General features: G+C 64.7%; 51 protein-coding genes (2 of these 51 only partly in view). 33 read left to right on the top strand and 18 right to left on the bottom strand.

What is annotated here, in order from left to right; genetic code table 11:
* The 7 genes from EPD66_RS05905 to tcuB all read left to right on the top strand — a co-directional run.
* Window positions 1–859 carry the 3' end of a tripartite tricarboxylate transporter permease gene (locus tag EPD66_RS05905; RefSeq protein ID WP_142847557.1) on the top strand. Its footprint begins 1,121 nt before the window's first position, so only the last 859 of its 1,980 coding nucleotides appear in the window; its start codon lies beyond the left edge, outside the window; the stop codon is at window positions 857–859.
* 6 nt (window positions 860–865) lie between these two features.
* Window positions 866–1,954 carry a 4-oxalomesaconate tautomerase gene (locus EPD66_RS05900; RefSeq protein WP_142847556.1) on the top strand — a complete coding sequence of 363 codons (1,089 nt, stop codon included), beginning with the start codon at window positions 866–868 and terminating at the stop codon, window positions 1,952–1,954.
* A gap of 22 nt (window positions 1,955–1,976) precedes the next feature.
* On the top strand, window positions 1,977–3,041 hold the full coding sequence (locus EPD66_RS05895; RefSeq protein WP_142847555.1) for an isocitrate/isopropylmalate dehydrogenase family protein: 1,065 nt from the start codon (window positions 1,977–1,979) through the stop codon (window positions 3,039–3,041).
* Window positions 3,042–3,161: 120 nt separating this feature from the next.
* Window positions 3,162–3,302, top strand: a complete 141-nt coding sequence (locus EPD66_RS23995) for a hypothetical protein (protein ID WP_185961273.1) — start codon at window positions 3,162–3,164, stop codon at window positions 3,300–3,302.
* Window positions 3,303–3,332: 30 nt separating this feature from the next.
* Window positions 3,333–4,259: a LysR family transcriptional regulator gene (locus EPD66_RS05890; protein WP_142847554.1), complete on the top strand. Its 927-nt coding sequence runs from the start codon at window positions 3,333–3,335 to the stop codon at window positions 4,257–4,259.
* Between the two features lie 95 nt (window positions 4,260–4,354).
* Window positions 4,355–5,755: an FAD-dependent tricarballylate dehydrogenase TcuA gene (tcuA, locus tag EPD66_RS05885; protein WP_142847553.1), complete on the top strand. Its 1,401-nt coding sequence runs from the start codon at window positions 4,355–4,357 to the stop codon at window positions 5,753–5,755.
* Window positions 5,742–6,836, top strand: a complete 1,095-nt coding sequence (tcuB, locus tag EPD66_RS05880) for a tricarballylate utilization 4Fe-4S protein TcuB (RefSeq protein ID WP_142847552.1) — start codon at window positions 5,742–5,744, stop codon at window positions 6,834–6,836. Before tcuA ends, tcuB begins: the two co-directional genes overlap by 14 nt.
* A gap of 83 nt (window positions 6,837–6,919) precedes the next feature.
* Here tcuB and EPD66_RS05875 read toward each other — a convergent pair whose 3' ends face one another.
* Complete coding sequence (locus EPD66_RS05875; RefSeq protein WP_142847551.1) at window positions 6,920–7,672, bottom strand: hypothetical protein; 753 nt, start codon at window positions 7,670–7,672, stop codon at window positions 6,920–6,922.
* 528 nt (window positions 7,673–8,200) lie between these two features.
* On the opposite strand from EPD66_RS05875, the gene EPD66_RS05870 reads away from it, so the two are divergent.
* Window positions 8,201–8,542: a hypothetical protein gene (locus EPD66_RS05870; RefSeq protein ID WP_142847550.1), complete on the top strand. Its 342-nt coding sequence runs from the start codon at window positions 8,201–8,203 to the stop codon at window positions 8,540–8,542.
* Between the two features lie 54 nt (window positions 8,543–8,596).
* On the opposite strand, the gene EPD66_RS05865 is transcribed toward EPD66_RS05870, so the two are convergent.
* Window positions 8,597–9,766 (bottom strand): PQQ-dependent sugar dehydrogenase, encoded by a 1,170-nt coding sequence (locus EPD66_RS05865; RefSeq protein ID WP_142847549.1) that lies wholly within the window; start codon window positions 9,764–9,766, stop codon window positions 8,597–8,599.
* A gap of 282 nt (window positions 9,767–10,048) precedes the next feature.
* Here EPD66_RS05865 and amt point away from each other — a divergent pair, with 282 nt between their 5' ends.
* Window positions 10,049–13,798 carry an ammonium transporter gene (gene amt / locus EPD66_RS05860; RefSeq protein ID WP_142847548.1) on the top strand — a complete coding sequence of 1,250 codons (3,750 nt, stop codon included), beginning with the start codon at window positions 10,049–10,051 and terminating at the stop codon, window positions 13,796–13,798.
* 9 nt (window positions 13,799–13,807) lie between these two features.
* Here the strand turns inward: amt and EPD66_RS05855 are convergent, their stop codons facing one another.
* Window positions 13,808–14,059, bottom strand: coding sequence for a SemiSWEET transporter (locus tag EPD66_RS05855; RefSeq protein WP_142847547.1), 252 nt, complete (start codon window positions 14,057–14,059; stop codon window positions 13,808–13,810).
* A gap of 105 nt (window positions 14,060–14,164) precedes the next feature.
* Window positions 14,165–14,941, bottom strand: a complete 777-nt coding sequence (locus EPD66_RS05850) for an inositol monophosphatase family protein (RefSeq protein WP_142847546.1) — start codon at window positions 14,939–14,941, stop codon at window positions 14,165–14,167.
* A gap of 155 nt (window positions 14,942–15,096) precedes the next feature.
* Here EPD66_RS05850 and EPD66_RS05845 point away from each other — a divergent pair, with 155 nt between their 5' ends.
* From EPD66_RS05845 to EPD66_RS05800, 10 genes are all read left to right on the top strand, one after another.
* The gene (locus tag EPD66_RS05845) at window positions 15,097–16,107 is read left to right on the top strand and encodes a LacI family DNA-binding transcriptional regulator (RefSeq protein ID WP_142847545.1); all 1,011 of its coding nucleotides are present in this window, start codon (window positions 15,097–15,099) and stop codon (window positions 16,105–16,107) included.
* A gap of 178 nt (window positions 16,108–16,285) precedes the next feature.
* A complete protein-coding gene (locus EPD66_RS05840; protein WP_142847544.1) occupies window positions 16,286–17,380 on the top strand; it encodes an ABC transporter ATP-binding protein in 1,095 nt (364 codons plus the stop codon).
* On the top strand, window positions 17,373–18,518 hold the full coding sequence (locus EPD66_RS05835; protein ID WP_142847543.1) for an extracellular solute-binding protein: 1,146 nt from the start codon (window positions 17,373–17,375) through the stop codon (window positions 18,516–18,518). The genes EPD66_RS05840 and EPD66_RS05835 overlap by 8 nt, the downstream gene beginning before the upstream one ends.
* A complete protein-coding gene (locus tag EPD66_RS05830) occupies window positions 18,496–19,410 on the top strand; it encodes an ABC transporter permease (RefSeq protein ID WP_185961272.1) in 915 nt (304 codons plus the stop codon). The genes EPD66_RS05835 and EPD66_RS05830 overlap by 23 nt, the downstream gene beginning before the upstream one ends.
* On the top strand, window positions 19,407–20,222 hold the full coding sequence (locus EPD66_RS05825) for an ABC transporter permease (RefSeq protein ID WP_142847542.1): 816 nt from the start codon (window positions 19,407–19,409) through the stop codon (window positions 20,220–20,222). The genes EPD66_RS05830 and EPD66_RS05825 overlap by 4 nt, the downstream gene beginning before the upstream one ends.
* Before the next feature lie 15 nt (window positions 20,223–20,237).
* Window positions 20,238–21,086, top strand: a complete 849-nt coding sequence (locus EPD66_RS05820) for an endonuclease/exonuclease/phosphatase family protein (RefSeq protein ID WP_142847541.1) — start codon at window positions 20,238–20,240, stop codon at window positions 21,084–21,086.
* A gap of 87 nt (window positions 21,087–21,173) precedes the next feature.
* Entirely contained in the window at window positions 21,174–22,259 is a 1,086-nt protein-coding gene (locus tag EPD66_RS05815; RefSeq protein ID WP_221930886.1) for an ABC transporter ATP-binding protein, read from the top strand.
* 49 nt (window positions 22,260–22,308) lie between these two features.
* Window positions 22,309–23,595, top strand: a complete 1,287-nt coding sequence (locus EPD66_RS05810) for an ABC transporter substrate-binding protein (RefSeq protein WP_142847540.1) — start codon at window positions 22,309–22,311, stop codon at window positions 23,593–23,595.
* Window positions 23,596–23,651: 56 nt separating this feature from the next.
* Entirely contained in the window at window positions 23,652–24,530 is an 879-nt protein-coding gene (locus EPD66_RS05805) for a carbohydrate ABC transporter permease (RefSeq protein WP_142847539.1), read from the top strand.
* Window positions 24,527–25,345 (top strand): carbohydrate ABC transporter permease, encoded by an 819-nt coding sequence (locus EPD66_RS05800; RefSeq protein ID WP_142847538.1) that lies wholly within the window; start codon window positions 24,527–24,529, stop codon window positions 25,343–25,345. Before EPD66_RS05805 ends, EPD66_RS05800 begins: the two co-directional genes overlap by 4 nt.
* Before the next feature lie 84 nt (window positions 25,346–25,429).
* Here the strand turns inward: EPD66_RS05800 and EPD66_RS05795 are convergent, their stop codons facing one another.
* The 8 genes from EPD66_RS05795 to EPD66_RS05760 all read right to left on the bottom strand — a co-directional run bounded on the left by EPD66_RS05795 (window position 25,430) and on the right by EPD66_RS05760 (window position 35,018).
* Complete coding sequence (locus EPD66_RS05795) at window positions 25,430–27,100, bottom strand: iron ABC transporter permease (protein WP_142847537.1); 1,671 nt, start codon at window positions 27,098–27,100, stop codon at window positions 25,430–25,432.
* The gene (locus tag EPD66_RS05790) at window positions 27,100–28,071 is read right to left on the bottom strand and encodes an ABC transporter substrate-binding protein (protein WP_142847536.1); all 972 of its coding nucleotides are present in this window, start codon (window positions 28,069–28,071) and stop codon (window positions 27,100–27,102) included. Before EPD66_RS05790 ends, EPD66_RS05795 begins: the two co-directional genes overlap by 1 nt.
* A gap of 28 nt (window positions 28,072–28,099) precedes the next feature.
* Window positions 28,100–29,185 (bottom strand): ABC transporter ATP-binding protein, encoded by a 1,086-nt coding sequence (locus EPD66_RS05785; RefSeq protein ID WP_142847535.1) that lies wholly within the window; start codon window positions 29,183–29,185, stop codon window positions 28,100–28,102.
* 130 nt (window positions 29,186–29,315) lie between these two features.
* Entirely contained in the window at window positions 29,316–30,791 is a 1,476-nt protein-coding gene (locus EPD66_RS05780; RefSeq protein ID WP_221930885.1) for a mannitol dehydrogenase family protein, read from the bottom strand.
* Complete coding sequence (gene uxaC / locus EPD66_RS05775; protein ID WP_142847534.1) at window positions 30,788–32,188, bottom strand: glucuronate isomerase; 1,401 nt, start codon at window positions 32,186–32,188, stop codon at window positions 30,788–30,790. Before uxaC ends, EPD66_RS05780 begins: the two co-directional genes overlap by 4 nt.
* A 7-nt stretch (window positions 32,189–32,195) precedes the next feature.
* Entirely contained in the window at window positions 32,196–33,473 is a 1,278-nt protein-coding gene (locus EPD66_RS05770) for a TRAP transporter large permease (protein ID WP_142847533.1), read from the bottom strand.
* Window positions 33,470–33,991, bottom strand: a complete 522-nt coding sequence (locus EPD66_RS05765; RefSeq protein ID WP_142847532.1) for a TRAP transporter small permease — start codon at window positions 33,989–33,991, stop codon at window positions 33,470–33,472. Before EPD66_RS05765 ends, EPD66_RS05770 begins: the two co-directional genes overlap by 4 nt.
* Before the next feature lie 43 nt (window positions 33,992–34,034).
* Window positions 34,035–35,018 carry a C4-dicarboxylate TRAP transporter substrate-binding protein gene (locus EPD66_RS05760; RefSeq protein WP_142847531.1) on the bottom strand — a complete coding sequence of 328 codons (984 nt, stop codon included), beginning with the start codon at window positions 35,016–35,018 and terminating at the stop codon, window positions 34,035–34,037.
* Window positions 35,019–35,175: 157 nt separating this feature from the next.
* Between EPD66_RS05760 and EPD66_RS05755 the strand changes: the two genes are divergently transcribed.
* Both EPD66_RS05755 and manD read left to right on the top strand, forming a co-directional pair.
* The gene (locus EPD66_RS05755; RefSeq protein ID WP_142847530.1) at window positions 35,176–35,895 is read left to right on the top strand and encodes a GntR family transcriptional regulator; all 720 of its coding nucleotides are present in this window, start codon (window positions 35,176–35,178) and stop codon (window positions 35,893–35,895) included.
* Window positions 35,896–35,921: 26 nt separating this feature from the next.
* A complete protein-coding gene (manD, locus tag EPD66_RS05750) occupies window positions 35,922–37,127 on the top strand; it encodes a D-mannonate dehydratase ManD (RefSeq protein ID WP_142847529.1) in 1,206 nt (401 codons plus the stop codon).
* A gap of 137 nt (window positions 37,128–37,264) precedes the next feature.
* Here the strand turns inward: manD and hexR are convergent, their stop codons facing one another.
* Window positions 37,265–38,143 (bottom strand): transcriptional regulator HexR, encoded by an 879-nt coding sequence (gene hexR, locus EPD66_RS05745; protein ID WP_142847528.1) that lies wholly within the window; start codon window positions 38,141–38,143, stop codon window positions 37,265–37,267.
* Complete coding sequence (locus EPD66_RS05740) at window positions 38,140–39,369, bottom strand: methylglyoxal synthase (protein ID WP_142847527.1); 1,230 nt, start codon at window positions 39,367–39,369, stop codon at window positions 38,140–38,142. The genes hexR and EPD66_RS05740 overlap by 4 nt, the downstream gene beginning before the upstream one ends.
* 202 nt (window positions 39,370–39,571) lie before the next feature.
* Here EPD66_RS05740 and EPD66_RS05735 point away from each other — a divergent pair, with 202 nt between their 5' ends.
* From EPD66_RS05735 to EPD66_RS05710, 6 genes are all read left to right on the top strand, one after another.
* Window positions 39,572–40,237, top strand: coding sequence for a bifunctional 4-hydroxy-2-oxoglutarate aldolase/2-dehydro-3-deoxy-phosphogluconate aldolase (locus tag EPD66_RS05735; RefSeq protein WP_142847526.1), 666 nt, complete (start codon window positions 39,572–39,574; stop codon window positions 40,235–40,237).
* Window positions 40,238–40,366: 129 nt separating this feature from the next.
* Complete coding sequence (gene phnD / locus EPD66_RS05730) at window positions 40,367–41,326, top strand: phosphate/phosphite/phosphonate ABC transporter substrate-binding protein (RefSeq protein ID WP_142847525.1); 960 nt, start codon at window positions 40,367–40,369, stop codon at window positions 41,324–41,326.
* A 25-nt stretch (window positions 41,327–41,351) separates the two neighbouring features.
* Entirely contained in the window at window positions 41,352–42,182 is an 831-nt protein-coding gene (phnC, locus tag EPD66_RS05725; protein WP_142847524.1) for a phosphonate ABC transporter ATP-binding protein, read from the top strand.
* A complete protein-coding gene (phnE, locus tag EPD66_RS05720) occupies window positions 42,179–42,985 on the top strand; it encodes a phosphonate ABC transporter, permease protein PhnE (RefSeq protein WP_142847523.1) in 807 nt (268 codons plus the stop codon). Before phnC ends, phnE (EPD66_RS05720) begins: the two co-directional genes overlap by 4 nt.
* Window positions 42,985–43,800: a phosphonate ABC transporter, permease protein PhnE gene (gene phnE / locus EPD66_RS05715; RefSeq protein WP_142847522.1), complete on the top strand. Its 816-nt coding sequence runs from the start codon at window positions 42,985–42,987 to the stop codon at window positions 43,798–43,800. The genes phnE (EPD66_RS05720) and phnE (EPD66_RS05715) overlap by 1 nt, the downstream gene beginning before the upstream one ends.
* Window positions 43,801–44,064: 264 nt before the next feature.
* A complete protein-coding gene (locus tag EPD66_RS05710) occupies window positions 44,065–46,893 on the top strand; it encodes a PAS domain-containing protein (protein WP_142847521.1) in 2,829 nt (942 codons plus the stop codon).
* Window positions 46,894–46,992: 99 nt separating this feature from the next.
* Here the strand turns inward: EPD66_RS05710 and EPD66_RS05705 are convergent, their stop codons facing one another.
* Window positions 46,993–47,559 (bottom strand): DUF2076 domain-containing protein, encoded by a 567-nt coding sequence (locus EPD66_RS05705; RefSeq protein WP_142847520.1) that lies wholly within the window; start codon window positions 47,557–47,559, stop codon window positions 46,993–46,995.
* Between the two features lie 314 nt (window positions 47,560–47,873).
* On the opposite strand from EPD66_RS05705, the gene EPD66_RS05700 reads away from it, so the two are divergent.
* Both EPD66_RS05700 and EPD66_RS05695 read left to right on the top strand, forming a co-directional pair.
* Window positions 47,874–48,671, top strand: a complete 798-nt coding sequence (locus EPD66_RS05700; RefSeq protein ID WP_185961271.1) for a response regulator — start codon at window positions 47,874–47,876, stop codon at window positions 48,669–48,671.
* Window positions 48,672–48,790: 119 nt separating this feature from the next.
* Window positions 48,791–50,767, top strand: a complete 1,977-nt coding sequence (locus EPD66_RS05695) for a PAS domain-containing protein (RefSeq protein WP_185961270.1) — start codon at window positions 48,791–48,793, stop codon at window positions 50,765–50,767.
* A gap of 75 nt (window positions 50,768–50,842) precedes the next feature.
* On the opposite strand, the gene EPD66_RS05690 is transcribed toward EPD66_RS05695, so the two are convergent.
* Window positions 50,843–51,730: a branched-chain amino acid aminotransferase gene (locus tag EPD66_RS05690; protein WP_142847517.1), complete on the bottom strand. Its 888-nt coding sequence runs from the start codon at window positions 51,728–51,730 to the stop codon at window positions 50,843–50,845.
* Between the two features lie 77 nt (window positions 51,731–51,807).
* Between EPD66_RS05690 and EPD66_RS05685 the strand changes: the two genes are divergently transcribed.
* From EPD66_RS05685 to EPD66_RS05670, 4 genes are read left to right on the top strand one after another with little or no spacing between them, the layout of a single operon-like run.
* Window positions 51,808–52,320, top strand: a complete 513-nt coding sequence (locus EPD66_RS05685; protein WP_142847516.1) for a MarR family winged helix-turn-helix transcriptional regulator — start codon at window positions 51,808–51,810, stop codon at window positions 52,318–52,320.
* 15 nt (window positions 52,321–52,335) lie between these two features.
* Window positions 52,336–53,037 carry a response regulator gene (locus tag EPD66_RS05680; protein WP_142847515.1) on the top strand — a complete coding sequence of 234 codons (702 nt, stop codon included), beginning with the start codon at window positions 52,336–52,338 and terminating at the stop codon, window positions 53,035–53,037.
* 11 nt (window positions 53,038–53,048) lie between these two features.
* Window positions 53,049–54,401, top strand: a complete 1,353-nt coding sequence (locus tag EPD66_RS05675; protein ID WP_142847514.1) for an ATP-binding protein — start codon at window positions 53,049–53,051, stop codon at window positions 54,399–54,401.
* 23 nt (window positions 54,402–54,424) lie between these two features.
* Window positions 54,425–55,060, top strand: coding sequence for a ParA family protein (locus EPD66_RS05670; protein ID WP_142847513.1), 636 nt, complete (start codon window positions 54,425–54,427; stop codon window positions 55,058–55,060).
* Window positions 55,061–55,070: 10 nt separating this feature from the next.
* Here EPD66_RS05670 and EPD66_RS05665 read toward each other — a convergent pair whose 3' ends face one another.
* The gene (locus EPD66_RS05665; RefSeq protein WP_255448379.1) at window positions 55,071–55,727 is read right to left on the bottom strand and encodes a trimeric intracellular cation channel family protein; all 657 of its coding nucleotides are present in this window, start codon (window positions 55,725–55,727) and stop codon (window positions 55,071–55,073) included.
* Window positions 55,728–55,930: 203 nt separating this feature from the next.
* Window positions 55,931–56,214, bottom strand: partial view of a molybdenum cofactor biosynthesis protein MoaE gene (locus tag EPD66_RS05660; protein WP_142847512.1) — the 3' portion only. 199 nt of this gene lie beyond the right edge of the window; the window shows 284 of its 483 coding nt (coding positions 200–483); its start codon lies beyond the right edge, outside the window; its stop codon occupies window positions 55,931–55,933.

Raw genomic sequence — 56,214 nt, 5'->3', positions numbered from 1 at the left:
TTCCCCCGCCGTCGCGCGCCTGACCACCATCCCTTACGGCTATCTGGCGCCGTTCATGGTGATGGTGATCTGCTTCGCCGCCTTCCAGGCCACCCGCAGCCTGGGCGATCTGCTCGCCCTGCTGGTGATCGGCATCCTGGGCGTGCTGATGAAGCGCTTCGGCTGGTCGCGTCCGGCCTTCCTGATCGGCTTCGTCCTGGCGGCCAATGCCGAGACCTATCTCTATCAGGCCGTCCAGTTCTACGGCTTCGAGTTCCTGCTGCGTCCGGGCGTGCTGATCATCCTGGCCATCACCGTTCTGTCGGTCTGGCTAGGCTCGCGCCGCCGTCCCGAGAACCCGGTCGAGAATGCCGAGGAAGAGGGCTCGCGCGCCAAGAACCTGATGCCCCAGATCGCCTTCACCGGCCTGATCTTCCTGATCGCCGCCTTCGGCTTCTGGGATTCCCTGCAGCATACCTTCCTGGGCAGCGTCTTCACCGGCAGCATCTCGGCCGTGATCATGGCCGTCAGTGCCTTGCTGCTGTGGAAGTTCCTGTCGGGCAAGCATAGCGACCCCGCCAATTACGACCACGAGGTCGAGGCCGGGCTGCGGGACGACCCCACCGTCGTCAGCCTGTCCCATTACGTGCTGTGGATCGCCGGCCTGGTCGCCGGGACCGCCCTGGTCGGCTTCTTCATCAGCGTCGTCGTCTTCTTCCTCTTCTTCCTGCGCCTGAAAGCCGGTGCCTCCTGGCTCCGTGCGGTTCTGCTGACCGCCGCCGCCATCTCGGGGCTGCTGCTGCTGGCCCATACGCTCGTCCTCGACCTGCCCGGCGGGTTGCTGCAGGACGCCCTTCGTCTTCCCTGGCCCTTGGGGTAATGCGCCATGACCAATCTCACCAATGACCTCATCGCCATTCCCAGCGTCCTCATGCGGGGTGGCACGTCCAAGGGACCCTTGTTCCACTTCAAGGACCTGCCCAGCGATCCGGCGGAACGCGACCGCGTCCTGCTGGCGGCCCTGGGCTCGCCCGACCGACGCCAGATCGATGGCGTCGGTGGCGGCGACACGCTGACCAGCAAGGTCTGCATCGTCGGGCCGTCCAGCCGCGAGGATGCCGATGTGGAATTCCTCTTCGCGCAGGTCTCGGTCGACCGGGCCGAGGTCGATACCGGCCCGACCTGCGGCAACATGACCGCCACTGTCGGCCCCTTCGCCCTGGAAGAGGGGCTGGTGCCGATCACCGGCGACGAAACCATCGTGCGTATCTACAACCTGAATGTGGGCGCGCGGGTGGATGCGGTGATCCAGACGCCGGGCGGCCGGGTCTGCTATTCCGGGGACGCCCGCATCGACGGCGTTCCCGGTACCGCCGCGCCGCAGGTCCTGCGCTTCCGCGACATCATGGGCAGCAAGTGCAAGAGCATGCTGCCCACCGGCCAAGCCCAGGAGGTCATCCAGGGCGTTCCGGTGACCTGCATCGACGTGGCCATGCCCATGGTCATCATGAGGGCGGCGGATCTGGGCAAGACCGGCTACGAGACGCCCCAGGAACTGGATGCCGATACCGCCTTGCTGGCGCGGATGGAACAGATCCGCCAGGAAGCCTCGCAGCGCATGGGCCTGGGCGATTGCACCGGCAAGGTGACGCCGAAGCTGGCGCTGATCGCGGCCCCCCGCGACGGCGGGTCCATCACCTCGCGCTATTTCGTCCCGCACAAGGCCCATGCCGCGCATGCCGTCACCGGCGCCATCTGCGTGGCGAGCTGCGCCGCCCTGAAGGGTTCGGTGGCCGAAGGCCTGACGGTGATGGAAGACAAGCCCATGCAATGGGTCAAGATCGAGCATCCCAGCGGCAGCATCGACGTCGAATTGGCCGTCGAGGGCAGCGGTGCCAATCTCGCTGTCGTGTCGGGTGGCGTCGTGCGCACGGCGCGCCGCCTGATGGCCGGTAATCTCTATATCCAGAAGTAACGATGGGATGGGAGGGAAAGACATGAATGTCCTGATTTTGCCCGGTGACGGGATCGGCCCCGAACTGGCGGCTTCGGCCCGGGCCACGCTCGAGGCGCTGAACAGCCGCTTCGCCCTGGGCCTGGTCCTGCGCGAGATGGATATCGGCTACGCTTCCCTGGAAAAGAGCGGCAGCACGATCCCCGACGATGTGGTCGAGGAAGCCGGGAAGACCGATCTGGTGGTCCTGGGGCCGGTGGATACCGCCAATTACCCGCCGCCGGCGGAAGGCGGCATCAATCCTTCGGCCCGTCTGCGCAAGGGGCTGGACCTCTTCGCCAATATCCGTCCCTCCCGTTCCTTTGCCGGTGTTCCCGCGCTGGCGCCCGGCATGGACCTGGTGATCGTGCGGGAAAACACCGAAGGCTTCTATGCCGACCGCACCATGTTCGCCGGTAATGGCGAATTCATGCCGACGCCCGATCTGGCCCTGGCGGTGCGCAAGGTGACGCGCGAGGGTTCGCGCCGCGTGGCCGATGCTGCCGCCGCCTTGGCGGCCAAGCGCCGCAAGCGCCTGACCATCGTCCACAAGGCCAATGTGCTGAAGCTCAGCGACGGCATGTTCCTGGAAGAGGCCCTGGCCGCCGCCGCCCGCTATCCCGGGCTGGAGGTGGACGAGATGCATGTGGATGCGGCGGCCTCCTGGCTGGTGCGCGCGCCCGAACGCTTCGACGTGATCGTCACCACCAACATGTTCGGCGACATCCTGTCCAACCAGGCCGCCGAATTGTCGGGCGGGCTGGGCATGGCGGCCTCGCTCAATGCCGGTTTCGACACGGCGGTGGCCCAGGCGGCCCATGGTTCCGCCCCGGATATCGCCGGTCAGGACCGGGCCAATCCCATCTCCCTCCTGCTTTCGACCGCCATGCTGCTGGAATGGCGCGGCGAGCGGGCCGGGCGGAACGATCTGGTGCAGGCGGGCAAGGCCCTGACGGAGGCCGTGGCCAAGTTGGTCGCGCAGGCCGAAACCCGCACCTACGACCTGGGCGGGACCTTGGGCACCAAGGCCTTCACGGCGGCCTTGTGCCAATTGCTGGCGGACGCGTAGCGGGCACCGGCTTCCCGATCCATCGCGGATGGGGAAGCCGGGCGTCGTGAAACGCTGATAGTGGCGGCAGGCCGGCTCTTCTACTCTTGTCCCTGTTCACTGACAGGGACATTGAAGGCCATGCCTGCCTCTTTCCGCCGCTCGTTCACCAATCTTCTGACACTCCTTGACGTGGCGCAGAAGATGGCTCTCCTCGGTACGGCCCCCCATGACCGTCTGCTGCATTGCTGGCGGATGGAATGGCGGCGCCGGGAAAGCTAGCTTGGTTCTGCGGCCGCGTGGCGACGGCCCATGCAGACCTTTGATATCGTCACCATCCGCCTCTTCCTGGCGATCGTTCGTGCCGGCAGCATCGGCGAAGCGGCCCGGCGCGAACATATCGCCACCTCGGCCGTCAGCCGGCGCATCAACGACCTGGAAGCCATGCTGGGGGTGCGCCTGCTGCGGCGCCTGCCGCGCGGAGTGGAACCGACGCCCGAGGGCAAGGCCTTTGCCGCCCATGGCGAGCGCCTGCTCGCCGAGATGCGGTCGCTGGCCGATGAATTGCGCGGCTATGCCGGGGGAGAAAGGGGCGAAGTCTGGTTCGCCGCCATCAATTCCGTCATCGCCGGCTGCCTGCCTGACCTTCTCGTCCGCTTCCGGGCCGAGAAGCCCCATCTGAAGGTCGCGGTCCAGGAATCCTATAGCCGCGAGGCGATCGAGGCCCTGCGCGAAGGGCGGATCGACTTGGCGGTGGTGGCCGACAGTACGCCGGTGGACGGCCTTGCCGTCCATCATTTCTGCGACGATCCCATCTGGCTGATCACCCCCGTCGGCCATCCCCTGACCGCCGGCCGTTCGCCGGAGGAGGCCATCTCCTTCGCCGAAGCCATCCAGCACGAGGTCATCTCGCTGCACGAGGGCGGGGCGCTCGACGACCTGATCATGGAGAAGGCGCGCGAGATGGGCTGCACGGTCAATCCCACCATCAAGGTCATCCGCTTCGGTTCCCTGCGGCGCATGGTCGAGGCGGGCCTGGGGATCGGCTTCCTGCGCCGCAGCAGCGTCGAGAGATATGCCGAGCAGATGCGGATCGTGGCCATGCCCCTGTCCGATGGCTGGGCGCAGCGGCGCCATATCCTCGTCCACCAGCGCAGCACGCATCTGCCTGCGGCGGTCCTCCAGTTCCGCGATTTCCTGCTGAAATCCGTGGCTTTCCAGGGCTCGGAGTCCGGTTGACGCATATTGCATCCCGATGTATACAATCTGCGTGCGGCTGACGGAGGCACGGCTCCGCCGGCCCTGGCGATTTACCAGCAAAGGAATGCAGTCTGATGGTTGACCTGGCCAAAACATACGACGTGCTGGTCGTCGGCGGAGGGAACGCGGCTCTTTGCGCAGCCATAACGGCGCGGGAAAAGGGAGCCAGCGTTCTCATTCTGGAACATGCCCCCAAGCCGTTTCGCGGCGGCAACAGCCGTCACACGCGCAACCTGCGCTGCATGCACACAGAACCGACGGAAGTACTGACCGAGGCCTATCTGGAAGAAGAGTACTGGGACGACCTGATGCGGGTGACCAACGGCGTCACCGACGAGCGTCTGGCCCGCATGGCGATTCGCGGCTCCAACGGCGTGGGCCGCTGGATGGAGGCGCGGGGCGTGCGTTTCCAGCCCTCGCTAGGCGGCACGCTGAACCTGTCGCGCACCAATGCTTTCTTCCTGGGGGGCGGCAAGGCCCTGGTGAACGCCTATTACGCCACGGCCGAGCGGCTGGGCGTTGAGGTCCTGTATGAAACCGAGGTGCTGGACCTGGAAATCGACAAGGGCGTCTTCCAATGGGCCACGGTTTCCTGCCAGGGCGGCGAGCCGGTCAAGGTGCGGGCGAAGACGGTCGTCGCCGCTTCGGGCGGTTTCCAGGCCAATCTGGAATGGCTGAAGGAATATTGGGGCGAGGCGGCGGACAATTTCATCATCCGCGGCACGCCCTACAACAAGGGCCGGATGCTGCGCAACCTGCTCGACAAGGGCGCCACGCCGGTCGGCGATCCGCGCCAATGCCATGCGGTGGCCATCGACGCGCGGGCGCCGCAATTCGACGGCGGCATCGTGACCCGCCTCGACTGCGTGCCCTTCAGCATCGTCGTCGACAAGAACGCCCAGCGTTTCTATGACGAGGGCGAGGATTTCTGGCCCAAGCGCTATGCCATCTGGGGCCGTCTCGTGGCCCAGCAGCCCGACCAGATCGCTTACGCCATCATCGATTCCAAGGCCGTGACGCTGTTCATGCCGTCGGTCTTCCCGGCGGTCCAGGCCGATAGCATCGGCGAATTGGCGGCCAAGTTGGGCCTCGACACCCAGGCCCTGGAAAACACCGTGGCGCAGTACAATGCGGCGGTGCGTCCGGGCAATTTCGACAATTCCATCCTCGACAATTGCGCGACGGAAGGCCTGACGCCGCCTAAGACCCATTGGGCGCGGCGCATCGACGAGGCGCCTTACTACGCCTATCCGCTGCGTCCGGGCATCACCTTCACCTATCTGGGGGTCAAGGTCGACGAGCAGGCGCGCGTCGTGATGGAAGGCGGCAAACCCGCCAAGAATATTTTCGCCACCGGAGAGATCATGGCCGGCAATGTGCTGGGCAAGGGTTATCTCGCCGGGCTTGGCATGACCATCGGTACGGTTTTCGGCCGGATCGCAGGCGAGGAGGCCGCGAAGAATGCGAACCACTGAGGCTTTGGTAGACGCCCGTTCCGCCATGGAAATCTGCAATGCCTGCCGCTATTGCGAAGGCTATTGCGCGGTTTTCCCGGCGATGGAATTGCGCCGCACCTTCTCGAACGGCGATCTCAGCTATCTGGCCAATCTCTGTCATAATTGCCGGGGCTGCTATTATTCCTGCCAATACGCGCCGCCCCACGAATTCCAGATCAACCTGCCCAAGACCTTCGCGGAGCTGCGCGCGGAAACCTACGAGGAATATGCCTGGCCGCGTCCGCTGGCCCGTCTGTTCCACCGCAACGGCCTGGTGGTCTCGCTGATCACCGCGATCGGCATCGCCCTGATCATGATCGGGACCATGCTGCTGCAATCCAACGACGTGCTGTTCGCCCGCCACCAGGGCGAGGGCGCCTTCTACGCCGTCATCCCCCATAACGTCATGGTGGCGCTGGGCGGGGCGACCTTCGGCTATGCCATCATCGCCCTGATCATGGGTTTCCTCAATTTCTGGCGCGATGCCGGCGGCAAGATGGCCGAGCTGAAGCCGCAATCCCTGCGTCAGGCCTTCGCGGACGCCCTGACCCTGCGCTATCTCGGCGGCAGCAAAGGCGAAGGCTGCGCCTATCCCGACGAGGCTTTTTCGAATGCCCGCCGGGTCTATCACCATTTCATGTTCTACGGCTTCATGCTGGCCTTCGCGGCGACCGCCGTGGCGACCATCTATGATTACGTTTTCGGCTGGGTCGCGCCCTACGGCTATTTCAGCCTGCCCGTCATCCTGGGCACGCTGGGCGGGATCGGCTTGCTGATCGGCCCGGCCGGGCTGCTCTGGCTGAAGGCGAAAAGCGACAAGACCCCGGCGCCCGCCTCGCTGATGGGCATGGACGTGGCCTTTTTGGTCCTGCTGTTCATGACCAGTTTGACCGGCCTCGTGTTGCTGGCCTTCCGCGAGACCGCTGCGATGGGCATCCTGCTGGCGATCCATCTCGGCTTCGTGCTCTCGCTCTTCGTGGTGCTGCCCTACAGCAAGTTCGTCCACGGCCTGTACCGCACCGGGGCCTTGCTCCGCCACGCCATGGAGCGCAAGCATTAAGGCGCCAGAGAGCATTGGCAAAGAGAAAGGGGGAAGGCTATCGGCCTTCCCCCTTTTGTTTTCAGGTCCTGTTGTGCCAGCACTCAGGAGCGGGAACCGCTCGCGGGCGAGGCGTGCAAAGCCTTGACGGCCCGCTCGGCGACGTGGCCGGGAATGCGCCGGCGCAGTTCCAGCACGTAGAACAGGATGAACATGTAGATGAACAATTCCTGCACTTCCGAAGAGCGGTGCAGGAATAGGAAGCTGAGGGGCGCATCGGGGCCGAACCAGCTTCCTGCGCGCGAGGGTAGGGCCGACCATTCGACCAGGACCGCCGTCGGAAGCAGGGCCAGGGAGGGGACGAACATCGCCAAGTCGTGTTGTGCCAGACGCGGAGAGAAGCGCATCCACAGCGGCAGGATGATGCCGCCGATAATGATGCCGATTTCCACCAGCGCGCGCGGCTTCTGGTCGAACCAGGAAGACATATTATGGAGATTGGTTTCGCCCTGGTCGTTGAGGGCCATCAGCGATTCCGGTGTGTCCCAGAAGAAGAACCACTGCCCCCAGCTGATTTCCTCGCCCGAGATATACAGGCTGCCCAGGGCCAGGAGAACGAACCACGTCTTCAGCAGCGGCCGGGCCTCGCTGCGCCGCAGGCGCGTCAGATAGGTGGCGCTGGCAAGGAAGAAGGCCGTGGTGATCACGAGCCATTGTGCCAGTTCAATTTCTCCATTCTCGTTGACCATCCTTTCCATGATCTCGGGCGGCAAGGTGCGGTTGAGCACGAGGATCAAAAAATAGGTGAGGATGGCGATCACCAGGAACAGCTGTCCCTGGGAGTCTCTCGTCGTCATGATGGTGTCCGGTAGTAAGGATATGTCTTCGAGTTTGCAGCGGGCGCTCATATTCGCGGCGCATGAAATATCACGCAACTGTAATATTCCCCTTTCCCTTGCTCTCTTCCCCCTGGCTCCCGCCGTGATAGCTGTTCGGCACGATGAGTGGTAATTAACTGTACCGTCCGGACCGTTTATAATATGGCCGCTATCTTCTGGGAAGGTGGGAAATTCGCTTGCCGGCCCTGTGCCTCAATTACGATTGCCTGCCTCTCCCGGACCTACTCCGGATGTTCAGGGCGTCTTGCCGCCTACGCCAAGCGGGCAGCGTTGTTCTGTGTCAGTACGTGATTAAGTAACTTTTCTGCCAGTACTGAACTTCTTGTTTATCCATGTCCGGTTGTGCTGCTTCCGGTGTGACTAAATTCGATGGCGCGAAATCCTGTAGCATGAAATATTTTCAAGGATATAGAAGTCCTGCGGCACGGGAATTGCCGGAGAAAGGTGCCGGATGGCGGCGGCAGCTGTTGCTGCGAGGCTACCACCATGTTCGAAATCGTCGTGCTGGATTGCCTGAAGGCCCTGGAGAAGGGCGAGGAATTGAAGAAATTCGGCGATGTGGCCCTGTTATTTCATCTTCCCGGCGCGCCCTATGCGTATCTCGCCTACGATTTCCTGCGGCGAAACCACCTGATCTGGCCGCTGCACGGGCAGGATGATCCGGTGGAGCGCTGGGTGCTCAGCAACAAGGGATATTATTATCTCTGCCGCATGTCGGCCTGGTATCAGGCCCTGCCGCTGTGGCACCGCGCCCTTGCGCGGCTGGGGCTGGCGGAGGATCGCGCTCTGGCTGTGCCGGAGGCGACGGTCTGGCAGGAATTGCATTGAGCCCGGCGGCTTCCCTTCCGTCCCCCTGCGGAGACGAAAGGGAAGCGGAGGCGCTTATTCGCCTGCGCTGCGGCCCTCGGTGGGGGCGAGGCGCAGGATCTCTCCGGAGCTGGAATCGGTGAGCAGATAGACCGCGCCGTCCGGGCCGACGCGCACGTCGCGGATGCGCTCGCCCAGGTCTTCCAACAGATGCTCTTCATGGGTTACGGCGGTGCCGTCCAGTTCCAGGCGCACCAGCATGCGGTGGGCCAGGGCGCCGACCAGCATGTTGCCTCGCCATTCCGGAATGGCGTCGCCGGTATAGAAGGCCATGCCCGACGGCGCGATGGACGGCGTCCAGTGATAGAGCGGGCTGGTGAATTCCGGTGGGAAGCTATCCCCCTCGAAGATGGTGGCGCCGGAATATTCGGTGCCGTAGGTGGCGATGGGCCAGCCGAAATTCTCGCCGGGGCGGGGAATGTTGATCTCGTCGCCGCCGCGCGGGCCGTGCTCGTGGATCCACACCTCGCCGGTTTCGGGATGCAGGGCCATGCCCTGGGGATTGCGGTGGCCGTAGGACCAGATCTCCGGCCGGGCGTCGTCGCGACCGACGAAGGGATTGTCCTGGGGGACGGAGCCGTCGTCGTGCAGGCGGACGACCTTGCCGAGATGGGTGTTCAGGTCCTGGGCCATGTCGCGATAGGCGCGGTCGGACCGTTCGCCCAGCGTGACCCAGAGATAGCCGTCATTGTCGAAAACCAGGCGCGAGCCGAAATGCGAGGTACCGCGCAGCTTGGGCTGCTGGCGGAAGATGACCTCGACATCGGTCAGGCGCGGCGTGCCCTCGTGTTCTAGCCGTCCGCGCGCCACGGCGGTGCCGTTTCCGCCTTCCCCGGCTTCGGCATAGCTGAGATAGACCCAGCCGTTTTCCGCGAAGTCGGGATGCAGGGCGACGTCGAGCAGGCCGCCCTGGCCCCGCGCGTCGACCTCGGGCACGCCCTCGATGGGTGCCGACAGGCTGCCGTCGGACGCAACGAGGCGCAGGCTGCCTTCGCGTTCCGTCACCAGCATGGTGCCGTCGGGCAGGAAGGTCAGGCCCCAGGGATGGTTGAGGCCGTCGGCGAAAGTCGAGACATGCAACGGTCCCCGCTCGCTGTCGATGACCTGATCGACGGCGCATGCCGGCGTGACGGCCACCACGACAAGGGGGGCGGCGATGGCAAGGCGAAGGGCGTTCCTGATCATGATCTCTGTTCCGCTGTAGACCTTGAATTCGTGGCGTCCCGGTTGGGCGTCGGGGACGCCGCGAACCAGGATGTCGAGACAGGAAAGGAAATTTTCAACGGAACCGTCCGGTTCGGGCGGGGGCGCCTTATGCTCTTGGGTATAGATCGATGTGCGAATATAGGTCTTTCGATGGGTGGCGGAGGCAGGGCAAAGAAGCCTACAAATTAAGCAGTGGCAAAGTCAGTGCATAAAATAGGCAGAGGAAACGATGCCCGCACTGAGACTAAGGGAGTGCTGCCCATGCCCGATCCTGGCCTGCTCGACATCTTGTGGATCGTGATTTCCGCCGCCCTGGTGCTGACCATGCAGGGCGGTTTTTTATGTCTCGAAGCAGGACTGACGCGGTCGAAGAACAGCATCAACGTGGCGATGAAGAACGCCGTGGACTTCGTGGTCTCGATGATGGCCTTCTGGGCCATCGGCTTTGCCATCATGTTCGGCGACAGCCTGTTCGGTCTCGTGGGCTCCTCGCGTTTCTTCCTTCAGGGGCAAGAGACGCCCTTCGCCCTGGTCTTCTTCCTGTTCCAGGCGATGTTTTGCAGCACCTGCGTGACCATCGTCTCGGGAGCAGTGGCCGAGCGCATGGGCTTCATCGCCTATGTGCTGGTGTCGGGCATTATCGCCGCGGTGATCTATCCCGTGGCTGGGCATTGGGCATGGAACGGACTGGACACCGGCACGTCCGGCGGCTGGCTGGGGGCGGCGGGCTTCGTCGATTGGGCGGGGTCCTCGGTGGTGCACAGCGTCGGCGGCTGGTTCGCCCTGGCGCTGCTGCTGGTGATCGGGCCGCGTGCCGAGCGTTTCGGCCCCGATGGTGAAGTACGCGACATCGCCGGTTCGAACCTACCTCTGACCGCCTTCGGCGTCCTGATCCTGTGGTTCGGCTGGCTCGGCTTCAACGGCGGCAGCACGCTGAAGCTGGACGACAGCATCGCCATGATCGTCACCAACACCTCGCTGGCCGCCGCCGCCGGGGGCACGACGGCGTTGCTGATCAGCTGGCGCATGTCCGGCCTGCCGCTGGTGCCGCCGATGCTGAACGGCATCCTGGCGGGACTGGTCGCCATCACCGCCTGCGCCCATGCCGTCACCCCGGCCTCCGCCGTGATGATCGGAGCCATCGGTGCCTGTCTTTGCCTGGCGCTGGACGCGCTGATGCTGCGGGCGCGCATCGACGATGCCGTGGGGGCGGTGCCGGTGCATCTGGGGGCGGGGATCTGGGGCATTCTCGCCGTCGCCCTGTTCGGCATTCCCGAGCGCCTCGATACCGGCCTGTCCATGTTCGGCCAGCTTCAGGTCCAGGTCCAGGGCATTCTGGCGACGGCGCTGATGGCGTTCGTGCTGCCTTATCTCGGGCTGCGCGTGCTGGCGCGCTTCATGCCGCTGCGTGTCACGGCGGAAGAGGAAGTGGTGGGGCTGAACGTGGCCGAGCATGGCGCGCGCACGGAAATGCATGATTTCTACGAGGTGATGAACAAGCAGGCGCGCACCGGCGACCTGTCATTGCGCGTGCCCGAGGATCCCTTCACCGAGGTCGGGCAGATCGGCGGGCGCTACAATTACGTGATGGACCGTCTGGAAGACGCGATGACGCGCATCCAGGCCATCATCGCCACGGCCCATGACGCGATCCTGATCTTCGATAGGGTGGACCGCCGGGTGCTGTTCCACAATCCGGTGGCCGAGAGCATGTTCGGCTATCCTGGGCGGAGTTTGCTGGACATGACGATGGCCGATCTGGTGCCGTCGATGCTGGTGGCGATGGATCTCGGCGACCGGCACCGCGAGGTGCAGGGCCGCCGCGCCGACGGCTCCATCTTTCCACTGGAGGCCCTGCTGACCCTGGCCCGGTCGTCCAATTCCGAATTCATCATCGGGACCTTCCGCGACATCACCGAACGCAAGCGGACTGAGAACGAGATCCGCGCCAGCGAGGAACGCTTCCGCGCCGTCTACGAGAATGCCGCCCTCGGCATGGTGGTGCTGCATCCCTCGGGCAGGATCGCCGATGCCAATCCCGCTTTCCTGCGCATGATCGAGCAGGAGAACGGGGCGGCGCACCTGCCGCCCTTGGCCGAGATAGTCCATGCCGAGGATTTGCCGGGATTGACGGAGGACGTCAGCGCCGTCATGCATGGCAAGGAGACGGAGAAGCTGCGCGAGCTGCGCTGCCTGTGCCGTTCGGGCATGATGATCTGGGCGCGCGTCGCCATCTCGCGCATTTCCATGGCCCGCTTCTCGGAGGCCATGGTCCTGCTGCTGGTCGAGGACATCACCTCCGCCCGGCGCGCCGCCGATGCCGTGCGCCTGTCGGCCTCGGTCTTCGAATCCACCAACGAGCCGATCCTGATCTTCGACGCCCATGGCGCCATCGAACAGGCGAATTCCGCCTTCTGCCGCATCACCGGCTATATCCCTCGCGAGATCCGGGGGCTGGACCTGCAGCAGATTTCCTCGGGCCGTCACGATCCCGGATTCCATGACGGCATCCGCCGCAGCGTCACCGAACAGGGACAGTGGACCGGCGAGATCATGATCCGCCGCAAGAATGCCGAACTGGTGCCGATGGGGCTGTCCCTGTCCCTGGTGCGGGATACCGACGGCACGGTGCGGCACCAGATCGGCATCCTGACCGACCTGTCCGAGCGCAAGAAGCGCGAGGAGGCGGATTGGCGCAAGGCCAATTTCGACGAGGTCACCGGCCTGCCCAACCGCCGCTTGTTCAAGGACCGCCTGCACCAGGCGCTGGAAATGGCCGGACGGACCGGCGAGGGCGGGGCGCTGCTGTTCCTCGATCTCGACCGCTTCAAACTGGTCAACGATACGCTGGGGCATCATGCCGGGGATGAATTGCTGCGCGTGGTGGCACGGCGCCTGAGCGCCTGCGTGCGGGCCTCGGACACCGTGGCCCGGCTGGGCGGGGATGAATTCACCATCATCCTCCACCGCGTCAGCCGTCTCGAGGACCTGAACACCATCTGTCAGAACATCATCCATTCCGTGGCGCAGACGGTGCCGGTGCCGGGCGGCGACGCCCATGTCTCGGTCAGTATCGGCATCGCCCTATTCCCCGCCGATGGCAGCGATGCCGAGACCATCACCCGTCATGCCGATGCGGCGCTCTATCTGGCCAAGGACGAGGGGCGCAACAACTGGCAGTTCTTTACCGCCGACCTCAATGCCCGGGTGGCGCGTCGGGCCGAGTTCGAGAAGGATCTGCGCCGGGCCATGGCCGAGAAGGAATTGTTCATGGCCTATCAGCCGCAGATCGACATCGCCACCGGGGACATCGTCGGAGTCGAGGCGCTGGTGCGCTGGCGCGACCCGTCGGGCCGCCTGATCCAGCCCGACGAATTCATCCCCCTGGCCGAGGAGATGAATCTGATCGTGCCGCTGGGCGAATACATCATGCGCGCGGTGGCCGGCGACATCCGCCAGTGGGATGCCCTGGGCCTGGGGCGGCTGCGCGTGGCGGTGAACGTTTCGCCCAAGCAGGTACATCACCGCATCCCGCTGCCCCATATCCTGCGCGACATCATGACCGAGGCCGGGGTGGCGCTGGAGCGTATTTCCGTCGAACTGACCGAAAGCAGCATCATGGCCGACGAAGCCCATAGCTATGCCCTGCTGTCGGAACTCAACGACATGGGGACCGAGGTGGCGCTGGACGATTTCGGCAAGGGCTACTCCTCGCTCTCGCGCCTCAAGCGTCTGCCTATCAATCGCTTGAAGCTGGACAAGGAATTCATCGCCGACATTCCCGGCGACGCCGGCGACTGCGCCATGGTCAAGGCCATGATCAACATGGCCTCCGGGTTGGGGATCGAGGTGGTGGCCGAAGGCGTGGAGACCGAGGCGCAATTGGGATTCCTGCGCGATCTGGGCTGCCAGAAGGCACAGGGCTACCTGTTCAGCAAGCCGCTGCCGGCCCGCGATTATGTCGACCTGCATTTGTCCTGGCGGGAGAGGTCGGCATTGCAGGAGGCGTGACGGCCTTGCCTATCCGTTCCGCAGTTTCAGGGCCAGGATGGTTCCGGCCAGGACGAGGGTGATGCCGTTGGCGGCGATCAGCGGCCAGGCATTCAGCATGAGGCCGTAGACCAGCCACAGGGCGACCCCCAGGCAGAAGGTGACGAACATCGTCAGGGAGATGTCCCGCGTCTGCCGGGTGCGCCAAGCCTTGATCACTTGCGGCAGGAAGGCGAGAGTGGTCAGGATACCGGCGAGGGCGCCAATGGATTCCGCAAGCATTCTGGGCTCAATCTGCGCGTTGAACGCCCGGCCGGTTTGGCCGGACGCCCAGATATAGGCGAGACGCGGAAAAGGCGATGTGATGTTTCTGTTAATCTTGCATAGCTATGCAAGACGGGTGACGCGGCGCAGTTCGGCGGCCAGGCCGGGCGGACAGGCGAGGATGGGATTGCCCCGGCGCAGGCCGTCCCCGGCCAGGAAATCATTGGTCCAGCCCCCGGCCTCGCGCACCAGCAGGATGCCCGCCAGCACGTCCCAGGCATTGATGTGCAATTCGCAATAGCCGTCGCTGCGACCGTCGGCCACTTCGGCCATGCCCAGGGCGCCCGACCCGCAGCGCCGGACGGAGGCGCCGGATTCCCACAGGCCGCCGACCAGGGACATGTATTCGCTGTTGGGGCGGCGGTTGGAATGGCCGGCCTCGATGGCGGCCTGCGTCATGTCGCTGCACGCGCTGACCCGGATGGGCTGGCCGTTGCGCGTGGCGCCGCCATTGCGGCGGGCGGCATAGAGCAGGTCGGTCATGGGGGCGTAGATCACCCCGATCTCGATCTCGCCCTTGTGGACATAGGCGATGGAAATGCAGAAATGCGGCAGGCCCCGGACGAAATTGGCGGTGCCGTCGATGGGATCGACGACCCACAGGCTGTCGCTGATCTCGCCGCCGGTTTCCTCCCCCAGCAGCGAGTCTTCGGGAAAGGCGTCCATCAGGCGCGCCGCCAGGAAATCCTCGACCGCGCGGTCGGCGATGGAGACGTAATCCTGCGGCCCCTTGGCCTTGACCTCCAGGTCGGGGGCTTCGAACCAGTGGCGGGCCAGGGCACCGGCTTCGCGGGCAAGCGTGCAGGCCTGGACGAAACGCTGGTCGAGGGCGGTGGTCATGTGCGGCATCCTGAATTCTTCGGGAAAAGGCGGGGCGAGGGTGTCGTTTCCCCGCGCGGATACAAGTGACACTTCCATGTCAGTCCCACCCTGTTGTTGCGGCGGCGGGGACAGTGGCTATTCTTCGCACGGAGCGATGGAACGGGGCGAGTGGAATGGTCGAGCGCAAGGTGACATCGGTGGATGTGGCGCGGCGGGCCGGGGTTTCCCAGTCCGCCGTCTCGCGCACCTTCACCCCCGGGGCGAGCGTTTCGGTCGCGACGCGGGAGAAGGTGCTGGCGGCGGCCCAGGCCCTGGGCTATCGCCCCAACATGCTGGCCCGCGGCCTGATCACGCGGACCACCGGCCTGGTCGGCGTCGTCGTCGGCGACCTGGGCAACCCCTACCACCCGATCCTGTTCGAAAGCCTGGCGAGCCGCCTGCAGGATCGCGGCAAGCGGCCGCTCCTGGTCCATGTGCCGCCGCAAGGGACGGCCGATGCGGCGGTCTTCGAGGTGCTGCAATACCAGATCGACGGCATCATCCTGGTGGCGGGCAGCTTTGCCGAGGCCACGGCGCGGGAATGTCTCGCCATCGGCACGCCGGTCGTCCTGGTCGGGCGCGGCATCGGCGACGAAGGGGCCGAGAAACTGGTCGATACCGTGAGCAGCGACAATGCCGGGGGTGCCCGTCTCGCCGTCGAAGCCCTGGTGGCGGCGGGGCATCGGCGCATCGCCTTCATCGCCGGGCGGCGGGACACCCACAGCAACAGCGAGCGTCACTCGGCCTTCCTCCAGGCCTTGGCGCGGCACGGCCTGGAGCCGGCGGGCGAGGAGGAGGGAAGCTACAGCTATGAGGGGGGGCGTGCCGCCGCCCAGCGCCTGCTGGCGCGTTCGCCGCTTCCCGAGGCCCTGTTCTGCGCCAACGACCTGATGGCGCTCGGCGCGCTGGATGCCCTGCGGGCGGCGGGGCTGGACGTACCCGGCGAGATCTCGGTGGTCGGCTTCGACGATATCCCGATGGCGGCCTGGCCCGCTTACGAACTGACCACCCTGCGCCAGGACGTGGACGGCATCGTCACCCATGCCGTGGACCTGCTGGAGGCCCGCCTGTCCGACCATGGCAGGACGGCCGAACAGGTGATCCTGGACGTGACCCTGGTGAAGCGGAACTCGGCCCGGCTTTAACAGTCACGAATAAACCAGTCACGAAAACTTCACCCAAACCTTCTGCCCGTTTCTGCTATCTCCAAGCCACCGATCTGCTTCGTACGCAGAGCGGAAGCGCCTTGGGCGCTTTTTTCGGCAGATTTTTGCATACGTATGCGGCCTCGGCAACGAGGGGCAACGACAACGGCAGCAGGGTATGAAGGCTTTTCTCGATATCCATGGTCTTTGCGTCGATTACGGCGCCAACCGCGTCCTGCACGGCATCGACCTGACGGTGGAGCAGGGTGAATTCATTGCCCTGCTGGGATCGTCGGGTTGCGGCAAGACGACGCTTCTGCGCGCCGTCGCCGGTTTCCAGCCGGTGGCGCTGGGCAGCATCCGGGTCAAGGAGCGGGACGTCACCCGCCTGCCGCCCGAGAAGCGCGACATGGCCATGGTTTTCCAGTCCTACGCTTTGTGGCCGCATATGACTGTGGGTCAGAATATCGGCTATGGCCTGAAGCTGCGCGGCAAGTCCGCCGCCGAGCGCCGCCAGCGCATCACCGAGATCCTGTCCATGCTGAATCTCGGCGGACTCGAGGATCGCCCGGTGACGCAGCTTTCCGGCGGCCAGCGCCAGCGCGTGGCCCTGGGGCGGGCCTTGGCCGTCGATCCGTCCACGCTGCTGCTGGACGAACCCCTGTCCAACCTGGACGCCCGCATCCGCCTTCAGGTCCGCCACGAGATCAAGGCTTTGCAGCGGCGTCTCGGCATCACCACGCTGCTGGTCACCCATGACCGCGAGGAGGCCATGGTCATGGCCGACCGCATCGTCATCCTGGATCAGGGGCGGGTGGCCCAGATGGGCACGCCGGAAGACATCTACGACCGTCCCGGTTCGCCTTTCGTGGCGGCCTTCATGGGGGCGGAGAATGTGCTGCATCTGCGCACCGAGGCCGAGGACGGCCGTCCGGTCATCGCCGCAGGGCCGTTCAGCGAACAGGCCCCGCTGCCGCCCGGGGCCGATCTGCCCAAGGGGCCGGTGGTGGCGCATTTCAGGAATGGTTCGGTGCGGCTGCACCGTCCCGACGAGGCCGCTCCCGCGCAGAGCCTGATGCTGCGCGGGCGGATCACCCAGACATCCTATCCCGGCGGGCATTACCGCTACGCCGTTGCCGTGGGCGACCGTGAAATCATGGTCGATGACGAGGCCCGGTTGGAGGCCGGTCTCGACGTGCGCTTAAGCATCCCGGTCCAGGCGCTTCACCTTTACCCGGAAAAGCGAGAAAGAGGAGAGCATTGCAATGCGTAATTTGAAGGCTGCCTTTGCCGCCCTCGCCATGGCTGCGGCGGTGCCGGGCTTGGCCCAGGCCCAAACCGTCTTGAACGTGGCCACCGCGGGCGACCAGAACATGGTCGATTACATCCGCGACTATCTCGGCCCGAAATTCGAAGCGGCGCATCCCGGCGTGACGGTGCGCGCCAACGGCACCGGACCGGGCGATGCCGGGTCGCAGAAGATCTACGAGAAGCTGCAGGCCCAGGCCGCCGCCGGCCGCGACAACTGGGACGTGGACGTGGCCGTGGTCCATCAGAAGATGGCCGGCCAGATGGCGGAAGAAGGGCTGCTGGGCAAGTTCAGCGACGACATCGCTACCGGCAAGCTGGCGACCCGCGACACCGCGCGCAACGCCCTGGGCGCCGATGTCACCGGCTATGTCCTGCCCATGTTCCACAGCCAGACGGCCATCGCCTACAATCCGGCCCTGGTCCCGAACCCGCCCAAGAGCTATGCGGAGCTGGCCGACTGGGCCAAGAGCAACCCCCGCCAGTTCGGCTATAACGGCATCAAGGGCGGCATGTCCGGCGTCGCCTTCGTCCATGGCTGGATGTACGCCAATACCTCGGACATGGATGCCATGCTGGCCGGTCCCTACGATGCCTCGGCCAAGGACAAGTGGGGCGATGCCCTGTCCAAGCTGAAGGAATTCAACACCCACGTCACCCTGACGCCGGGCAATGCCGGTACGCTCGACATGCTCAATCGCGGCGAGATCGCCATGGGCCCGGTCTGGGTGGACATGTTCTACAGCTGGATGGCCGAAGGCAAGCTGCCGCCGAACCTGAAGCTGACCATCCTGGAGCCCGGCATGCCCGGCCAGCCGATGTATTACGCCGTGCCGGCCAAGGCCGCCAATGCCGACCTCGCCAAGAAGTTCATCGAAATGGCGACCAGCCCCGAAGTCCAGGCCGAAGGCATCGTCAAGCGCTTCAACTGGTATCCGGGCATCGATGCCCAGCATGTCCAGGCGCATCTCGACGCGGAAACCTGGAACAAGCTGTTCACCGACATCAAGCCCGAAGACCTGGCCAGCAAGGGCAAGGCCTTCCCGATCTCGTCCTTCTTCAACGACATCAACGAAGCTTATGAACGTCACGTCGCCAACTGACGCCGTTCACGGGCAGGGCGGGAGCGCAAGCTCCCGCCTGACCGGTTCGCGCCGGGGCTTTTCCGTCCGAAGCCTGCTGCCCCTGGCCCTGGTGGCGCCGGCTTTGGCGATGGTGCTGCTGCTGTTCATCTACCCGCTGGGCTATTCCCTCATTTCGGCCTTCACCCTGCCGGAAGGCGGCCTGGGGCTGGGAAATTTCGCCAAGGCGCTGGAGCTTTATAGCAGGGACATGGTCTTCACCCTGGTGATCGTTTCGGTCTCCACGGTCCTGATCGGTTTGGTGGCGATCCTGATCGGCGGCTATCTGCTGCTCGGCGAGCAGCGCTGGGCCGTGCGAATTCTTTCGGTTCTCTATCGCTGGCCGCTGTTCATTCCCTTCATCGTGGCGGCCCAGTGCATGCGCACCTTCCTGGCCAAGAACGGGCTGATGAACAATACCCTGACCGAGTTGGGGCTGATCGAGGCCATCAACACCACCAGCTTCCTGGATTGGCGGGGCATCATCATCACCTTCGTCTGGAAGCAGGCGCCTTTCGTGACATTGCTGGTGGCCGGCGCCATGGCCGCCCTGGATCGCGCCACCGTCGAGGCCGCGCGCGGATTGGGCGCGGGACGTCTGCGGGTGCTGGTGCAGATCGTCGTGCCCCAGGTCATGCCGACGCTGGTGGTCGGGCTGATCCTGTCCTTCGTGACCATGATGTCGGTCCTGTCCGTGCCCATGATGATTTCGGGCGGACATCCCACCATGATGACGGTGGACATGGCTTTCCGCATCAATGCCTATGGCGATTACGGCACGGCCAATGCCCTCGGTTTCTTCTCCTATCTGATGACCGGCGCGGTGGCCTGGATCTATCTGCGGCGCGGCATCGACAAGGAGGGTGCGAAATGACCCCTCTCGCGCTTGCCCTGCGCCGCGTGCCCCATGCCGTCATCCTGGCGGTCCTGGCCTTCGCCATCCTGGGGCCGATCAGCAATCTGCTGCTCTGGGCCTTCGCCGAGCAATGGTATTTCCCGTACAAGCTGCCGGTGACCTGGGGCACCCGTTATTGGGAAGTGGTGTTCCGTCCCTCGGGCGACGCCATGGCCTCGCTCGGCACCTCGGTCGCCATCGCCTGTTTCACCGTGCTGGTCTGCCTGGCGGTGTCGGTGCCCGCGGGCTATGCCCTGGCGCGGCTGAAGCTGCCCCTGCGCGCGCTGATCATGCTGGCCTTCCTGCTGCCCCAGGCCTTTCCCAATCTGCCCGTCTATATCAACGTGGCGCGCATCTTCTACAGCTTCGACCTCAACGGCACGATCCTCGGCGTGGTGCTGGTCCATGCGGTCCATGGCCTGGTCTATTCGGTATGGATCACCACGGCTTCCTTCGCCGCTATCGACCGCTCGCTGGAAGAGGCCGCGCGCGGCATGGGGGCGGGACCCTTGCGCGCCTTCCTGACGGTGACGCTGCCCTTGGCCCTGCCGGGCATCATGGCGAGCGCCATCTTCGTCTTCCTGGAATCCCTGGACGAATTCACCGGCACCTTCTTCGTCGGCGCGCCCGAGGTCACCACCCTGCCGCTTCTTCTCTATACCGCCAGCATGGCCGGCAATTACCAGATCGCCTCGATTACCGCGCTGATCCTGCTGGTGCCGTCGGTCCTGTTCATGCTGGTGGTGCAGCGCTTCCTGCGTGCCGATGTCCTGTCCAAGGTCGGCCGCTGATCGGGAGAAAGTCTCATGACCGTTCTTTTGTGCTGGAACATCCAATGCTGCCGGGGCGTGGACGGCAAGACCGATCCCGCCCGCATCGCGCAGGTGCTGCGCGGGATGGGAGAGGCGGACGTCATCTGCCTGCAAGAGGTGGCGCGCTTCGATCCCGAGATCGATGACGGCAGGGATCAGGCCGGCGCCCTGGCCGAGGCCTTCCCCGGCTACGAGCCCGTCTTCGGCGCGGCCATCGACCGCAGCGGCGGGAGCGGCGGGCGGCGCAAGGCCTTCGGCAACATGATCCTGTCGCGCCTGCCGGTCCTGCAGGTCTTTCATCATCCGCTGCCCCAGCCGCCCGAGCCGGGCATCCGCCACATGCCGCGCCAGGCGGTCGAGGTGGTGGTCGAAGGCGGCGCTGGGCCCTTGCGGGTGATCACCACCCATCTGGAATTCCATTCCCTCGCCCAGCGCCTTGCCCAGGTAGAGCGGCTGCGTTTCCTGCATCAGGAGGCGGGGGCCAACCAACGCGCGCCGGGTGCCGATGTGGGCGGCACCTATGCCCTGTGGCCGCGCCCGGCGGAACTGGTGGTTTGCGGCGACTTCAACGCCTTGCCCGACAGCCCAGACCATGCCGCCATGACCGCGCCCTTCGCCGATGGCACCCCTGGTCTTCTGGATGCTTGGCGGCTTGCCTTCCCGGGCCGCGAACATGCCCCGACGGCCGGTATCTTCGATGCCGATCAATGGCCGCAGGGGCCCCATTGCCGGGATTTCTTCTTCCTGTCCGAGCCCCTTGCCGGGCGGGTCGAGAAGGTCTGGGTGAATGAGGAAACGGATGCTTCGGACCACCAGCCGCTTCGCCTCGACCTGCGGGGCTGATTCACCAAACTTTCATCTGGCTGTCCCGAAAGCGCAACACTGCTTGGGCATCATGCGGCCGCAATCTTTCAGCATCGGAGTGACAGCATGACCGTGCGGCTGCGCGGCATCCAGGTGGAGTCGTTGAGCAAGTCCTGGGGCAATACCCAGGCCGTCAAGGACGTTACGTTTTCCGTCGAGTCCGGACAGTTCCTGGTGCTCCTGGGGCCGTCCGGCTGCGGTAAGTCCACCACCTTGCGGATGATCGCGGGCCTGGAGCCGGTCAGCGGCGGCAGCATCCATATCGGCGGCAACGACGTCACCCATGCTCCCCCGGCCCGGCGCGGCCTGTCCATGGTCTTCCAGTCCTATGCGCTGTTTCCCCATCTCAACGTGGCGGAGAACATCCTCTTCGGCCTGAAGGTGCGCAAGGTCGGGCGGGCCGAACGTGACGAGCGGCTGAAGCGCGTCGCCGACATGACCGGCCTGTCCGAACTGCTGGCGCGCAAGCCGGCGCAGCTTTCCGGCGGCCAGCGCCAGCGCGTGGCCCTGGCCCGCGCCATCATCGCCGAACATCCCGTCTGCCTGATGGACGAGCCGCTGTCCAACCTGGACGCCAAGCTACGCCATGAGATGCGGGTCGAGATCCGGGCCTTGCAACAGCGCCTGGGCATGACCGTGATCTACGTCACCCATGACCAGGTCGAGGCCATGAGCATGGCCGACAAGGTCGTGCTGATGCGCCATGGCCGGATCGAGCAGCAGGGCTCGCCCGAGGAGATGTATGCGCGGCCCGACACGGTCTTCACGGCCACCTTTCTGGGTACGCCGCCCATGAACCTGATCGAGCTGGCCGATGGCGCCGGCGGGGCGGTGATCAAGGGCATGACGGATGCGTCCGTCGTTGCCGCCGGGCAGGGGGACGGACGCCTTCTGGGCGTGCGGCCCGAGCATGTGGTTCTGCTGGACGAGGGCGGCCTGACGGCGCGGGCGGAAAGCGCCGACTATCACGGCGCCGATACGGTGGTGACCGCCCTGCTGGGCAGCCAGCGCATCAACCTGCGCGTTCCCGGCCGCTTCGCGCTGGAGCAGGGGGCGGAGCTGCGGCTGGGCTGGCGGGCCGAGGATGTGCATTTCTTCGACTTTGAAAGTGGCAGGCGCTGCGAGCAAGACGCCCTGCCGCGCGTGGCGTGAAGGGCGGTCACGCCGAATCCCCTACCAAGAAGCCTATCGGAGACTAAAAATGTTCATCGGTTTGAGGAAGGCTGCCCGGGCTGCGGCGGTCGCCGCCTTGTGCGGCAGCGTCATGTCCGTCCCGGCGATGGCCAAGGACGTGGAATTGACCATGTATTATCCGATCTCGGTGGGCGGTCCGCTGACCAAGGTCATCGACGACATGGTGGGCGAATTCCAGAAGGAAAATCCCGGCGTCAAGGTCAACGCCATCTATGCGGGCAATTATGACGACACCCGCATCAAGGCGCTGGCGGCGCTGAAGTCCGGCCAGGCCGCGCAATTGTCGGTGCTGTTCTCCATCGATGCTTACGAGCTGATGGAACAGGACGCCATCCTGCCCTTCGACGACGTGGTCGAGACCGACGAGGACAAGGCCTGGCTGGCCTCCTTCTATCCGGGCCTGATGGAAAACGGCGTGATCGATGGCAAGACCTGGGGCATCCCGTTCCAGCGCTCGACCATCGTCATGTACTACAACAAGGATGCCTTCCGCGAGGTCGGCCTGGATCCCGAACGTCCGCCGCAGAACTGGGACGAGATGGTCGAGATGGGCAAGAAGCTGACCAAGCCCGACGGCTCGCGCTGGGGGGTGATGATTCCTTCGACCGGTTACGCCTACTGGATGTTCGGCGCCCTGGCCAAGCAGAACGGCGAAGTGCTGATGAGCCGTGACGGCAAGCAGGTCTATTATTCCAATCCCGGCGTGGTCGAGGCGCTGCAGTTCTGGCGCGACCTGGCCGTGACGCACAAGGTCATGCCGCAAGGCACCATCGAATGGGGTACGCTGCGCCAGAACTTCCTGGAAGGCAAGACGGCCATGATGTGGCATTCCACCGGCAACCTGACCGCCGTGAAGAATGACGCCTCCTTCGATTTCGGTGTCGCCATGCTGCCGGGCAACAAGGAGCCGGGCTCGCCGACGGGCGGCGGCAACTTCTACATCTTCAAGAACACCACGCCCGAAGAGCGCAAGGCGGCCATGCAGCTGATCAAGTTCATGACCGCGCCGGAACGTGCCGCCAAGTGGAGCATCGAAACCGGCTATATGGGCGTCAGCCCGGCCTCCTACGAGACCGAAGCCCTGAAGGCCTATGTCAAGGAGTTCCCGCCGGCCGCCGTGGCCCGCGACCAGCTGCAATTCGCCACCGCCGAATTGTCCACCTACGAGACCGGCCGCGTGCGCAAGCTGCTGGATGATGCCATCCAGGCCGTGCTGACCGGTTCCAAGCAGCCCAAGGCCGCCCTGGAAGAAGCCCAGGCCCAGGCCGACCGCCTGCTGCGTTCCTATCGCTGATCATGCCGGACGGGCGGGCCTTTCGGGCCCGCCCGTTGTCTTTCAAGGTTTCGCGAATGACCTCTTCCAGGCTCAACCAAGTCTATGGTTGGCTGCTGCTGCTGCCAGCGGCGGTGCTGCTGGTCGCCTTTACCCATTACCCCACCATCCGCACGCTGGTCGACAGCACCTTTTCCAAGTCCACGGCCACCCGTCCCGCGCGTTTCGTGGGGCTGGACAATTACGCCATGCTGCTGGACGACCCGGTGTTCTGGCAGGTGGCGGTCAACAACCTGATCTTCGCCCTGGGAACCATTCCCGCCTCCATCGGTCTGGCGCTGGTCATGGCCTTGTGGGTCAACGGCAAGCTGGCGGGCCGGGGCTTCCTGCGCCTAGCCTATTTCACGCCAACCATCCTGCCGATGGTCGCCGTGGCGAATATCTGGCTGTTCTTCTACACGCCCGGCATCGGCCTGATCGACCAAGTGCTGGGTCTGTTCGGCCTGCCCGGGCGGAACTGGCTGGGGGATAGCGCCACCGTGCTGCCCAGCCTGATCGTGATGACGGTGTGGAAGGAAGCCGGCTTCTTCATGATCTTCTATCTGGCCGCCTTGCAGGCGATTCCGCCGGAACTGAAGGAGGCGGCGATGCTGGAAGGCGCCGGGCGCTTCACCTATCTGCGCCGCGTGCTGCTGCCGCTGCTGATGCCGACCACCTTGTTCGTCCTGGTCAATGCGGTGCTCAATTCCTTCAAGCTGGTGGACCACCTGTTCATCCTGACTAAGGGCGGCCCCAACAATGCCAGCAGCCTGCTGCTCTATTACATCTACGAGAACGCCTTCTCGTTCTTCGACACTCCTTACGCCGCGACCCTGACGGCGGTCCTGCTGGCGGTCCTGGCCCTGCTGGCGGCGGGGCAATTCCTGATCCTGGACAAGCGGGTGCATTACCGATGAACGCTTCCGAGCGCTTTTTCCGTGCCGTCGAGACCACGGGCGCCTGGCTTCTGGCGCTGCTGTGGATCGCGCCCCTGCTTTATGCTTTCTGGGCCGCCTTCCACCCTTCGGAATATGCCGTACGCTTCGTCCTGACGGCGCCGCTGACCCTGGACAATTTCGTCCGCGCCTGGGATTTCGCGCCCTTCGCGCGCTATTTCCTGAACACCTTCATCCTGGTCACGTCCATCCTGGCGGCGCAGCTGGTGTTGTGCACCCTGGCGGCCTATGCCTTCGCCCGTTTCGAATTCCCGGGGCGCGAGATCGCCTTTCTGCTGGTCCTGGTGCAGCTGATGATCGTGCCGGAAATCCTGATCGTCGAGAATTACGGCACCATGGCCCGGCTCGGCCTGGTCGATTCCATCCTCGGCATCGGTCTGCCCTACATGGCCAGCGCCTTCGCCATCTTCCTTCTGCGCCAGACCTTCAAGACCATCCCGCGCGAGTTGGAAGAGGCGGCCCGGATCGAAGGCTGCGGTCGGCTGGGTGTGTTGTGGCGCGTCTATGTGCCGCTGTCCAAGCCCACCTATGTCGCCTTCGGCCTCGTCTCGGTCAGCCATCACTGGAACAACTTCCTCTGGCCGCTGATCATCACCAATTCCGTCGAAACCCGCCCCCTGACTGTCGGCCTTGCCATTTTCGGCGCCCCGGAATCCGGCGTGGACTGGTCGATGATCTCGGCGGGGACGTTGATGGCGGTAGCGCCCCTGCTTCTGGCCTTCCTGATCTTCCAGCGGCAGTTCGTCCAGTCCTTCATGCATGCGGGACTGAAGTAGACCGACCTCTTTCCGTCCTGAATGAGATGGCCCCCAGCGTCACCGGACGCTGGGGGCCATTGCGTTTCGAGAGGGCGGGACGGCTCAGTCGGCCGAGACGGAAACCCGCCTTTGCATCTGGTTCAGCGCCACCAGCAGGGCGGTGGAGCTGAAGATGGCGATCACGCTCATGGCCATGCCCAGGCCGGGCGATCCCTGTTCGAACTGGCCGAAGACGAAGGTCGCCACGGTGCTGACGCCCGGCGGGGCCAGCATGATCGAGGAGACCAGCTCGCGCGAGGCGATGGCGAAGACCAGCAGCATCGAGACCATCAAGTTCGGCGCGATCAGCGGCACCAGGATGCGCCGCAGGGTCATGCCGAAACCGGCGCCGCTGACGCGGGCGGCGGCGTCCAGGCTCTCGCCGATCTGGCGCAGGCCAGCTCCGACATAGCGCACGGGATAGGGCAGCAGCAGGCAGACATAGGCCAGCAGCAGGATCGCCATGCTGTTGTAGATGGGCACCGGCCACCATTCCCGGTTCCAGGCCAGGATCAGGCCGACGGCGACGACCATGCCCGGCAGGGCGTTGGGCAGCAGGGACAGGAAATCCATCATCCGGCGGCCGGGCAGGGTGGAACGCACCGTGATGAAGGCCGTCAGCGTGCCCAGCAGTCCGGCGCAGAGGGCCGCGCCGACGGCTAGGGACAGGCTGGTCCGCAAGGCATCCAGCGCGCCGCCCCGATTGGCGAAGATGGCGGCGAAATTCTCCAGCCCCAGATTGTCGGGGGACAGCCCGCCCGACAGGGTGCGGCTGAGGGCGGACAGGATCACCGCGCCGACCGGAATCACCACCGCGACCAGGGACACCGCCGAGAACAGCGCCACGGCCGGCAGGCGCCAGGGGCCCAGCGGCGCGGCCTCATCCCGTGCCGACTTGCCCGCGACCGAGACATAGGTGCGGCGGGTGATGATCCAGTGCTGCAGCAGGAAGGCGCCGAGGGCCAGCACCACCAGCAGCATGGACAGCACGGCGGCGCCCGGCAGGTCGATGGGCCAGTCGGTGAAGCGCAGATGGATCGCCGTCACCAGGACATGGAAACCGGCATGGGCACCCAGGGTGGCGGGCGTGCCGAATTCCTCGATGCTGAGGGCGAAGACGAGCAGCAGGCTGGCCGCCAGGCCGGGCGTCGACAGCGGCAGGGTCACGGTCAGGAAGGCGCGGAGCGGAGAGGCCCCGCAGACCCGCGCCACCGAGGCGAACCGTCCGCCCACCGTCGCCATGGTGCGGGACAGGGCGAAATAGACGACGGGGAACAGATGCAGGCTCATCACCAGCACGATGCCGGTGAAGGAAAAGATCAGGCTGCCGCCGTCGATGCCCAGCAATTGCGTCGAGAATCCGCCCGGCTGCAGGGTCAGGATCCAGGAAAAGGCGCCGACATAGGGCGGCACCATGAAGGGAATGAGCAGCAGCAGGTCCCACAGCGGAGCCGCGGGCAGCTTGGTCAGGCCGCGCAGCACCGCCAGCGGCAGGGCGATGACGAGGCTGCACAACGCCACCGAGATACCGAGCAGGATGGTATTGCCGAGAAGGCCGGGCAGGCGCGGTTCCGACAGGGTGCGGGTGATGCTGCCGAAAGGATCGCGGAAGGACCCTTCCGTCAGGTAAGGGAACAGCGCCTGCAGAAAGACGAACAGCATCGGCAAGGCGACGACCAGCGCCAAGGCGGAGAGGGAAAGGCCCAGGATCAGGCCGCCACCTTGCCGTTCCATTACTGGGCGCCCACGGCCGTCTTGAAGCGGGTCAGCAACTCCTGGCGCTTGGCCGGGGCTTCGTTATGGTCCACTTCCAGAACGGTCAGCTCGCTCCAGCCGGGACGCTTGGCGGCGACATCGGCGCGGGCGGGCAGCATGTAGGTATCGGCGACCATGGCCTGGCCTTCTTCCGACAGCATGTAGTCGATGAACTGCTTCGCCAGGTCGGGAGAACGGGTGGACTTCAGGATCATGGCCGGGCGGGCTTCCAGCACCGTGCCCGAGGCCGGATAGATGACGTCGATGGACTCGCCCTTTTCCTTGGCGGCCAGGGCGATGTAGTCCACGGCACCCATGACGGCGGCCTTGGCGCCTTGCAGCACCGGGTTCAGCGCCTGGGCATTGGCACCGGCGATCACCATGCCGTTGTCCTTCAGCCCGCCGAAGGTCTTCCAGGCGGCATCGGCCTGGGTGGTGACGAGGGCCGAGACCAGGCCATAGGCAGCACCCGAAGCGGCCGGGTCGGGCATGGTCACCGCATCCTTGTAGTCGGGGGCGGCGAGGTCGCTCCAGTCGCTCGGGCGGGGCTTGCCGCTCTTGCTGTTCCAGACGATGGCCAGGGCGGCGGCGCCTTGGGCGACGTAATGGCTATCCTTCAACGAATCCGGAACGGTCTGGGCATTGGGCGAGACATATTCCAGCAGGTCGCCGCGTTCCTTCAGCTCCAGGGCCGATTGCCAGGCGGCGGAGATGACCACGTCCGCCTGCGGGTTGGCGCGTTCGGCCTCGAGGCGGGCCATCACCTTACCGGTGGTGGCCTGGAAAACGTTCACCTTGGTGCCGGTGCTGGCTTCGAAGCCTTTGGCCAGGCGGTCGGCCAGATCGGCGGGACCGGCGGTGTAGAGGGTCAGTTCCTGGGCCGAAGCCGCGGCGGACAGGCCGACGGCCATGCCAATGGCCGCCAAACCCAAGCGGAAGGTCTTGCGCATCGTCTTACTTGCTCCTTGGAGGAAAAGCTCAGGCCGCTGCCGCCGGGAAGAGTCGCAGCCGGTGACGGTCGAGCGCCACTGGCAGGATGTCGCCGCGTGCGGCCGGACGGTCATGCCAGAATTGAAGGACCGGGGCCTGGGAGGACTGGCCCCAGCGTGCCGAAATCTCGTAACGGTCGCCGCGGAAATGGATGTCCTGGACGGTCACCGGCAGATCGGCCTCGTTGGAGGAGGACCGCACGGCCGCGCCCGGAACCATCAGCGTGACGGCGCCGGTCAGGCTGGTGTCGGCGAATTCGACGGCCGGGCCGCCGCTCGCCGGGACGAAATATCCGGCATCGAGCCGCCCTTCGATCAGGCTGCCGGTCTTGAGGAAGCCGGCGACCCAGGGATCGACGGGGTCGTGGAACAGGGTTTCCGGGCGGTCGCACTGGATGATGCGCCCGGCCCGCATGACGGCGATCCGGTCGGCGAGGCTCAGTGCTTCGGCTTGATCATGGGTGACGTAGACGGCGGTGATGCCCAACTCGCGCACCAGGGCGGCGAGGTCGCGGCCCAGGGTGTCGCGCAGCCCGGCGTCCAGGTTGGACAGGGGCTCGTCGAACAGGATGATGGGCGGCTGCGCGACGATGGCCCGCGCCAGGGCCACACGCTGCTGCTGTCCGCCGCTCAATTGGTTGGGAAAGCGTTCGCCCAGCGTGCCGAGCGAGACCTTGTCCAGCGCGGCCTGGACGAGTTCGGCATGCTGGCTGCGCGGGACGCCGCGGGCCTTCAGCGGAAAGGCCACGTTCTCGCGCACGCGCATATGCGGCCACAGGGCGTAATCCTGGAAGACCATGCCGATATTGCGTTTCTCGGCCGGGACGAGATGGCGGTTGGCCATGTCGACCATGGTCTGGCCGCCGAAAAGCACGCGCCCCGTTTCCGGCGCGGCAAGGCCGGCAAGGATGCGCAGCAAGGTGGTCTTGCCGCAGCCCGAAGGCCCAAGCAGCGCGACGAATTCGCCTTGGGCGATATCCAGCGTCACCTGCTGCAAGGCAGGCGAACCCGCGAAATACTTGTTGATCCCGGCAACGGAAATGCCTTTGCCGGCGAGGGATGGCGAGTGATTCATGGCCGGATCATAGCGCCGGCCCTTCAGGCAGATCGTTAAGAATTCATGACATTGTTATTTGCCGGAAAGGCCGAACGGCAAGCAGAAATGCCGGTTTCTGCTTGTCGCCCTTGCGGACTCTTGAGGGAGTTCAGGCCAATTCTTCCACGCAGGATTGCGCACCCCTCGCATAAAGCCGTTCGAGCGCTTGGGTGACTGTGCCGGTGAAGGCGGGATTGGCGGGCAGGTTCTTGCCGAACACTTCCGTGATCTCCAGAAGCCCGGGGACGAGGCGTGCCGGTTCAGGCCCCGTCTCCGCCACGATGGCGGACAGACGCCCGGCCAAGGGGTCGCGGATCTCGATCGGCGCACCCTGTTCGTCGCGGCCGGTGACGAAACGCATCCAGGCGGCGACGCCAAGGGCCAGGCGGTCGATGGGCGCACCGGCCTGCAAGCGCTCGGCGATGGTGCCGAGAAGCCGCTGCGGCAGTTTCTGCGATCCGTCCATGGCGATCTGTAGGGTGCGGTGCTTCAAGGCCGGATTGGCGAAGCGTTCCAGCAGGGCATCCTTGTAGGCCGCCACGTCGAAGCCTTCCGGCAGGTCCAGGGTGGGCGTGACTTCCTGGTCCATCAATTTGCGGATGAAACCGGCGAAGGCGGGATCGGCGATGGTCCGGGCGACGGTTTCATAGCCGGCGAGAGAGCCGAGATAGGCGATGCAGGAATGGCTCGCATTGAGCAGCCGCAGCTTCATCATCTCGAAGGGGCGCACATCCCGCACCATCTGGACGCCTTCCTTCTCCCAGGCCGGGCGCCCGGTGGGGAAGTGGTCTTCGACCACCCACTGGCTGAAGGCCTCGGTCACCACCGGCCAGGCATCGCTGACGCCGAGGCGGCGGGAGACGGCGCTGCGGTCCTCGGGCGTGGTGGCGGGGACGATGCGGTCGACCATGCTGTTGGGGCAGGCCAGCCTTTCCCCGATCCAGCGGGCCAGGGCCGGATCGCGTATTTCCGCGAAACGGTGCAGGACCTTCCTGACGACGTCGCCATTGCCGGGCAGGTTGTCGCAGGACAGCACCGTGAACGGGTCCAGCCCTGCCTTGCGGCGGCGGTCCAGCGCCTCGACCAGGAAGCCCGGCAGCGTCCTGGGCCGGTCGGGATGGGCGAGGTCGTGCAGGATGTCGGGGTGGCGCTCGTCCAGGCTTCCGGTGGCGGGTTCGTGACAATAGCCCTTCTCGGTGACCGTGATGGTGACGATCCGCACGGCGGGCCGCGCCAAGCGTTCCAGCACGGTATCCGGGGCTTCGGGGGCGACGAGGCATTCCGTGACCGCGCCCACCACGCGCAGCCTTTCGCCGTCGGCGCCGCGGCTGACGACGGTATAGAGGCCGTCCTGCAGGGCCAGGGCGTCGCGGGTCTCGGGACTGCGCAGCGAAACCCCGCAGATGCCCCAGGGACCGAAGGCGCGGTTCAGGGCGTCTTCGGTATAGACCGCCTGATGGGCACGGTGAAAGGCGCCCAGGCCGATATGGACGATGCCGGTCTCCAGGGCGTCGCGGTCATAAAGGGGACGTTGGACCTCGGCCGGCAGGGACGGCAGCAGCGCAGCATTGAGGCGGGGCATCATAGTTTGTAGGCCTTCTTGGCGAGTGTATAGGTCAGGTCCACGGCCAGTTCGCAGGCCTCGGTCTCGTCCAGCCGGTGTTCGGCGACGAGGCGGGCGAGGAAGGCGCAATCGACGCGCCGCGCGACGTCGTGCCGGGCGGGAATGGACGGAAAGGCGCGGGTATCGTCGTTGAAGCCGACGGTATTGTAGAAGCCGGCGGTCTCGGTGACCATCTCGCGGTAGCGGCGCATCCCCTCGGGGCTGTCGTGGAACCACCAGGCCGGGCCCAGGCGCAGGGCCGGATAATGCCCGGCCAGCGGCGCCAATTCGCGGGCATAGGTCGTCTCGTCCAGCGTGAACAGGATGATGGTCAGGCCGCGTTCGTTGCCGAAGCGGTCGAGAAGGGGCTTCAGCGCGCGGACGAAATCGGCGGGAACCGGGATGTCGTCTCCCCGGTTCGGTCCGAAGCGGCCGGTCACCAGTGGGTTATGGCTGCGATGGACGCCCGGATGGATCTGCATGACCAGCCCGTCCTCCAGGCTCATGCGCGCCATTTCCGTCAGCATCTGGCCGCGGAACAGCTCGGCCTGTTGCGGCGTGAAGCGGCCGGAGAGGATCGTCTCGAACAGGCGGTCGGCTTCGTCCTGCGGCAGGTCGGCGGTGGTGGCGCTGGGATGGCCGTGGTCGGTGGCGGTGGCGCCCAGGGCCTGGAAGTCGCGCCGCCGCCGCGCCAGCGCCGCCAGATAGCCCGGCCAGCGCAGGGTATCCTCGCCGGTGATCCGCCCCAGGCTTTCCAGGTTCGCAAGGAAACCCGGCGTCTCGGGATCGAGCACCGGATCGGGGCGGAAGGTGGTGATGACCCGCCCCCGCCAGCCCGAATGCGCCAGGGATTTGTGATGTTCCAGCAGGTCGAGCGGGGATTCGGTGGTGGCAAGGACTTCGATGTTGAAGCGTTCGAACAGGGCGCGGGGGCGGAAGTCCGGCTTTGCCAGGCAATCCGCGATCTGGTCGTAGATCGCATCGGCCGTCGCCGCCGAAAGGCTTTGCGTCACCCCGAAGACATGCTCCAGCGAATGTTCCCACCACAGGCGCGTCGGCGTGCCGCGATAGAGGTGCCAGTTCTCGGCCACGATCCGCCAGATGCGGCGGGGATCGGTCTCGACCGGCGCGCCGTCGAGCCGGGGAACGCCCAGGAGTTCGAGCGGAATGCCCTGGCTGTAGAGCATCCGCAGCAGATAGTGGTCGGGCACCACCAGCAGGCTGGCCGGATCGGCGAAGGGTTCGTTCTTCGCGAACCAGGCGGGATCGGTATGACCGTGCGGGCTGATGATGGGCAAGTTGCGGATCTCGGCGTACAGGCGGCGCGCGATCTCCCGCGTCGTGGGATCTGCCGGGAAGAGACGGTCTTCGTTCAGCATGGCAGCCTCACATCAGGGCATTCGGCAGGAACAGCACCAGACCCGGCCAGAGGGCGAGAATGGCCACCACCACCAGAATGGTGAAGATGAAGGGCAGGGATTCCACGATATATTCCTCGACCGGACAGTCGAGCAGGCTGCACACCGTATACATCGCCACGCCGACCGGCGGCGTCACCGAGCCCAGTGTGACGATGGTCATCATCAGGATGCCGAAATGCACCGGGTCGATGCCCAGCGGCGTGACGATGGGCAGGAAGATCGGGGTCAGCAGCAGCACCAGCACGGTGCTTTCGATGAACAGCCCGGCCAGGAACAGGAACAGCAGGATCAGCCCCGTCACCAGCAGCGGCTCGCTGGTCAGCTGGGTCATGGCCGAGGCGATGGATTGCGGCGCCTGCTCGAAGATGATCGCATAGCCGACCATGCCCGAGAACAGGATGATCAGCATGATCAGCCCGGTATCGACCACGGCTTCGCGCAAGGCCTCGCCGACGTCGTTCAGGGTCAGTTCCTTGTGCAGGAAGAAGCCGACGACGGCGGCATAGATGACGGCGAAGGCCCCCACTTCCGAAGGCGTGAACACGCCGCCGCGAATGGCGAAGAGCAGGGCGACGGGGAACAGCAGGGCCCATTTGGCATCGGATACCGCGCGCCAGACGCTGCGGAAGGACGGGCGCTCGACCGTTTCGGGGCGATAGCCGCGCTTATGCGCGATGAGCCAGACCGTCACCATCAGCCCGACCATGATCATCAGGCCCGGAATGACGCCGGCCAGGAACAGGCGGCCGATCGAGACATTGCCGACGAAGCCGTAGAGGATCAGCCCCAGGCTGGGCGGGATGGTGGCGGTGATCAGGGCGCTGACGGCAATGGTCGCCGAGGTGAAGCCCCGGGAATAGCCGCGCTTGATCAGGCTGGGGCCGAGGATACGGGCCTCCATGGCCGCGTCGGCCACGGCCGAGCCAGAGACGCCGCCCATCAGCGTCGACAGCACCACGCAGACCTGGGCCAGACCGCCCGCCATCCAGGAGACCAGCACGTTGGAACAGGCGATCAGCCGGGTGGTGATCCCCGTGCGGTTCATCATGTGGCCGGCCAGCACGAAGAAGGGCACGGCCAGCAGCGGAAAGCTCTGCGATGCCGTCGCCACCTGCTGGACCCCGATGGAAGGGGGGATGATGCCGTTGGTGAGGAAGAAGGAAAAGCCGGCGATGCCGATGGCGAAAGCGATCGGAACACCCAGGGCCATCAAAAGGAAGAAGCTGAGTCCGAGCAGGGTCATGGCGCGACCTCTTTGGCCTGGGACTGTTGGGGCGCTGCGGCGGGGCTGAAGACCGGCTGGGGCTTCTTCCAGGACTGGAGGGTCTTCAGCATCTGGCCGAGCAGCGTGATGGAGAGCAGCAGGCAGCCCACCGGAACGGCCGCGGTGACGAAGCCGTAGCTGATGCCGCTGTCACCGAATTGCCGCTCGAGATTCATCATGGTGAGGCGGTAACCCATCACCGTCATGGTCAGCAGGAAGGTGACCACGATGGAGCTCAGGATCAGGTCGAGCACCGCCCGAAGCCGCGCGGGCAGGTGCTTGACCAGGTAATCGATGCCGATATGGGCGCGTTTCCTCAGCGCCATGTCGGCGCCAAGGAAACTGACCCAGACGAACAGAAGCTGCGCCACGTCCACGGACCAGACCAAAGGGTGCCCGAACCAGCGCATGACGCCCGCTGCGAAGACGAGAAGCACGATGATTGCGAGGAGGAGGGAGGCGATGGCCGTCTCCACCTTGTGAATCCACGACGTCATGGCAGAAATCCTTTGGACATGACGAAACCGGGACGCCGAGGCGTCAGTTCTGGAGAAGCTGCACGACCTGCTGGTAGAGATCGCTATAGCCGAGCTTCTCGTAGACCGGTTGCGTAGCCTCGCGGAACGGGGTGACGTCGATTTCCGTGACCGTCATGCCTTGTTCCTGCATCTGGCGCTCGTAATCCGCCAGGGCGGCCTCGGTCGCGCGCGAGGCGTTGTCGCCGGCCTTCAGGGCTTCTTCCTTCAGGACCTGCTGGAAGTCGGCGGGCAGGTTGTCGAACCAGGCGGCGCTGGTGACGATGCCGGTGATCAGGTTGATATGCCCGGTCTTGGTGACGTGGCTGGTCACTTCATAGAGGCGCGCGCCATAGCTGGCGGGATGCTGCGCCTCGACCCCGTCGATCACCCGCTGCTGCAGGGCGGTATAGACTTCGGACCAGCCCAGCGGCGTCGGCGTGGCGCCCATGGCGCGGATGGTTTCCATCCAGACCGGCGCGCCGGGGGTGCGCATGCGGATGCCGTTCAGGTCGGCCGGGACCGTGACCGGCTTGTTGGTCAGCAGGTGACGTTCGCCCTGCCACCAGTTGAAGGACAGGATCTGGTGGCCCGAAGCGGTACGCAGCTTCTCGGACCATTCGTCGAAGAGGGGAGAGGTGACGACCTTGCGGATGCCTTCGAAACCCTGCGCCAGATAGGGCGCGCCCAGGATGCCGAATTCCTTCACGAAGACGGCCAGGCGCCCGCCGTCGACCACGACGGCAACGCCCGCGCCTGCACGCGCCTGTTCCAGGACGTCCTCGTCCTTGCCCAACTGCGAGCCGGGGAACAGGCGAACGGCGACCTTGCCGTCGGTGCGCTGTTCCACATTCTGCTTGAATTCTTCCAGGCCCTTGTAGAGGGGATCGTCCTGCGTCAGGGCCGTGTTGACGTTAAGGGTGTAGTCGGCAGCCATGGCGTATCCGCCGATGGTCGTCAGGGCCAATCCCAAGGCCGCCGCCCGCCAAGTGCGCGAAATGATGCTCATTTCGTCCTCCCGAATGTGCCTGCCTCTGATGGCAAGGCGTTCTTGATCTATGACTGGTATGGTAGTATAGAAGAATGGTGGTTGGCAATGGGCAGAATGGGGATCCATCCAACGAGGGGTGGTAAAAGGCCGGCCGGGAATGACAGGGAGACGAAAAATGCTAACGAAGATCGAGCCGAACTCGACCGAGCCCGTGGCGCGCCGCGTGTTTCGCGACTTGCGTCAAGCCATCGTGACGATGCAGTTCAGCCCGGGTCAGCCCCTTTCCGAACAGGAGGTGGCGACCCAATTGGGTGTGAGCCGCCAGCCGGTCCGCGAAGCCTTCATCAAGCTGGGCGAGGCCGGGCTGGTGACCATCCGCCCGCAACGGGGGACCTTCGTCGTCAAGATTTCCACCAAGCAGGTACTGGATGCGCGCTTCGTGCGCGAAGCCGTCGAACTGGCGGTGGTGCGCAAGGCCAGCCAGGGCCTGCCTTCGGACATCATCCGCGAATTGCGCCGCAATCTCGCGGAGCAGCGGCAGGCCGCCGAGGAACAGCGCCATGACGGCTTCCTGGAACTGGACGAGGCCTTCCATCGCCTGATCGCCCTGGGGGTGGAAGGGGAATATGCCTGGCGGGTGGTGGAGGAGACCAAGGCCCAGATGGACCGGGTGCGCTATCTCAGCCTGCCCCATGCCACGCCGCTGAACCGGCTGATCGGGCAGCACGAGGCGGTGCTCGAATGCATCGAGGCGCGGAAGCCGGATGCGGCCGAAGCGGCCATGCGGACCCATCTGCGGGAAATCCTGACCTCGCTGCCCGAACTGGCGCAGCGTTTCCCCGACCTGTTCGAAAGCGATACGGCGGTGCCCATGCATTCCGCCCGAATCGCCTGATTCAAGCCTTCTGGGAGTCCGCGTTCATGAAAATCCATAGCGCCTCGGTCATCGTCACGTCCCCGGGGCGGAACTTTGTGACACTGAAGATCGTGACCGATGACGGCGTGTACGGCATTGGCGATGCCACGCTGAACGGCCGCGAACTGGCCGTGGCATCCTATCTCAACGATCACGTCATTCCCTGCCTGATCGGCCGTGATCCCCATCAGATCGAGGATATCTGGCAATATCTCTACAAGGGCGCCTATTGGCGGCGCGGGCCGGTGACCATGGCGGCGATCGCCGCCGTCGATACCGCCCTGTGGGATATCAAGGCCAAGGTCGCCGGTCTGCCGCTCTACCAGCTTCTGGGCGGGCGCAGCCGGGCCGGGGTGATGGTCTATGCGCACGCCAACGGCCGGGATGTGAGCGAGACCCTGGACCGCGTCGGCGAATATATCGAAAAGGGCTACAAGGCCATCCGCGCCCAGTCGGGCATTCCCGGCCTGGACGGCGTCTATGGCGTGGCGAAGGGGAAATTCTACGAGCCCGCGACCAAGGGCCTGCCCCAGGAATCGACCTGGTCGACCGAGCGCTACCTGGATTTCGTGCCGACCCTGTTCGAGGCGCTGCGCGTCAAATACGGGATGGAGCCGCATCTGCTGCACGACGTGCATCACCGCCTGACTCCCATCGAGGCGGCGCGGCTGGGCAAGGCGCTGGAGCCCTATCGTCTGTTCTGGATGGAGGACCCGACTCCGGCGGAGAACCAGGAGGCCTTCCGCCTGATCCGCCAGCATACGGTGACGCCGGTCGCGGTGGGCGAGGTATTCAACACCATCTGGGACTGCAAGACGCTGATCGAGGAACAGCTGATCGACTATATCCGGGCCTCGCTGGTTCATGCCGGGGGCATCACCCATCTGCGCCGGATCGCCGATCTTGCCGCCCTCTACCAGATACGCACCGGCAGCCATGGCGCAACCGACCTGTCGCCGGTCTGCATGGGCGCGGCCCTGCATTTCGACCTGTGGGTGCCGAATTTCGGCATTCAGGAGCACATGGCTCATTGCCCGGAGACCGACGAGGTCTTTCCCCACGCCTACAGCTTCAAGGGCGGCTATATGCATCCGGGCGAGGTGCCGGGCCATGGCGTCGATATCGACGAGAAGCTGGCGGCGAAATATCCCTACAACCCCGCCTATCTGCCCGTCGCCCGCCTGGAAGACGGAACGCTGTGGAACTGGTGAGGTTCTGCCTGCAATGAATCGTCACCCCCGCGAAAGCGGGGGGCCATGCTGAGGCGCCGCGAAGCGGCGTCTCGAAGCATGGGCAAGCGCTCCGCCTCTTTAAAAGCAAAGGCCAGGCGCGAGAGCCTTTCCTCTGCTTATTCCTGCTCCTTGGGTGTGGGGGCGTCCAGCCGCACCAGGTTCAGCGCGTCCTTCAGGCGGCGGAGATGGGGGTAGAGGGCCGGGCCGCGCCGCAGCGCCACGCCGATTTCCAGGATATCGACGACGACCAGTTGCAGCAGGCGCGAGGTCATGGGCGTGTAATGCTCGGTGTCCTCGATGACCGGCAGGCAGATCGGATGGCTGGCCGTTCGCGCCACCGGCGTGTCGGCGGTGGTGACGGCGATGACGCTGGCGCCCCGCTGCCGGGCCATGCGGGCCGCCGTGATGATTTCCCGGGCGCGGCCGCTATAGGAGAAGGAGATGAGGACGTCTCCGGCCACTAGGCTGGCGGCCGACATGATCTGCATATGCGGATCGACGCTGGCCGTCACCGGCACGTTGAGGCGGAAGAGCTTGTTCTGGGCGTCCAGGGCGACGGCGCCCGAGGCTCCCACGCCCTGGATCTCGATCCGCGGAGCGGCGGCCAGCACGTCCACGGCGCGCTCGACCTCCGTCCAGGACATGCGGGTCTTGAGTTCCGTGACGGCGGCGATGGTCTGGTCGCAGATCTTGGTGGCGACGGTGGCAAGGCTGTCCTCGGGCGTGATGCCCTGGCGGATATAGGAGGCACCGATGGCGATGGATTGCGCCAGGGTCAGCTTGAAGTCCTGGAAGCCTTCGCAGCCGATGGCCCGGCAGAAACGCAGCACCGTCGGTTCGCTGACGCCGCATTGCCCGGCCAGGGTGGAGATGCTCATGGAGATGGCGGCCTGGGGATGGGCGAGGACGTAATTGGCGACTTTCGCTTCCGAGCGGCGCATCTGGCCGCGCAGGGCGTGGATGCGCTCGAAGACCGGCCCTTCGCCGCCGTTCATCGGCTCTCCCCGCCGGGGGCGTGTGCGAGACGGGCATGGGCGATGGCGGGGGAGGCGAAGGCGATCCGCCGCCCGGCCTGGTCCGTTTCCGGAAGGGTCAGGTAAAGCACGTCGCCTTCCGCCGTGACCGCGCCGCCGCCCGCCCGGGCAGCGGCTTCCGCCTCGGCGGCGGGATCGTCGCTCAGGATCACCTCTTCGCCGAAGGCCTGGCGCCACGCTGCCGACAGGGAAATGGGGGCCGCTGCCGCCGGGCCGGACAGGCAGGTCTGCCAAAGGCCGGCCCAAATGGCGGCGGTCTTCGGGTCATGCAGGCACAGGCATTCGACCCGTTCCAGCCGGGCGGCGCGTTCCATCAGCTGGATGTCGGCCTCGTGCTCGCGCGGGACATGGGGGTCCTCGAAGAAGAGGACGTGATCGCAGCGCCGACGGAGGATTTCCCGTGCGATCTCGGCGTCGCCGCCCATCGGGCCGCTCTGGACATGGTCGATCCAGTCCTCTTGCAGCGACAGGCGTTCGGCCAGGGCCTGGGCGCGCGAGGCCAGTTCGTCCGTCCCCTCGCTCAGACGCCGCGACGGGGCCCGGCCATTGAGCAGCGAGGCCGTCGTTCCCGTGGCAAGGCGCCGCCCGAACAGGGTCAGCAGGCCATGATGCTGGAGGGCGAAGTCCAGCATCTCGCCCTTGCGGGTATCATGCGCCACCAGGGCGACGGTCCGGGTGCGCAGGAAATCCATGGCCGCCTCGTTATCCTGCCGGACCGGCGGGGCGGGCAAAGTCTTGTCGTCCTTGCGGGCGAGCCAATGCAGGCAAAGCCATTCCCAGGCCGTGGCATAGGTCCCCAGATAGGGCTTGCCATGGACCACGCATTGGCGTTTCAGGGCCGTCGTCTCGGGATAGGACGAGCTGGGATCGTCGGGGTCGGAAAGATGGATCACCCAGTCGAGGGCCGTCTCGTCCGTGCTGACCACGGCGGCCACCAGCCAGACCATCTGTTCCAGGCGTCCGCCGGGAACGACCTCGATCGCCGTCAGCCGCTGGTGCAGGCCGTGGCGCCGCAGGGAATCCGCGCAGTCGGGCGTGGTGACGATGGTTGCGCCCAGCGCCCGCAGCAGGGGCGCCATCTCGCGGAGGAGCAGGATGACCGGGCTGGCCGGGCCGGTGACTAGGCTTCTGCTGGCGGCAAGGCCGATCCGCAGGGCGGGGGAAGGTGTTGTGGTCCCGTCGTTCATTCCATGCTCTCCGGCGTAAACGGCATTGGGGGCAGGTTAGGGCAGGGTGGAGCCCCGTGCAATACGATTTGTAGGATTTTTACAAGAAACTCCGGTGACAAGGACGGGTTAACGGGGCGTTCGGCGTTGTCTTGAGGGTTTTATGTAGTATAAAAACATAAAGCGCACGGGATCGGCCGTCGCAGCCCCGGGAGGCCTGTCCATGACCACCGCCCTTTCCATCCTCGACCGGCTCGTCCAGTTCGGCGTCGTGCCGGTGATCCGCATGTCTTCCGCCGAATATGCCCGAACCGCCGTGGAATGGCTGTCCGAAGCCGGTTTCGGGACCTTCGAGATCACTTTGACCACGCCCGGCGCCATGGATCTCATCGCCGAATTCTCGGCGCGCGGCGACAGGCTGATTGGTGCCGGAACGGTGATGACGGCCGAGGCCGTGGCGGAGGCCGTTGCCGCCGGGGCGCGTTATGTCGTTTCGCCCTGCGTGGTGTCCGAGGTGGGAGAAGCCTGCCGGGAGCTTGGAATCGCCTGCCTGATGGGGGCCTTGACCCCGACCGAGATCCATCAGGCCCTCGCCGCCGGAGCCGCGGCGGTCAAGATCTTTCCCGCCTCGACCGTCGGTCCGGCGCATCTCAAGGCCATGCGCTCGGTCTTCCCCGGCGTGTCCTTCATGCCCACCGGCGGGCTGGATGCCGATAATGTCGGGGAATGGCTGAAGGCCGGGGCCGCCTGCATCGGTGCCGGCGGAAAACTGGTCGATGAAGGCCTGGTCGCGCGTGGAGACAAGGCGGCAATCCAGGCGACGGCCCGGCGGATGCAGGAGGCTTATGCCACGGCCCGCAAAGACTTTGGAAGGGAAGGGGTGATTTAATATTATTGTAACATAAATGTAGACTTCATATTACTGTCATACGCAAAAAATCGTGAGGTGCTAATCATCCCCTCCGAAGTAGCGCGCCGGTGCGTACGGCGTGGCAAGACTGCTTTTGAGGAGAGAGAGATGAGCACATCTGTGTTGGCCAAGGCTGTTGGTTGTGTGGTCGGTGCGGTGCTGGCGATGTCTTCGGCCCACGCCATGGATCCGCGTTACACCGATGCCGACGGCGACCTCGTCGCGGATACCCCGACCGATCCGGCGCAGCAGATCGACCCTGCGACCCTGATCTTCGCCTATACCCCGGTGGAAGACCCCTCGGTCTATGCCAAGGTCTGGGACGGCTTCCTGAAGCATATGGAACAGGTCACCGGCAAGCGGGTGCAGTTCTTCCCCGTCCAGTCCAACGCCGCCCAGATCGAAGCCATGCGCGCCGGCCGCCTGCATGTCGCGGGCTTCAACACGGGTTCCAACCCGCTGGCCGTCAACTGCGCCGGTTTCGTCCCCTTCGCCATGATGGCGTCGAAGGATGACCTCTACGGCTATGAGATGGAAATCATCACCTATCCGGGCAGCGGCATCGAGAAGATCGAGGACATCAAGGGCAAGAAGCTGGCCTTCACCTCCGAGACCTCGAATTCCGGCTACAAGGCTCCTTCCGCCCTGCTGGAAGCCGAATACAACATGAAGGCCGGTCAGGACTTCGAGCCCGTCTTCTCGGGTAAGCACGACAACTCGATCCTCGGCGTGGCCAACAAGGATTATCCGGCCGCCGCCATCGCCAATTCGGTGCTGGGCCGTATGGTCGCCCGCGACGTGGTCAAGGCCGACCAGATCAAGAGCATCTACAAGTCCCAGACCTTCCCGACCACCGGCTACGGCTATGTCTACAACCTGAAGCCCGAGCTTCAGGAGAAGATCAAGGAAGCCTTCTTCACCTTCGATTGGGAAGGTTCGGACCTGCTCAAGGAGTTCCAGGCTTCGGAACCCCCGCAGGAGAAGTTCATGCCCATCAGCTACAAGGAGCATTGGGAAGTCGTTCGTAAGATCGACGAAGCCATGAACGTCTCTTACGCCTGCAACTGATCCCGTGACGAAAAGAGCCGGTTCGATGCTGAAGATCGAGAACCTTACCAAACGCTATCGCACGGGTGATCTGGCGCTCAACAATGTCTCTGTCTCGGTCCAGCCGGGGCAGGTGGTCGGGCTGATCGGACCCTCCGGAGCGGGCAAGTCCACCTTGATCCGCTGCATCAACCGGCTGGTCGAGCCCAGTTCGGGTCAGGTCCTCCTGCGTGACGAGAACCTGACCCGCCTGGGCAAGGGCCAATTACGCCAGGCGCGCCGCCGCATGGGCATGATCTTCCAGGAATATGCCCTGGTCGAGCGCCTGACGGTGATGGAGAACGTACTGTCCGGACAGCTCGGCTATGTCGGCTTCTGGCGCAGCTATTTCCGCAAATTCCCGCAACAGGCGGTGGATCAGGCCTTCGCCACGCTCGAACGCGTGGGCCTGTCCGACCATGCCGACAAGCGCGCCGATGCCCTGTCGGGCGGCCAGCGCCAGCGTGTCGGCATCGCCCGCGCCCTGCTGCAGAATCCCGATATTCTGCTGGTGGACGAACCGACCGCCAGCCTGGACCCCAAGACCTCGCGCCAGATCATGCGCCTGATCTGCGAGGTCTGCGCCGAACGCGGCCTTGCCGCCATCATCAACATCCATGACGTCGCCCTGGCCCAGATGTTCGTGCAGCGGATCATCGGCCTGAAAAAGGGCGAAGTGGTCTTCGACGGCAGCCCGGACGACCTGACGCCGGATGTCCTGACGCGCATCTATGGCGAAGAGGACTGGACCCGCACCATCCGCAAGCCCGGCAATGACGAGGCCGAGGACGGCGCGGCCGACGAGGACCAGGTCGAACTCATGGCGAGGCCGGCATGACCGCGATTGCCGCCGCACCGCGCCAATGGCGTCGGCCGTCGCTGATCGCCAATCCCTGGCTGCGCTGGGGGCTGTGGCTGGGCCTTGCGGTCTATCTGGTGATCGGCATCGGTGCCGTAGAGGTGAACTGGCAGCGGGCCTATGAAGGGCTGGACCGCGGCTGGCAGTTCATCCTGGGCTTCCTGAAGCCCGACTTCACCTCCCGCTGGGGGGATATCGTGGTCGGCATGCGGGAAAGCCTGACCATGACGGTGACCTCGACCGTGGTCGGCGTACTGCTGTCGATCCCTATCGGTGTCGGGGCGGCGCGCAATCTGGCCCCCGCGCCGGTCTATCTGGTCTGCCGCTCGATCATCGCCCTGTCGCGCAGCTTCCAGGAAATCATCATCGCCATCCTGTTCGTGGCCATGGTGGGCTTCGGGCCGCTGGCCGGTTTCCTGACCCTGTCCTTCGCCACCATCGGCTTCATCGCCAAGCTGCTGGCCGAGGATATCGAGGATATGGACGAATCCCAGGCCGAGGCCATCCGCGCCACCGGCGCATCGTGGTGGCAGGTGGTGACCTGGGCGGTGCAGCCCCAGGTGATGCCGCGCCTGATCGGTCTCAGCGTCTATCGCTTCGACATCAATTTCCGTGAATCCGCCGTCATCGGCATCGTTGGCGCGGGCGGCATCGGTGCCACCCTCAATACCGCCATCGACCGCTACGAATTCGATTCCGCGGCTGCCGTGTTGCTGCTGATCATCGCCATCGTGATGATCTGCGAATACTCGTCCAGCTATATCCGGAAATGGGTGCAGTAATGGCGATCACGACCCTGAACGATACCAAGATCTGGCAGCGCCGCACGCCGCCGCAACAGCTTCTCGTCTGGGCTGGCTGGCTGGGCCTGGTGGCCTTGTTCGTCCTGTCCTGGCAGGTGATGACCCAGGACACCATCTGGCTCTTCGTCCTGGATGCGCCTCAGCAGGCGGCCGATATCGGCCGACGCATGTTCCCGCCGCGCTGGGAATACATGGACCGGCTGTGGAAGCCGTTGTGGGATACGCTCAACATCGCCACGCTGGGGACCATGCTGGCCGTCGTCGTGGCGGTGCCGGTGGCCTTTCTGGCGGCGCGCAACACCACGCCCAGCATCCACTTCATCCGTCCGGTGGCGCTGTTCGTGATCGTGTCCTCGCGTTCCATCAACTCGCTGATCTGGGCCTTGCTGCTGGTCTCGATCCTGGGGCCGGGCCTGCTGGCGGGCATTCTCTCCATCGCCCTGCGCTCCATCGGCTTCATCGCCAAGCTTCTCTACGAAGCGATCGAGGAGATCGACGAGAAGCAGGTGGAAGCCATCAGTGCCACCGGGGCCAGTCAGGCCCAGGTGATGGCCTTCGGCATCGTGCCTCAGATCCTGCCGGCCTTCGCGGGGATCACCGTCTTCCGCTGGGACATCAACATCCGCGAGTCGACGGTGCTGGGCTTGGTCGGGGCCGGGGGCATCGGGATGCAGCTGATGGCCTCGCTGAACGTGCTGGCCTGGCCGCAGGTCACGCTGATCTTCCTGGTCATCCTGGGCACCGTGGTGGTCAGCGAATGGGTGTCGGCCAAGGTGCGCCACGCCATCATCTGATCTCGTCTGGATTTTCTCCGTAAGAGCAAGCTTTCTGATACAGGACGTTACCAATGCGTAACGTCCTGTCGCTTTTGCGGGGGGCATATACTTTTTGAGCAGATGAGGAGGCCCCATCTCTTTCCTGGCTGCTGAGCCGATATTTATCCCTGTATTTAAAATCATTCTATCTCGCGCCGTCTTTATGAGAGAGTCATATGCTTGGAGGCTCAGGCGGAGAAGAAATTGCTTCCAGGTGGTCAATCATCCCCCCTCAAAGGGCCGATGCGCCGGTTCGTCGGGCTGCTGGCCGTTCTTCTGGCCTCGCTCCTGATCTTCGAGATTTTGTCGAGCCTGCGTCTGAAGGAAGCCTATGAGGGAGAATCCGCCCAGGTAGCGTACCGGCTCCTGGATATGCTGGACCACGAGCAGCAGCGGATCATCGAGGACGCCCATCACATTCTCGTGACGGCCCGGGCATTCGGTGTCGGCCAGATGGATGCGTCGGCCTGCCGCAACGTCATGGAGCGGATCGCGGCGGAGTTCCCGAGGCATCTCCAGCTCAGTATCAGCGACCCGGACGGCAGGACGTGGTGCGCCACCGATCCGGACGAGATCGGACGGCAATTCTATGACATGGGGCATTTCCGCAGGGCAATGGAAGCAGGCCGTTTCACGGTGGGGCATTTCACGCTTCCTTCCGTCACCGAGGCTGCCCGCCTGCCTTTCTCCCTGCGTCTCGAAGGACCCGGCGGCACGCCCGCCGGTCTTGCCACGGTTTCGCTCGAGCTCGGTTGGCTTGCAGGTTACCTTTCGAAAAGGGCGCTTCCCCCCAATACCTCGATCGTGATCGCTGACGGCGAAGGCGTGATCCTGGCCCGGATCCCCGATCATCAATCCTGGGTGGGCCAGAAGCTTCCCGAACGGTTCTCGGTCATGCTGGAGGCCGACGAGAACGGGCTGGTCGAGATGCCGGGGCTGGAAGGGACATCCCGTCTTTTTGCCTTCTCTCCACTGAAATCCGGCGTCTTGGGGTTGATGGTTGCAATCGGCTTCGACGAGCATTCGACCTTGTACGCGGTGCGTTTGGCGGCCCTGCAATCCTTCATCGCCTTCCTGGGCCTTCTGCTGATCAGCGGCGGTGCGGCCGCCTGGGGCCTGCGGCAATATCTGCGGGTCCGTAGCAAGGCCGAACAGGCCTTGCGTCAGACGGAAGCGCGGCTTCAATTGGCTTTGAAATCTGCCCGGGCCGGGGCCTTCGAATGGAACATGAAAACGGGAGAGGTCTACTGGTCAGACGAGATCTATCGGATCTTTGCTTTCGACCCGCAGAAACAGCAGCCTTCGGATGAGACATGGCGGGGATCGATCCATCCCGCCGACCGTGATTTCGTCAATGTCCTGTTCCAGGACATAAGAGAGGGAAAGCGGAAAACCTATGAAGCGGAATACCGCATCATAGTCTCCAATCATAATGTGCGGTGGATCTTCTCCTCTGGCTATGCCCAGGAAATCGGGGACGGCGAGGGTGTGCATGTCACGGGTCTCTGCATGGACATCACCGAGCGCAAGCGCATCGAGGAAGCCTTGAAGCGCAGCGAGGAACGTCTCACCCTTGTTTTGTCTTCCGTCGATGCCGGGATGTGGGATTGGGATCTCCCGACGGGGACCGTCGAATGGAGTGAGGGCCTCTACCGTCTGTTCGACCTGGATCCCGAGACTTTTACACCCAGTGCGGAGAAATGGTTCGAGGTCTTGCCTCCGGAGGACCGGGGGATGGTTCAGGCCTATGTCGACCATACCTTGGCAATGGGGAAACCCGAATATCGGGTGGAACATCGCGTCCGACATTCCGACGGAAGTATCCGCTGGCTCCTGGGGATCGGGCGAATCTTCTACGACGAGGCCGGGCAGCCGTTTCGTATATTGGGACTGGGCATCGATATCACCGAGCATAAAGAGCTGGAAGAGGCGCTGCGGGAGGGAGAGGCGCGGTATCGCGGCCTGGTGGAGTCGCAAAGGGACCTCGTCGTGCGCATCAATGATGAAGGACGCTTCACCTTCGTCAATGAAACCATGTGCAAGCTATTGGGCCGCGACTGTGCCGAGTTGATCGGTGCCCACTGGACCGACTACGTCCATCCCGACGACCACGAGAAGACCAGGGAGGCGATGGAGCGTGCCGTGACCGAGCCCGAACACCGCACGACGGTGGAATGCCGCCTGCGGACCCCCTCCGGTGAGCGGTGGTATATGTGGGAAGGGACCGCCGTGTTCGACCCGGACGGGAATTATCTGGAGAACCAGGCGACGGGGCGGGACATGACCGACCGCCACCGGATGGAGGAAAACCTCCGGCAGGCGAAAGAGGAGGCGGAACAGGCCAATGCCTCGAAGTCACGCTTCCTGGCCGCGGCCAGCCATGACCTGCGTCAGCCTGTGCAGTCCCTGTTCCTGTTCACCACCCTGCTGGAAGAATATGTGGAAGGGGAAAAGGCGCGTTCGGTCCTGGCGGTGCTGAGGCGCAGCTTGGAAACGCTGAAAAGCCTGCTGGACAGTCTGCTTGACATCTCGCGGCTCGAAGCCGGGGTCATCGAAGTCAATATCGAGGATTTTTCCCTCGACATGCTGTTGCAGGATATCGAGGTCGCCTATACGCCGCTGGCCCGGGACAAGGGGCTGGACCTGCGGGTCGGCCATCCCGATAGCCCGATCCGGGTGCGGAGCGACCGCTTGCTGCTGGGACGCATGCTCAGGAACCTTATCGAGAACGCCTTGCGCTACACGGAAAGGGGCTATGTCCGGGTCTTCTGCCGCCAGACGGAAAACGGGCTTTGCCTGGAGGTGGAAGACAGCGGCATCGGCATCCCGCCGGAACATCTCAGCCGTATTTTCGAGGAATTCCATCAGGTGGGGAACGAGGCGCGGGACCGGTCCCAGGGGCTTGGCCTCGGCCTAGCCATCGTCAAGCGCTTGTCCCTGCTCCTCAACCATCCGATCCATGTGCGTTCCGACCTGGGCAAGGGATCCGTGTTCACCATCGAGGTTCCTTTGGCGAACGGAATACTGGATGCCGATTCCGCGAGAACGCAGGAGGCATGGCAGGATCCTTGACACCTCGCCGTGGAGCGGAAGGCGCGCCCGTTCCGTCAAAAAACAAGGCGTGCGGCCGGTTCCGGCTGCACGCCTTTTCCTTGGGAGACCCGCCAGGGATCAGAAATTGTCGTCGGCGCCGAAATCGCCGTCGGAGTAGTAGCTTTCATCGGCGCCGTAATCCACGGCGGTATCCTGGTCCAGGGGGGCGGGTTCCGCCGCCTGGGCTTCATTGCCCGAGAACATGGACATGATGGCATTGCCCATCAGCACGCCCCCGGCCACGCCCAGGGCGGTCTGCATGGCCCCGCCCAGGAAGCTGCCCCTGGGGGCATTCTGGAAGGGGGCGGCGGCTGCTGACTGGCGGGGCGGCGGAACATGGGCGGGACGGGCCTGGCCGCCGGCCGGTTGGCCGCCGCCGAACAGGCTGGCCAGGAAGCCGCCGCCGCCACCGGCCGGACGCTTGGCCAACTCGTGTTCCAACTCGGCCACACGCTCATTGGCGGCCTTCAGCGCGTGCTCCTGCACCAGGATGGTCTGAGCCATGTAATAGGGCGCGCTGGGCTGGCTCGCCACCTTTTCCCGGATCACCTGTTCCGCTTCCGCGTCACGGTCCGGGGCCTGGGTTTCCACGGTCCGGAGTTTGCCGAAAAGATCCTCGATGACATCGCGCTCTGTCTGGTTCATGGCTCTCTTCTCCTTCTCCTCTGATGGAGCAGGAGCGGACGGACTCCGCTCTCTCAACCTGAAGATAGTGAGAGGAGGGGCTTCGATCCAATTTATTAAATTTCGTCTTTTGATATTTCATTCTTATTACAAACTGCGCGATTCCCTTGGAAATCATGAGCTCTGGCGCAAGGTGCTAAGCATATTACCTGACTCCGCCTATGACCGATGGTGCGGCACCGCGATTTGGGTATCCCATATTCCTTAACGCCGCTCTCGGGCATTTCTTGTATTCTGCGCCTACCGATTTTCGCCCGTTTGATTACAGGAAACTCATGGAACGACTTGACCCCCGCATCGTCCAGCAGTTCCCATACCTGCGCCGTTATGCACGCGCCTTGACCGGTTCGCAGATCCGGGGTGACAATTACGTCAGGGCCTGCATCGAAGCCCTGCTTGCCGATCCCAGCTTGGTTTCCGCCGACCAGGATTTGCGCCTGCGCCTCTTTTCCTTCTTCCACGATGTTTGGACACTCGTGCATTCCAGTGAGGAGGAGGGCGAACATCAGGATGGGGGCGATCCCCTGCCCACACTCGAAGCCTTGCCGCCGATCAACCGCCAGGTCCTGCTGCTGACCTCGCTCGAAGGCTTCACCCTGGCCGAAACGGCCTGGATGCTGGGCCTGACCCAGCAGGAAGTCCGCGACCATCTGAGCCGGGCGCGTGAGGAATTGGGCCGTCAGAACCCGGCCCGTGTGCTGATCATCGAGGATGAGAGCATCATCTCGCTGGAAATCCAGCGGATCATCGAGGAAATGGGCCATGAAGTGGCGGGCGTCGCCGCCAACAGGCGCGAGGCCTTGAACCTGATCGACGAGGCCGATCCCAGCCTGATCCTCAGCGATATCAATCTGAAAGACGGCGATGACGGCATCGTCACCGTGCGCGAGATCATCCGCCATGTCGGCAGCCCCATCGTCTTCGTCACCGCCTTCCCCGAACGCCTGTTGACCGGTGAAGTGACCGAACCGGCCTTCGTGGTGCCCAAGCCCTTTACCTCCGACGCCCTGAAGACGGCCGTGGGCCAAGCCTTGTCCATCAAGCCGCCGCCGCCGGTTGCCGCCGTCTCGTAGGAGTGGGGAAAGGAACAAATCCGCCGCGTGTCGCCGCCGCCACAAGCGGCGGCTGGCCGCGTTGCGTTCCCAGGGACGTCTTCATGGGAGAGGCTGACGGCCGAACAGAAGGAGGAGATATGCTCAACAAGGCCTCGCCGGCCCAAGAGCCAGTCGTACCGGATTCCCCCTCCCGCCCCGATTCCCTTCTCTCGATCGATCCCGCGGGCCTGCTGGCCCAGTTGGGCACGAGTTTCAGCGGTATCGAACGCACCGGCCTGACCCTGCTGCCGGCCATCATCGAGCATGCGCCGGTGGCGACCGCCGTGGTGCATGGTCCGGAGCATACGATCCTTTTCGCCAATGCCGCCTATCGTTCCCTTGTCGGCGACGGCGACCGTCCGCTGATCGGCCAATCCATTGTCGAGGCTTTCCCCGCGTTGAGCGGCGGCGGTGCCATCGCCGCGCTCGACCGGGTGCTGGCGACCGGCGAGACGGTGCGCCTGGACGAATACGCGATCTGCCTGCACGGAGATGACCGGCAGAGCTTTTGGGATGTGGACCTCATTCCCTTCATGGGGCAGGGCGGCGTCACCGAATGCATCCTGATCCTGGGCTCGAATGTCACCGAGAAGGTGGAAAGCCGCCAGCGCATGGAGCAGCTGAATGCCGAGGCCGAGGCCCGCGCCCGCCGTGCCGAGGAAGCCGAACGCATGCTCGATGCCTTGATGGCGCATATCCCGGAAGGCATCACCATCGCCGATGCGCCGGACGGCTTCATCCGCCGCGTCAGCGATTACGGCATCCTCGCCGCCGGCCAGCAGCGCGGGCAGTTGGAAGGCATCGCCTGCGAGGATTATTCATCCGCCTGGCATATCGTTCATGCCGACGGCAGTCCCGCCGAAGGCATCGAATTGCCGCTCGCCCGTGCGGTCCGCAATGGCGAGGTGGTGTTCAACGAGGAATGGCTGATGCTGCGCCCCGACGGCCGCCGCGTGCCGTTGCTCTGCAATGCCGGGCCGGTGTTCGACCGCGACGGCCGCATCATCGCGGGCATCGTCGCCTGGCGGGACATCACCCAGCTCAAGCTGGCTCAGGAAGCCTTGCGGGAAAGCGAGGACCGCTTCCGGACCCTGGCCGAGGCGCTGCCCCAGATCGTCTGGGCCGCCGAGCCCGACGGCCATATCTATTACTGCAACAAGCGCTGGTTCAATTTCATCGGGGAAGACGAGGACGGCGAGGCGCGCTACCGCTCCCGTGCCGATCTCCTGCATCCCGAGGACCGCGAACGTACCATCGGCCTATGGCGCGAGGCGGTGGAGACGGGGCGCAGCTACGAGATCGAGCACCGCCTGCTCCATGCCAGCGGCGATTATCGCTGGCTGCTCACCCGTGCCCTGCCCATGCGCGATGGCCAGGGGCGTATCCTGCGCTGGCTCGGCACCACCACCGATATCGATTTCCAGAAACGCTACGAGGTCAATCTGCAGCAGGCGCTGGAGCAGAAGAACCATCTGCTGCGGGAGATCAATCACCGCATCAAGAATTCGCTTCAGCTGATCTCCAGCCTGCTCAGCCTGCAAAGCATGCAGCATGCCGATCCGGTGCTGCGCCAGCAATTCAATCAGGCCTGCCGCCGCATCGGCACCGTGGCCCAGGTGCATGAGCGCCTTTACCGCACCGAGCATATGCGCAGCATCGAATTCGGCGAATATCTGCGCCGTCTTTGTGCCGGTGTCGCGCAATCCATGTCGACCCCCACCCAGGTCATCGACGTGATCGTCACCGGCGATGCGGTGGAACTGCCGACGGATACGGTGGTGCCCCTGGCGCTGATCGCCAATGAATTGGTGACCAATGCCTGCAAATACGGGGCGCTGGAGAGCGACAATCTGGTCCGGGTCGATTTCCGTCGCGACGGCGACGGCTATCGCCTGACCGTCTCGGACCAGGGGCCGGGCCTGCCGGTTGATTTCGACCCCCAGCGCGGCAAAGGGCTGGGCATGCGCCTGGTCCAGGCCCTGGTCGGCCAGATCGAGGGGCAGCTGGAACACAATGCCGGGGGCGAGGGCGCGCGGATGTCGGTCTTCTTCCGCGTGAAGGCGCTGGAGAGCTAGGGAGCGCCTCAAGCGCCAAAGAGAAACGGCCGGGCCCTTGCGGGTCCGGCCGTTCTTCTGGAAGGGTTACGAGATTCAGGCGACGGCGACGGGGCCGCGGACCAGGACGTCGTAATCCTCGATCAGCATGCGGCTGATATCGCTGGGCGTGAAGCGATAGGGGCCGATTTCGCTGACGGGGGTGACTTCGGCGGCGGTGCCGGTCAGGAAGACTTCCTGCGCCTTGGCCAGTTCCTCGGGCATGATCGCCCGCTCGACCACCTTCAGGCCGCGCTTCTTGGCGAGGTCGATCACCGTGCGGCGGGTGATGCCGTCGAGGAAGCAGTCGGGCGTCGGGGTGTGGATCTCGCCGTCGATCACCAGGAAGATATTGGCGCCGGTGGCTTCGGCGATCTGGCCGCGATAGTCGAGCATCAGGGCGTCGTCATAGCCTTCCTTCTCGGCCTGATGCTTGGACATGGTGCAGATCATGTACAGACCGGCGGCCTTGGACTTGGTCGGCGCGGTATCGGGGGCCGGGCGCTTCCAGTCGGAGATGCGCAGGCGGATCCCCTTCATGCGCGCTTCCGGCGAGAAATAGGACGGCCAGGTCCAGGTGGCGACGGCCAGGTGGATCTTGGTCGCCTGCGCGGCCACACCCATCATTTCCGAACCGCGCCACGCCACCGGGCGCACATAGCCATCGGTGATGTTGTTGGCCTTGACGGTCTCGCGCGTCGCCGCGTCGATCTCTTCCAGGCTCCACGGAATGTCGAAGCCCAGCAGCTTCCCCGAATCGATCAGGCGCTGGCTGTGTTCGGTCAGCTTGAAGACGTTGCCGTTGTATACGCGTTCGCCTTCGAATACGCAGGAGGCATAATGCAGTGCATGGGACAGCACATGGATCTTGGCATCGCGCCAGGGAATCAGGGCGCCGTCATACCAAATGAATCCGTCGCGATCGTCGAAGGGAATGACTGACATTGGGAGCGGTCTCGCGCTATCAAAATGTTACCGATGGCTGTTGCTTTGCGTAACATTCTTGAGGCATATAAGTCAATATGACTGACATAAAAACCGGCGTTAATCCCCTCTTCCTGCGCGAGGAGGAGTTACGGCAAGGCATCGAACTGCTGTTCTTCGCCTATCGCGACTTCACGTCCGAGCCCGATGCGATGCTGGAGCAGTACCGTTTCGGCCGCGCCCATCACCGTGTCATCTATTTCGTCGGCCGCCATCCCGGCATCACCGTCAGCGAATTGCTGGGAATCCTGCGTATCACCAAGCAGAGCCTGTCGCGGGTCCTGGGGCAACTCGTGCGTGAGGGCTTCATCACCCAGAGGACGGGAGCCCGCGACCGCCGCCAGCGTCTGCTGGAACTGACGGAGAAGGGCATCGAGCTGGAGCGCCTGCTGACGGAAAAGCAGCGCGCCCGCATCGCCCAGGCCTATCGCGAAGCCGGGGCCGAGGCGGTGGAAGGCTTCCGCAAGGTGATGCTGGGGATGATCGACGAACAGGACCGCGACCGCTTTCCCGCCGGCAGCCCGCTGGCCCCACCCCGCCGCCGCCCCTAACGACCGGATCCCGCCATGGACGACAAGCCTCATATTCTCGTGGTCGATGACGATACGAGGCTGCGCGAGTTGCTGCGCAAATACCTGTCCGACAACGGCTATCTCGTGACCACCGCGCCGGATGCGGCCGAGGCCCGCCAGCGCCTGGAGGGAATGGCCTTCGATCTGCTTGTCCTGGATGTGATGATGCCCGGTGAAAGCGGATTGGAACTGACCCGCTCGCTGCGCCTGCGCAATTCCGTGCCGATCCTGCTGCTGACCGCGATGAGCGAGACGGAAGACCGCATCGACGGGCTGGAAAGCGGTGCCGACGATTATCTGACCAAGCCTTTCGAGCCCCGGGAATTGCTGCTGCGCATCGGTTCGATCCTGCGCCGCGTGCCGCGCGAGGCTCCCGCCGAGGCCCGGCCTGCGCCGCGATCCTTGCGTCTGGGCGGCTATGTGTGGGATGTAGCACGGAGCGAACTGCACTTCGAGGGCGAGGTGGTTCACCTGACCACCGCCGAGGCGGCCTTGATGCAGGTTCTCGGCGAGGCGCCGAATGAAGTGCTCTCGCGTGAGGAATTGGGGCGGCGTACCGGCACCAGCGGCAATCTGCGCAGCGTCGATGTACAGGTCACGCGCTTGCGCAAGAAGATCGAGGACGATCCACGCCAGCCCCGCTATCTCCAGACCGTCCGCGGTCGCGGCTATATGTTGCGCGCGGATCCCGGATAAAGGCGTTTCTCATGAACAGTGTGAGCCAGGTGAGGCGGACGGCGGGATGGAACTGGGGGGTGAAACGCCTCCTGCCGCGCGGCCTGCTGGGGCGCTCGCTACTGATCCTGGTGATGCCGTTGGTGGTCCTGCAACTGGTGTCCACCTATGTCTTCTTCGCCACGCATTGGCAGCATCTGGCCCGCCGCCTGTCCCAGGGGATCGCCGGTGATGTTGCCATGGTGACCGAGATGCTGCGCCGCCATCCCGCAGTGGAGGAGAGGGAGTTCCTCTTCGAGACGGCCAGACACAAGATGAGTCTGGATATCACTTTGCACGAGGGGGCTATCCTGCCCAATGTGGCCCCTCCCGCCCAGCGCGGTTTCCTCTACAAGGCTCTCATCCGTGAGTTGACGGGCTATGTCGGGCGTCCCATCCATCTGGATGTCACCAGCCATAGGCGCGAGATCGAGATCAAGGTGCAATTGACCAACGGCGTGCTGCAGATCATCGTGCCGCGCAAGCGCCTCTATACCGATACGACCTATCTTTTCGTGCTGTGGATGGTCGGCACTTCCCTGCTTCTTTTCGGCATCGCCACCATCTTCATGCGTAACCAGGTCCGCTCGGTGCGTAAGCTGGCCACTGCCGCCGACAGTTTCGGCAAGGGCCGCGACGTCACCGATTTCAAGCCGGAAGGGGCGACGGAAGTCCGTCAGGCGGCCTCTGCCTTCCTCCTGATGCGCGACCGCATCCAGCGCCAGATCGCCCAGAGGACGGAGATGCTGGCGGGGGTCAGCCACGATCTGCGCACGCCGCTGACGCGCATGAAGTTGCAGCTGGCGATGATGGGCGAGGGCGAGGGGATCGCCGAGTTGCAGGAAGACGTGGCCGAGATGGAACAGATGGTCGAGGGCTATCTCGCCTTCGCCCGCGGGGAGGGGCGCGAGGCGGTATCCGATACCGATCTGAGCGCCTTGCTGGAAGACGTAGTGTCGCGCTTCCGGCGCAATGGGACGGAGATCGACCTGCGCTGTCCGGAGGAATTGAGCCTGCCGTTGCGCCCCCATGCCTTTTCCCGTTGCTTGGGCAACCTGATCGGCAATGCCGGCCGCTATGCCGGCCGCATCGCGGTGGAGGCGAGGCAGCGGGGCAATGCCATCGAGGTGCTGGTGGACGATGACGGTCCCGGCATTCCCGAGGATAAGCGGGAGGATGTCTTCAAGGCCTTCTACCGCCTGGAAGGGTCGCGTAATCCCAAGACCGGCGGTGTCGGTCTGGGCTTGACCATCGCCCGCGATGTGGTGCGCGGCCATGGTGGGGAATTGATGCTGGAAACATCGCCTCTGGGGGGCTTGAGGGCTAGAATACGCCTGCCCTTGTAACGAAGACGGGAAAGGGGGGAGACATGCTGTCGGTATTGGTGGCCAATCTCAAGGGCGGCTGCGGCAAGACCACCATCGCCACCCATTTGGCGGCGGCCTTCGCCGGGGCTGGGTTCGCCACGGCCATTGCCGATTGCGACCGCCAACGTTCCAGCCTTGCCTGGCTTGGCCGTCGTCCCGGGACATTGCCAGCCATCACGGGCCTGGATTGGACGAAAAGCATTGACGTGCCTCCGTCCGGGATCGAACGGCTGGTCATCGATTCCCCGGCGGCTTTGCGCGGCAAGACGAGCAAGGATTTGGTCGAGCGCGCCGATATCGTGCTGGTGCCGGTGCTGCCTTCGGCCTTCGACCGCGATGCCAGTGCGCGTTTCCTCGCCAAGCTGGCCGAGATCAAGCCGGTGCGCAAGAACAAGCGGGTCGTCGCCGTGATCGGCAACCGCCTGCGCCTGGGCACCAAGGCGGTCCAGCAGCTCGACGATTTCTTCGCCGAATTGGGCTTCCCGGTCATCGCCCGCCTGCGCGACACCCAGGCCTATCCCGCCGCTGCCGAGGCCGGCTCCACCCTGTTCGAGGACCGTTCCCGCAGGATGCAGCCTTATGCGCAGGAATGGGCGCCGGTGCTGGACTTGGTGGGGGCCAGGGCGAAGGCGGCCTGATCCTTTCTTCCTACGGCTGCGGCGGTGTGTCCTCGGCCTTGGGCTGGTTGTGCGGCTTGAAGACCGGCAGGGCGAGGCCCCTGGTGATCGCCAGGGCGCGCACCAGGAAGGTCGTGAGGAAGGCCGAGCCGACGATGGAAGGCTTCGGCAGGTGGTATTCGTGCAGCAGCACGTAGACCAAAGCACCGCTCAAGGCCGCCGTGGCATAGATTTCCCGGCGGAAGATCAGCGGCACCTCGCGCGCCATGATGTCGCGGATCAGGCCACCGAAGCTGGCGGTCATGATGCCCGTCACCACGGCGATGACCGGCGGGGCGCCCAATGCCATCGCCTTTTCGCAGCCGATGACGGTGAAGACGCCCAGCCCGATGGCATCGGCCCAGAGCAGAGCCTTCATGCGCGAGGCGATATGCGAGGCCCAGAAGAAGGTGGCGCAGGACGCCGCCACGCAGATCAGGATATAGGCGGGTTCGAAGACCCAGAAGACGGGGCGCACGCCCAGCACCAGGTCGCGCAGCGTCCCGCCGCCGATCCCCGCCGCGCAGCCGAGCACCGCGAAGCCCACTAGGTCCATCCGTTTGCGCGCCGCCACCAGACCTCCGGAAACGGCGAAGACCGCCACGCCGACATAGTCGAGGGCGAGGAAGAAAAGATCGAAGTCGTCCACGATAGGGTTTCTGTTCCTCGAGGGCGCCTATGGCCCGCTTTGCACTATTGACTTTATACCGTTATGCCCGCGAAAGCGGGCATCCATGCTGTTGACACCTTATTCCGGGCCTGAGATGGACTCCCGCCTTCGCGGGAGTGACGGAATAAGGAGCGGGTTCCAAGCGCCGAGGCCCTTGACCGGGTTGGGCGGAGCCCAAGACATCACTGGTCTGTCGGCAGGCATCCATCTTCGCGGCGCTGCTGCCAGCGTTCCGCCAGGGAATCGTCCTCGGCTTTGGCATCGACCCATTTACCGCCTTCGGGCGTGTCTTCCAGTTTCCAGAAGGGGGCCTTGGTCTTCAGCCAGTCCATCAGGAACTGGCAGGACTGGAAGGCGGCCTCGCGGTGGGCCGAGGCGGTGATCACCAGGACGATGCGTTCGCCCGGTTCAAGGCGGCCATGGCGATGGATGATCAGGCAGTCTTCCAGCGGCCAGCGCTGGCGCG

Source organism: Telmatospirillum sp. J64-1 (assembly GCF_006980715.1).
In the GTDB taxonomy this organism is placed as follows: domain Bacteria; phylum Pseudomonadota; class Alphaproteobacteria; order Rhodospirillales; family Magnetospirillaceae; genus Oleiliquidispirillum; species Oleiliquidispirillum nitrogeniifigens.
This window is presented reverse-complemented; position numbering and strand designations above follow the sequence as displayed.

Bases quoted from the DNA above. Each gene is read 5' to 3' on its own strand.
- EPD66_RS05900 (WP_142847556.1), top strand. From the start codon at position 866: ATGACCAATCTCACCAATGACCTCATCGCCATTCCCAGCGTCCTCATG.
- EPD66_RS05895 (WP_142847555.1), top strand. From the start codon at position 1,977: ATGAATGTCCTGATTTTGCCCGGTGACGGGATCGGCCCCGAACTGGCG.
- EPD66_RS23995 (WP_185961273.1), top strand. From the start codon at position 3,162: ATGCCTGCCTCTTTCCGCCGCTCGTTCACCAATCTTCTGACACTCCTT.
- EPD66_RS05890 (WP_142847554.1), top strand. From the start codon at position 3,333: ATGCAGACCTTTGATATCGTCACCATCCGCCTCTTCCTGGCGATCGTT.
- tcuA (WP_142847553.1), top strand. From the start codon at position 4,355: ATGGTTGACCTGGCCAAAACATACGACGTGCTGGTCGTCGGCGGAGGG.
- tcuB (WP_142847552.1), top strand. From the start codon at position 5,742: ATGCGAACCACTGAGGCTTTGGTAGACGCCCGTTCCGCCATGGAAATC.
- EPD66_RS05875 (WP_142847551.1), bottom strand. From the start codon at position 7,672: ATGACGACGAGAGACTCCCAGGGACAGCTGTTCCTGGTGATCGCCATC.
- EPD66_RS05870 (WP_142847550.1), top strand. From the start codon at position 8,201: ATGTTCGAAATCGTCGTGCTGGATTGCCTGAAGGCCCTGGAGAAGGGC.
- EPD66_RS05865 (WP_142847549.1), bottom strand. From the start codon at position 9,766: ATGATCAGGAACGCCCTTCGCCTTGCCATCGCCGCCCCCCTTGTCGTG.
- amt (WP_142847548.1), top strand. From the start codon at position 10,049: ATGCCCGATCCTGGCCTGCTCGACATCTTGTGGATCGTGATTTCCGCC.
- EPD66_RS05855 (WP_142847547.1), bottom strand. From the start codon at position 14,059: ATGCTTGCGGAATCCATTGGCGCCCTCGCCGGTATCCTGACCACTCTC.
- EPD66_RS05850 (WP_142847546.1), bottom strand. From the start codon at position 14,941: ATGACCACCGCCCTCGACCAGCGTTTCGTCCAGGCCTGCACGCTTGCC.
- EPD66_RS05845 (WP_142847545.1), top strand. From the start codon at position 15,097: ATGGTCGAGCGCAAGGTGACATCGGTGGATGTGGCGCGGCGGGCCGGG.
- EPD66_RS05840 (WP_142847544.1), top strand. From the start codon at position 16,286: ATGAAGGCTTTTCTCGATATCCATGGTCTTTGCGTCGATTACGGCGCC.
- EPD66_RS05835 (WP_142847543.1), top strand. From the start codon at position 17,373: ATGCGTAATTTGAAGGCTGCCTTTGCCGCCCTCGCCATGGCTGCGGCG.
- EPD66_RS05830 (WP_185961272.1), top strand. From the start codon at position 18,496: ATGAACGTCACGTCGCCAACTGACGCCGTTCACGGGCAGGGCGGGAGC.
- EPD66_RS05825 (WP_142847542.1), top strand. From the start codon at position 19,407: ATGACCCCTCTCGCGCTTGCCCTGCGCCGCGTGCCCCATGCCGTCATC.
- EPD66_RS05820 (WP_142847541.1), top strand. From the start codon at position 20,238: ATGACCGTTCTTTTGTGCTGGAACATCCAATGCTGCCGGGGCGTGGAC.
- EPD66_RS05815 (WP_221930886.1), top strand. From the start codon at position 21,174: ATGACCGTGCGGCTGCGCGGCATCCAGGTGGAGTCGTTGAGCAAGTCC.
- EPD66_RS05810 (WP_142847540.1), top strand. From the start codon at position 22,309: ATGTTCATCGGTTTGAGGAAGGCTGCCCGGGCTGCGGCGGTCGCCGCC.
- EPD66_RS05805 (WP_142847539.1), top strand. From the start codon at position 23,652: ATGACCTCTTCCAGGCTCAACCAAGTCTATGGTTGGCTGCTGCTGCTG.
- EPD66_RS05800 (WP_142847538.1), top strand. From the start codon at position 24,527: ATGAACGCTTCCGAGCGCTTTTTCCGTGCCGTCGAGACCACGGGCGCC.
- EPD66_RS05795 (WP_142847537.1), bottom strand. From the start codon at position 27,100: ATGGAACGGCAAGGTGGCGGCCTGATCCTGGGCCTTTCCCTCTCCGCC.
- EPD66_RS05790 (WP_142847536.1), bottom strand. From the start codon at position 28,071: ATGCGCAAGACCTTCCGCTTGGGTTTGGCGGCCATTGGCATGGCCGTC.
- EPD66_RS05785 (WP_142847535.1), bottom strand. From the start codon at position 29,185: ATGAATCACTCGCCATCCCTCGCCGGCAAAGGCATTTCCGTTGCCGGG.
- EPD66_RS05780 (WP_221930885.1), bottom strand. From the start codon at position 30,791: ATGATGCCCCGCCTCAATGCTGCGCTGCTGCCGTCCCTGCCGGCCGAG.
- uxaC (WP_142847534.1), bottom strand. From the start codon at position 32,188: ATGCTGAACGAAGACCGTCTCTTCCCGGCAGATCCCACGACGCGGGAG.
- EPD66_RS05770 (WP_142847533.1), bottom strand. From the start codon at position 33,473: ATGACCCTGCTCGGACTCAGCTTCTTCCTTTTGATGGCCCTGGGTGTT.
- EPD66_RS05765 (WP_142847532.1), bottom strand. From the start codon at position 33,991: ATGACGTCGTGGATTCACAAGGTGGAGACGGCCATCGCCTCCCTCCTC.
- EPD66_RS05760 (WP_142847531.1), bottom strand. From the start codon at position 35,018: ATGAGCATCATTTCGCGCACTTGGCGGGCGGCGGCCTTGGGATTGGCC.
- EPD66_RS05755 (WP_142847530.1), top strand. From the start codon at position 35,176: ATGCTAACGAAGATCGAGCCGAACTCGACCGAGCCCGTGGCGCGCCGC.
- manD (WP_142847529.1), top strand. From the start codon at position 35,922: ATGAAAATCCATAGCGCCTCGGTCATCGTCACGTCCCCGGGGCGGAAC.
- hexR (WP_142847528.1), bottom strand. From the start codon at position 38,143: ATGAACGGCGGCGAAGGGCCGGTCTTCGAGCGCATCCACGCCCTGCGC.
- EPD66_RS05740 (WP_142847527.1), bottom strand. From the start codon at position 39,369: ATGAACGACGGGACCACAACACCTTCCCCCGCCCTGCGGATCGGCCTT.
- EPD66_RS05735 (WP_142847526.1), top strand. From the start codon at position 39,572: ATGACCACCGCCCTTTCCATCCTCGACCGGCTCGTCCAGTTCGGCGTC.
- phnD (WP_142847525.1), top strand. From the start codon at position 40,367: ATGAGCACATCTGTGTTGGCCAAGGCTGTTGGTTGTGTGGTCGGTGCG.
- phnC (WP_142847524.1), top strand. From the start codon at position 41,352: ATGCTGAAGATCGAGAACCTTACCAAACGCTATCGCACGGGTGATCTG.
- phnE (WP_142847523.1), top strand. From the start codon at position 42,179: ATGACCGCGATTGCCGCCGCACCGCGCCAATGGCGTCGGCCGTCGCTG.
- phnE (WP_142847522.1), top strand. From the start codon at position 42,985: ATGGCGATCACGACCCTGAACGATACCAAGATCTGGCAGCGCCGCACG.
- EPD66_RS05710 (WP_142847521.1), top strand. From the start codon at position 44,065: ATGCGCCGGTTCGTCGGGCTGCTGGCCGTTCTTCTGGCCTCGCTCCTG.
- EPD66_RS05705 (WP_142847520.1), bottom strand. From the start codon at position 47,559: ATGAACCAGACAGAGCGCGATGTCATCGAGGATCTTTTCGGCAAACTC.
- EPD66_RS05700 (WP_185961271.1), top strand. From the start codon at position 47,874: ATGGAACGACTTGACCCCCGCATCGTCCAGCAGTTCCCATACCTGCGC.
- EPD66_RS05695 (WP_185961270.1), top strand. From the start codon at position 48,791: ATGCTCAACAAGGCCTCGCCGGCCCAAGAGCCAGTCGTACCGGATTCC.
- EPD66_RS05690 (WP_142847517.1), bottom strand. From the start codon at position 51,730: ATGTCAGTCATTCCCTTCGACGATCGCGACGGATTCATTTGGTATGAC.
- EPD66_RS05685 (WP_142847516.1), top strand. From the start codon at position 51,808: ATGACTGACATAAAAACCGGCGTTAATCCCCTCTTCCTGCGCGAGGAG.
- EPD66_RS05680 (WP_142847515.1), top strand. From the start codon at position 52,336: ATGGACGACAAGCCTCATATTCTCGTGGTCGATGACGATACGAGGCTG.
- EPD66_RS05675 (WP_142847514.1), top strand. From the start codon at position 53,049: ATGAACAGTGTGAGCCAGGTGAGGCGGACGGCGGGATGGAACTGGGGG.
- EPD66_RS05670 (WP_142847513.1), top strand. From the start codon at position 54,425: ATGCTGTCGGTATTGGTGGCCAATCTCAAGGGCGGCTGCGGCAAGACC.